Origin of the sequence: Amycolatopsis sp. MJM2582 (assembly GCF_000754115.1) — a bacterium.
GTDB lineage: Bacteria > Actinomycetota > Actinomycetes > Mycobacteriales > Pseudonocardiaceae > Amycolatopsis > Amycolatopsis japonica.
This window is the reverse complement of record NZ_JPLW01000002.1, coordinates 265523-322479: the sequence shown is the minus strand read 5'-3', so window position 1 is coordinate 322479 and position 56957 is coordinate 265523. Positions and strand designations below refer to the sequence as shown.

The following is a 56957-nucleotide window of genomic DNA, read 5'->3' as shown; positions in this document are numbered from 1 at the left end:
GTTGCCGACGTAGTCGATGGTGCCGATCTCCTTCAGCACCGCCACGTAGGTCAGCACCCCGCAGATCAGCAGCACGGTCGGCCAGGTGATCTCGGAGACCGCGGAACGGCTTGTCTTGGGCCATGCGACGCTGAGCAGGACGGCGACAGTGATCGCGGTCAGCCCGGGGTCGAGATCGAACACCAGGGTGCCGACCACGAGCGCGATCAACCCGGTCAGCGTCACGATCTTGGGGCCGTCCAAGGGAATGCGCTGTTCGTGCGGCAGCGGCTCCTCGTCGGTCCCGGCTCCGCCCGCGCCCGCCGTGACGAGCTGGCGGCGCCGCAGTTTGGTTCCACCGAGGACGACGAAGAGGACGCCGGCGATGGCGAGGTTCATGCCCAGGCTGGCGAAAAACAGCACGACAGGGCTGCCGGCGATGTGGTTGCGTTCGACGATCCCGTTGACGATCGAGCCGTAGACGCTGATCGGCGAGAATCCGCCGCCCTGCGCGCCGTGCACGACCATCGCGCCCATGAGCAGCGGGCTGATCTTGTAGCGGGCGGCGAAACCGAGCGCGATCGGCGCGACGATCGCGCAGGCCGCCGGGCTCACCGCGCCGATCGCGGTCAGCGCGCCGGTGACCACGAACATCACCCACGGGATGAGCGCGATCCGGCCGCCGACCAGCCGGACGGCCGCGGCCACCAGCCAGTCGGTGGTGCCGTTGGCCCTCGCGATGGCGAACAGGTAGGTGACTCCCACCAGCACCACGAAGATGTCGCCGGGGAAACCGGCGAAGATGCCGTCGGTGTCCAGTCCACCAGCGAGGGTGCCGACGAGGAACGCGCCGGCGAAGGCCAGCGCTCCCATGTTGATCGAGCGGGTCGTGGCGAGCGCGAAGATCACCACGAGGACGAGGATCGAGATCAGCTGGGCGGACATGACCGTCCTCCTTGACGGCGGGAGCCCCCTGGCGAGTGGCCGAGTGGACTAGTGGCTGAGCCGGTTGAACCGGGCGAAGCTCTACGAGCAGGTCGTCGAGCGGATCAAGGCGCACGTCGAAGAGTCCGGCCTGCACGCGGGAGACAAGCTCCCCAGCGAACGCGACCTCGCCGAGCGGCTCGGGGTCAGCCGCGCGTCGATCAAGCAGGCGATCGTCGTGCTGGAAGTGCAGGGGCTGCTGGAGTCACGCCACGGCGGGGGCACCTACCTGCGCAACGATCACCTCGACGTCGAACCGGTCGACGAACTCGTCGCCCGTCGCAGCCGGCTTCCGGAAGTGCTCGAAGCCCGGGAGGCGATGGAGACCAAGCTGGCGGAACTGGCCGCGCTGCGGCGATCCGACGAGGACCTCGCCGCCATCGACGCGGCACTGGAGTTCATGAAGTCCGAGATCGAGGACGGCGGACACGGCGCCGAAGGCGACCGCCGGTTCCACGAAGCGATCACCGCGGCCGCGAACAACGCCCTCCTCGCCGAGTTCATGCGCTCGATCGACACGCAGATCGCGGAAAGCCGGAACGAGTCGCTGCGGCAGCCCGGCAGGCCGTGGCGTTCACTGAGCCAGCATCAGAAGATCGCCGAGGCCATCCGGGCGGGCGCCCCGAAGGCGGCCGCGAACGCGATGCGGCAGCACGTCCAGACCGTCAGCAAGGTCCGCCTGCTGACCTGGGACCCGCAAGCCGACTAGGCGCGAGCATGCCTTTCGCGGCGCTCTCCCACCGTTCCACGCCGCCCGCAGCACGGTGACGGCCGAGCGGGTCGTGAGTGGCGTTTCGGGTTCTAACCCGAAACGCCACTCACGACCACCGGGACCCGGCGATCAAAGCGACAGGACCTTGCCCAACCGCCGCAACCCTTCGGCGATCGTCTCCGGTCCGTGCGAAGCGAACGACAGCCGCAACGCCGACCGGTCCGGCTCCCCCACCTGGAACGCCGAGCCCGGCACGTAAGCGACGTCGTGACGTAACGCCTCGGGCAGCAGCCGGTCCGTGTCCGCACCGCGGGGAAGGGTGACCCAGACGAACATCCCGCCGTCCGGGTCGGTCCAGGTCGTTCCGGGCGGGGTGATCGCGGGCAGTTCCGCCATCATCGCGTCCCGGCGCACGCGGTAGGTCGCGCACAGCCGCCGCACGTGCGCGTCGAGGTCCGCGGCGGCCAGATACTCGGCCGCGGCCGCCTGATCGATGGTCGAAGTGTGCAGATCGGTCGCCTGCTTGAGGATCGTGACGCGCCGCAGGAGATCACTCGGCGCCCGGAACCAGCCCAGCCGCATTCCCGGGGAGATCACCTTCGAGAAGGTGCCGAGGTAGATCGTGCGCCCGGCAAGTTCCGGGCGGGCCGACAGCGGTTCCTCGCGTTCGCCGCGATACCGGAGTTCGTGATACGGGTCGTCCTCGACGAGCCAGAACCCGTGGCGCGCGATCACTTCCGCGAGCGCACGCCGCCGCTCCGGGCTGACCGTGCGCCCGGACGGATTCGAGAACGTCGGGACGAGATACAGCAGCGAAGGCCGTTCCCTGGCGGCGATCTCGTCCAGCGCGACCGGGTCGATCCCTTCCTCGTCGCCGGGGACGGGCACGATCCGCGCCTCGGCGAGCTGGAAGCATTGCAGCGCCGAGAGGTACACCGGCTCTTCCACCAGCACGGTGGCGCCGGGGTCGAGCAACGCGGTGCTCAGCAGTTGCAGGCCCTGCTGCGAACCCGTGGTGATCAGGAGATCGTCCACAGTGGTCGGGACTCCGCGACCGGACAGCCGCTCCGCGAGCAGCTCACGCAGCCGCGGATTCCCTTCGGTGGGCGAATACTGCAGGGCGCGCTGGGCGGGCCCGTCCGCGAGCGCCCGGTCGAAGGCGGCACGCAGGCCGTCCACATCGAACAGTTCCGGCGCGGGCACGCCGCCGGCGAACGAGATCACGCCCGGACGGGCGGTGAGCGCGAGCAGGTCGCGCACGGGAGAACTGGTGACGCCGTCCATACGACGGGCGAGGGGAAGAGACATGGAAGCTCCTCGGGAGAAACGTGCGACCCCAGTGCAGCAGCCGGGGATCTTCCCGTGCGAGCAGGCAACTACCGCCACGATAGCAGTTTCGCCTGTCCTAGGCTGTTGTTCGTGCCACTCGTGGAAATCACCTACGCGCCCCACCTTCCCGAAGCCAAACTGCGCGAACTCGGCTCGGTACTGCCGCATCTCGTGTCCGTCGCGGTGGAATGTCCCGAGGAGCCCTACGACGGCGACCTTCAGCCCGGCGACGTGGAACTGCGCTTCCGCACCCCGGGACCGTTCGACCGCTTCGGACTCGACCTCCTCGTCGAGGTCCGGTCGAAGTGGTTCCCGAGCCGGGCGGACAACCGTCATGAGCGGGTGGACCTGCTGCGCACGAGCATCGAGTCCGCGACCGGCATCGACGACGTCGGCGTGTATCTCGCGCTGCCCGTCGCGGCCTGGTCGCAGTCGGACTAGCCCTCCCCGAACACGTGCCGCCGGACGAACGGGCTCCGGAACTTGCCCTCCGGGTCCAGTTCGGTGGCCAGCGCCCGGAAATCGCCCAGCTTCGGGTAATCGGCCGCCCGGTGGAACAGCTTCCCCCAATGCGGCCGGACGTCGAACGGCGCCAGCCGGTCCTCCATGACGGGCAACAGCGCCCGGACCGCGTCCTCGTCCGGCAGCCAGGTGAAATGCAGCGCCACCCGGTCGCCACCGTGGAATGGGCTGAGCCACAGCTCGTCTCCCGCGACCGTGCGGATCTCCGACGTGAGCAGCACGGGTGCCAGGCGGTCGCCGAGGGCGCGCATCGTCTCCATCGCCGCGACGGCGTGCCGGACGGGCACGAAGTACTCGGTCTGGAGTTCGTTCCCGATGCTGGGCGTGAAATCCAGGCGGAAATGCGGGATCCGTTCGTGCCACGGACCCGGTACCCCGAGCTGCCGCGTGCAGTTGTCCGCCGGGATGCCCGCCGCGTGCGCCGGATGCCGCGGCCCGTCCGCCGCCTTCGCGCCGAAGAAGTCCGCCCCCGGCCGCCCGGGTCCCTTGACCCAGACCTGGTCGACCTCCTCGCGGGCCCAGTTGGTGAACAGGCTGACGCTGTAACCCGCGTCCTGGATCTCGCCGAAGTGCTCGTACACCGACTCCCAGGGCAGGCCGTCGAAGACGTCCTGCCGGAGATCGAAGGACGGCACCAGGTCGAGGGTCAGCCGCGTCACCACACCCAGCGCGCCGAGCGCGACCACGACCCCGTCATGCCGGGAGTACGTCTTCACCTCGCCGTCGGCGGTGACGAGCTCCAACCCGGACACGGCGGACGCCAGGCTCTGGTTACGCCGCCCGGAACCGTGGGTCGCCGTCGCGACAGTGCCCGCCACGGTGCAATGCGGCAGCGAAGCGAGGTTGGCCAGCGCGAAACCGGCCGCGTGCACCTGGACGGCGACGTCGCCGTAGCGGGCCGCCGCGGGCACCGTGACCGTCGCCGATTCCGGGTCCAGGACGACGTCCGTGCCGAGCGCGGACAAGTCGAGCAGGACACCACCAGGACAATCCGCGATGTCGTTGAAACAGTGCCTGCTGCCGAGAGCCTTGACCGCGGCCGCCCCGGCGACCGTGTCCCGAACCTCGTCGAGATCGCGCGGGCGAACGATCCGCTCCGCGGTGAAGGTCCGATTACCCGCCCAGTTCGTCTCGCCCACCAGTCCCAGCCTAGATTGCCGAGGTCGGCTCGACACCGAGGAGGTTCACGCTGACCGGCATTCCCGGCGAGGTGTTGTCCATCGCGCTCCTGCTGATCGTCCTGGCCTTCGCGGTGATCCGGCCACGCGGCCTCCCGGAGGCGGTCGCCGCCGTCCCCGCAGCCGGGATAGTGCTGGTGGCGGGTGCGATCTCGTTCCCCGACGCGCTCGACGAGGTCACCAGGCTCGCGCCGGTCGTCGGCTTCCTCGCCGCGGTGCTCGTCCTGGCCAAACTGTGCGACGACGAAGGGCTGTTCCAAGCGGCGGGAACGCTCATGGCGCGGTTCAGCCGGGGGAAGCCGCGACGGCTGCTGCCCGCGGTGTTCGCGGTCGCGGCGGCGGTCACCGTGGTGCTGAGCCTGGACGCCACCGTCGTCCTGCTGACGCCCGTCGTGTTCGCCACCGCCGCGCGGATGGGCGCACGGGCCAAACCGCACGCCTACGCCTGCACGCATCTGGCGAACTCGGCCTCGTTGCTGCTGCCGGTGTCCAACCTGACCAACTTGCTCGCCGTCGCCGCGACCGGGATCTCGTTCCTGCGGTTCACCGCGCTGATGACCTTGCCCTGGCTCGCGGCGGTCCTCACCGAGTACCTGGTATTCCGTCGGTTCTTCGCCGCCGACCTGGCGGCCCGGCCCCGCGGCGGGAAGGTGGTCGCGGCCGGGAAGGTTCCCGCCTTCGTCCTGGTCGTGCTCGGGCTGACGCTGGCGGGTTTCGTGGTCACGTCCCTGATGGACGTCAGCCCCGCATGGGCCGCGTTCGCCGGAGCCGCCGTCCTGGCCTGCCGCGCGCTCGCGCAACGGCGGACCTCCCCCGCCGCGATCGTCCGCTCGGCGAGCATCCCCTTCGTCGCTTTCGTGCTGGCGCTGGCGATCGTGGTCCGTGCCGTGGTCGACAACGGACTGGACGAGGCACTCGGCCACCTGGTGCCGACGTCGACCTCGTTCCTCGCCCTGCTCGGCGCCGCCGCGGTGGCGGCCGTACTCGCCAACCTGATCAACAACCTTCCCGCGGTGCTCGTGCTGCTGCCACTGGCCACCGCGGGCGGGACACCGGTGGTGCTGGCCGTGCTGATCGGCGTCAACCTCGGCCCGAACCTCACCTACGTCGGCTCGCTGGCGACGTTGTTGTGGCGGAGGATCCTGCACCGGCACGACACCCGGCCCGATCTGGGCGAGTTCACGCGCCTCGGGCTGCTGACCGTTCCGGCGTCCATCGTGCTCGCCGTCGCCGGCCTGTGGCTCGGCCTCGCCTTGACTTCCACTCAGTGAGAACATGAGCGCATGCCCGGCAATCTGTCCACGCCCGGCGCCGGTGTCGTCTCGCGGGCGTTCGCGCTGCTCGGCGCCTTCGACGTCGACCATCGCGAGCTGTCGCTGACCGAGCTCGCGAACCGCGCCGGCCTGCCGCTTCCCACCGCGCACCGGCTCGCGCGCGATCTCGTGGGCCTGGGCGCACTGGAGCGGCGCGAAGATCGGTACGCCGTCGGCAGGCGGCTGTGGGACCTCGGGCTGCTCGCGCCGGTGCAGTTCGAACTGCGGCAGGTCGCCGCTCCGTTCCTCCAGGATCTCTACGGCGCGACCGGCGCCACCGTGCACCTCGGCGAGCGGGACGGTGACCAGGTGCTCTACCTCGACCGGCTGTCCGGGAACGCGTCCGTACCGGTCGTCAGCCGGATCGGCGGACGGCTCCCATTGCACGCCACCGGGGTCGGGAAGGTCCTGCTGGCCTGGGCGCCGGAGGACGTCCAGCGTCAGGTGCTCGCCTCGCTGACCCGCGTCACGCCGTACACCGTCACTCAACCCGGCCGCCTGCGCGAACAGCTGCGACGCGTCCGCCGGGAGGGTTACGCGCAGACCGTCGAGGAGATGAGCCGGGGCGCCTGCTCGGTCGCCGTCCCGATCCGGCCCTCCGGTGGCGACGTCGTCGCCGCGCTCGGCCTGGTCGTCCCGGATCTGGGCCGCGGCCGGGCAAGGTTGATCGCCGCGCTCCAGGTCGCGGCCGCCGGGATCGGCCGGAGCCTGCGGGTTTCACTGAGTGGAAGCGAACGCTAGGACTTCGGCCGCCACGCGACCAGACTCCGGTCATGCGTACCCCAGTCGCCATCGTCGGCGCCGGCCCGGCCGGACTCCTCCTGTCGCATCTGCTCGATCTGGCGGGGGTCGAATCGGTACTCGTGGAGACCCGCTCGCGTGAGTACGTCGAGGCGCGGATCCGGGCCGGCATCCTCGAACAGTCCACTGTGGACCTCCTCCGCGAGACCGGTCTCGGCGACCGGCTGGACCGGGAGGGCGACGAGCACCGCGGGATCTACCTGCAGTGGCCGGAGGAACGGCACCATCTCGATTTCGTGGACCTGGTCGGGCGAAGCGTCACCGTGTACGGCCAGACCGAGGTGACGAAGGACCTCGGCAAGGCGCGTGAGGCGGCCGGGCAACAGATCCACTACGAGGTCACCGGCACCGCCGTGCACGACATCGAAACCGACCGGCCATACGTCACCTTCACCGACGCGGACGGCGTGCAGCGGCGGCTCGACGCCGACGTCGTCGTCGGCTGCGACGGCTCGTTCGGGCCTTGCCGCACCGCGATCCCCGACGCCGCGAAGCAGACTTGGGAGCGCACCTATCCCTACTCGTGGCTCGGTGTCCTCGCCGACGTGGCCCCGTCGACCGACGAGCTCATCTACGCGTGGCATCCCGACGGTTTCGCGATGCACTCGATGCGCTCGGCCACCGTCAGCAGGCTGTATCTGCAGGTGCCCAACGGCACCGACATCGGCGACTGGTCCGACGAGCGGATCTGGGCGGCGCTCGCCACCCGGCTCGGCCACGGACAACACGGCTGGACGCTCACGCCGGGACCGATCACCGACAAAAGTGTGCTGCCCATGCGCAGTTTCGTGCAGCAGCCCATGCGGCACGGCCGTCTCTTCCTCGCCGGCGACGCCGCCCACATCGTGCCGCCCACCGGCGCCAAGGGGCTCAACCTCGCCGTCGCCGACGTCACCCTCCTCGCCCCCGCGCTCGCCGCTTTGGTGCGGGACAAGGACTTCACGCTCGCCGACGCTTACTCCGACACCGCGCTGCGCCGCGTCTGGCGGTGTACGCATTTCTCGTGGTGGATGACGACGATGCTGCACCGTTCGGACGACCCGTTCGACGGGCAGTTGCAGCTTTCGCAGTTGCAGTGGCTGGCACGGAGCGAAGCGGGCCGCGCCGGGCTCGCGGAGAACTACGCGGGACTGCCCATCGGATTCTGACCACACGAGCCGTTGCCACCGCATAGGATCTCCCCGGCGTGGCCGGACGTCCCGATCTCCGGCGGAGAGCTGTGGAAGGCAGGCATGTCACCCTTAACGTTCGCGAGTATCGAGACCATCCCCCTGGTACTGCAACTCGCGGTCGGCCTACTCGGCCTGATCGTCTCGGTCAAAGGACGCGCCCGGGGAGTCTCCGGTCTGATGGTGGCCGCTTTCGCGGTCATGCTCGTCACGACGGTGTTGGCCATCGTGTGGCAGTTCCTGTCGTTGAGCGTGTCGGACTGGGTCGAGTCCGGCGGCCTGTCCGTCGACGGCATCCGCACGATCTACCTGGCGGTCGCCATCGTGTTCGACACCGCCTCGCTGCTCTCCTGGCTGCTGGTCGCGATCGCGGTCGTCAAGAGCGGCCGCCCTTCCCGGCAGCAGCAGGGCTTCGCGCCGTCGGCCAACTACCCGATGGCGCCCCAGCCGGGCTACCCGGTGGCGCAGCCGGGCTATGCCCCGCAGCCGCAGCCCAACCCTCAGGCACAGCAGCCGCCGACAGAGCAGCAGCCGCCGAGCTGACGTTCACCCCGGTCACTCACCCGCGCCGTCGATGCCACTCACGAGATGACGTGAAGCCGCAGCAGGTCTTCGACTCCCTCGAGGAAGGTTTCACAGATCGGCGCGGGGTCGGTCAGGCAGCCGGTGGCCATCGCGCCGTCCCGCAGCAGGACGAAGCGCCGGGCCGCGACCTCGGCCCGCGCACTTCCCAAATGGGCCAGCACGCCGGTGATCACCCCCGCGAACCAGTGCCGGTGGGCGAGAACGGCCTTGTGCACGGGATGGGCCGGGTCCGGATACTCCGACGCGGCGTTGAGGAAGGCGCAGCCGCGGAAGCCGGGTGACCGGATGCCCTCCGTGATGTCGGCGGCGATCGCCCGCAGCGTGTCCGGCGCCGCAGCCCCCTGGGCGACGATGGCCTCGATCTGCCCACGGATCGCCTGGTCGGCTTCCCGCAGGTAGTAGACGATCAGATCGTCCTTGCCCGGGAAATGCCGGTACAGGGTCGCGCGGGTCACCTTCGCTTCGGCCACGATCCGGTCGATGCCCACGGAGTGGATGCCCTCCGTGTAGAAGAGCCTTGTCGCCGTGGTGAGCAGCCTTGTGCGCGCTTCGGACGCTTGACCTTTAACCATTACGGCCATCTTACGGGATAGAACGTTCGGTCTTGACCGCACCGCACACCACTGACACAGTCCAGGTAGACCGAACGTTCTCCTCACCTATTTCAAGGAGCTCTCGTGAGCAGCCAAACCGCCACCCTCCGGCGCTTGTACTTCGTTCGTTTCGGCTTCGCCGTCGTGTGGGCGGGCCTGCTGTTCACGAGCGCGTCGAAGCTCGGCCCGCTCAGTGTCGCGCTGCTCGTGCTGTACCCGCTCTTCGACGTCGCCGCCGCCGTCATCGACCTTCGCTCGTCGAAGGACGCGCCAGGGCTGTACGTGAACATCGCGATCAGCGCGCTCGCCGGGACCGGCCTCGCGTTCGCCGCCGCGTCCGGCATCCCGGCAGTGCTGCGCGTCTGGGGTGCCTGGGCGATCGTGTCGGGCCTCGTCCAGCTCGCCGTCGGCCTCGGCCGCCGCGAACTGGGCGGCCAGTGGGCGATGATCGCCAGCGGCGCCGTCTCCACCCTCGCCGGTACCGCCTTCGTCCTGCAAGCCGCGCAGCCGGACGCCTCATTGGTCAACCTGGCCGGGTACGCCGCGCTCGGCGGGATCTTCTTCCTCGTCTCGGCGATCCGCCTCGGCCGCTGACGCCAGAGAAACCTCCAGGACGTCGATGCCGACCGGGGTGCGACGGGTGTCCAGGTCCGTGATCGACCAGGGACGGTCCAGCAGGGCCGCGAGGGCGATACGGACCTGCATCCTGGCGAGATGGGCGCCCAGGCAGAAGTGGACACCGTGGCCGAAGGACAAGTGGGGGTTGGGCGTCCGGCCCGGGTCGAACGTGTGCGGGTCCGCGAAGACCGCGGGATCGCGGTTCGCCGCCGAGATCATCGCGACGACCCTCTGGCCCGGACGGAGTTCCCGGCCGCCGAGGACGGTCGGCCGGGTGACGAACCGGTCCGTCCCACCCGTGGGCGGTAGGTAGCGAAGGACCTCCTCGACGGCAGGCCGCAGGTCGGCGGGCTTCGGCCGGGACGCGAGGCAAAGAGCGGCGTTCACGAGCAGGGTCTTGGTCGTTTCGTGGCCGTTGATCAGCAGCAACGCACAGAAATCGATCAGCTCGTCCTCGGTGAGATCCGACGCCAGCAGGGTCGCGATGACGCCGGTAGGACGCGTGAACTCTTCGCGGAAGTAGTCGCCCAGTTCGGAGATCGCCCCGTGGAAGGCGGCCTGACGCGACTCGTCCGCGGTGAACGTGCCGAAGAACGACGTGATCGCCTCGGTCCAGCGGACGAAATCCGGCCACCGCGACGGTCGCACGCCGAGCAGGCCCGCGATCGTGTGCACCGACAACGGGTAGGCCAGCTCCCCGATCAGGTCGAAATCCGCCCCGGCGGAGGCGAGCAGCGCGTCGACCCGCGCCGTGATCCCCGGTTCCAGTGACGCCACGGCCCTGGGTGTGAAGACCTGGCTGACGATCCGGCGCAGCGCGTGATGGCGGGGCGGATCCATCGCCTGCAGGCCGCGCACCAACGGATTCGAGCCGTGCGGGACCGGCCCGCTGCTGTGGCGCAGCTCGTCGGACGAGAACACCGTGTGGTCGGTGAGCACCCTGTCCACTTCGGAATACCGGGTCACCACCCAGGCGCCGAACGACTCGGCGTACCGCACCGGGCCCACCTCTTGGGCGTGGAAGGCGAAGATCTCCTCGACGGACATACCCCGGAGAGTGCTATCCGTCCGCCGGCGCCGCTTGGAAGAAACGGACACACGACGCCCCGACCGCTCGCCGGAACTCCGCGAGCATGTGCGGCTGGTCGTAGAACCCGCTGCGGACGGCGATAGCCGCCCAGTCCGGCGCCGGTGACGACCGCGCCAGCGCCATCGCCCGGTGCAACCGCACCACCCGCGCGTACGTCTTGGGGCTCAGCCCGACCGCCACCGAAAACCGGCGCCGCAGCTGTCGCTCGGACAGCCCGGCCGCGGCCGCGTGGTCGGACACCGGCGCCCCGGGCGTCTCGTGTACGGCTCGCAGGACCTGAGCGACCGCCCGGTCGGCCGGGCGGGCCGGTGCCCGCAGGGCCCGGAACGCGGCCTCGAGACCGGAACCGGGGAGCGGCATCCCGGCCAAGGGCACCTCGTCCGCGGCGATCCCCAGCACCGAGGCACATGTGCCCGGCCGTAACCGCACGCCCGTCAACGGCTCGGCCAGGCTCCCGGTCCTGGCCTCCGTTTCCGGGCCGGTCAACCACAGGGAACCGTCCGCGAACACCAGCAGGTCCACGTACGGCTGCGGCAACGCGGGCGGCAATTCCCCGCTGCGCCGCCATATCCGGCCGACGCGGGGGCCCAGCTCGGCGGGCGGGGCGAAATCGCTGGTCACCACCTCATTCAACACCGGCCAGGGCCGCGATCAGCTCAGGGAAGGACGACCGGCTCGGCGCGGCCGGTCAGAACCCCGGCCAGCCCCGCCGCAAGAACACGAACGCGGCGTCCAGCGCGGCGGCGGGATCCGCCTCGACCCCGGCCAGATCCGGGACCTCCAGGACATAACGAGCCAGCAGCCGCACGGAGAAATCGTCCTGCCCCGACGCTTCGGCGATGACCTTCGCGAGCGCGTCCTCGCAGCCCGTCCACAGCGCCCTGGCGTAGGCGCGCAACGCCGGAGTCGCCACCACCAGATCCGCCACCCGCCGCGCCAGTGGATCGGGATCCGGGTCGAACGGGCCACGCGTCGCGAGGAAGTCCTGCAGCGCCTGAAGGATCGACGTGCCCTCGGCCCGGTCACGCACCGCGGCGGCCAAGGCCGCTTCGCGTTCGTGGCCGTGGCCGAGGACCAGCGCCTCCTTGCCGCCCGGGAAATGCGCGAACAGCGTGGACACCGCCGTGTCCGCGGCGTCGGCGATCTCCGCGACGGTGACGTTGTCGAAGCCCCGTTCCAGGAACAGGTCTCGCGCCGCCCGCGACAAGGCCTGACGTGTCGCCGCCTTCTTGCGTTCACGCCTGCCCGGCTCGGTCGCTCCCATGCCTTCACCATACATCGAAGTCACTCCGAATTCGGAACGAGTGTATGTTCGGAACGACTTCGACTTTGAGGAGAGCGCCGTGAGCCACTGGGACGTCCACCACCTGCCACGTGCCGACGGCAAGACCTTCCTGGTCACCGGCGGCAACGCGGGGATCGGCTATTTCGTCGCCGAACAGCTCGCCGGCACCGGCGCCACTGTGCTCCTCGGCAGCCGCGACACCGCCAAGGCGGAAGCGGCGATGACGTCGATCCGTTCCCTGGTGCCGGACGCGAGTCTGGGGCACCTGCGGCTGGATCTCTCCGACCTCTCGTCCCTCAAGTCCTCAGTGGACACTCTGGGGATCGACCGGCTCGACGCCGTCGTCTGCAACGCGGGCGTGCTCATGGAGAACCAGCCGAGGCGGGAGACGTCCGACGGGCTGGAACTGACCTTCGCCACCAACCATCTCGGGCATTTCGTGCTGGTACACCGGTTGATGCCCCTGCTCGAAGCGGCGGAGGCCGGCCGCGTCGTCACCACGGGCAGCTTCGTGGGCAAGTCCGCGGAACTCGACCTGGACGACCTCCAGAGCAAGCGGGATTACCAGCCGAAGCGCACGTATGCGCGCTCGAAGCTGGCGCAGATGCTGTTCGCCTTCGAGCTCGACCGGCGGCTGCGCGCGGCCGGGAGCACGGTCCTGAGCGTCGTCGACCATCCCGGCGGCGCGCTCGATTCCCTCACGCCGCCGAGACCGGTGCACCCCGAGGCCGACGGGCGGAAGTTCCCGGCCGGGCTTCTGTTGCAGGGCAAGGAAGCCGGTGCCTGGCCCGCGGTACGGGCGGTACTCGATCCTTCCGTGCGTGGCGGCGAGATGTTCGGCCCCCGCGTGTTCGGTCTCCGCGGTGAGCCGAGGCGGGAGCCGGTCCGCGGGAAGCTCGCCGACACCGCGCTCGCCGCCCGGTTGTGGGCGGCGAGCGCGGAACTCACACCGTGACGTCGGTCGAGTCCGGTGTGGACTTGCCGCGGGATCGCAAGCCCAGCAGCAGGTCTATCACGAGGAACGCGAGCAGGCTGATGCCGAGCAGCGGCACGAACCAGCCGATCGCGGCGGCCAGGACGAGGAGACCCACCGGCAACCAGGGCGGGGCCTTGCGCCATTGACCACGCGGGATGGGCCGTCCGAAGGTCAGTCCGGTGGCCCGGGTCGGCCTGCGCTGCCACCACATCCGGTAGCCGAGCACGACCAGCGTGACGAGGCCGGCGCCGAGCAGGAGCAGCACGATCTGGTTGGGCCAGCCGAACAGGACGCCCATATGCGCGTCGATCCCCCAGCGGGCGAGTTTCGCCATCAGCGGGTAGTCGGCGAAGCGCACCTCGCCCAGGATCTGCCCGGTGGTCCCGTCGACCGCGACGGCGTCGACCTGCGTCGGCCAGCCGCGCTCGATTTCCGCCACCTGCCAAGGAGCGCCGGGTTTCGCAGGCAGCCCGATCTCCACCGAGGCGGCGTCGATCCCGGCGGCGCGGGCGGAGGCCAGCATCGCGTCCACGCTCTCGGGCTTCGCGGGTGCCGGTGCGGCGGGGGCTTCGCCGTGCCCGGCGTGTCCGGCGTGTTCGTCACCTCCGGTCACCTTCAACGCCGGGGTCTCCCAGCCGAGGGATTCGCGCAACGCGGAGACGTTCTCCCCCGCGTATGCCGACCATGTCAGCCCTGTCGCGGAGAGGAACAACGCGCCGAGCAGCACCCACAGGCCGACGGATCCGTGACGGCGCACCGACTTCCCGCGCGCGGACTCGGCCTTCTCGGCCTTGCGGGCACGGCGGCGGCTCATCCACAGCACGAGGCCGCCGAGCGCGACCGCCCACAGCCAGGACGCGGCGAGTTCGCTGTAGAGCCGTCCCGGCTCGCCGAGCAGCAGGTTGCGGTGCAACTGGTCGAGCGTGGTCCGGAACGGCAAGGCACCGCTCGAGCCGTACGCGACGAGGTCCCCGCGCACCTGCGCGGTGGCCGGGTCGACGAACACCGCGCGCCGTTCGGATTCGCCGAGTCCTTCCTCGGCGAACAGGACCCGAGTCGTGTCGCCGGGCTCGGGAGCGGGCCGGACGGCGACCAGGTCACCGCCGGGGTGCGCCGCCTGCGCCGCCTTGACCTGGTCGGCGAGCGAAACCTGGTTCAGCCCGACGGGGGCGCGAAGCTGGTCGGAGTAGATCCAAGACTCCATCTGCGGCGTCGCCGCGTAGAGAACGCCGCTGAGCGCGGCGATGAGGATGAACGGTCCGACGAGAACGCCGGCGTAGAAGTGGAAGCGGAGGAACAGCCCGCGCCAGCCGGTCGCGCGCGGCGGGCTCGTGGTCGATTCGATTCGCGTTGCCATGGGGGAACTCCTGAGGCGTCGATGGGGAGGCGTGCGCCTGCGCCGCGCGCCGGGATGGTCACGGCGCGCGTGCTGAGCCCTGCCGCGACACGGGTCTCGGCAGGGTTTCGGGGATCAGGCGGACGTCACCGGCGGGCCGCGCCGCGAGAGCACGTCTCGCAGGAGTGCCTCGGTCGCGGGGAACTCCACCGCGAGCGGGACGTGGATCCGCAGCGGCGCCGTCGCCGGCCGCGGGGTCAACCGCCGGGGAAGAACCGAAGCGATGAGCGTCGTGAGCGCGTACACGACGTGCTCGGCGCCCGCGAGCACCATCGCGACCACGAGGGTCGCGGCGGCGTGCCCGGCCGCCATCGACAGGCCGTTGCCCGGGGCTTCGGCGTGGTGGGCGTGCGACTGCCAGGTCAGGAAGGTCAGGCAGGCGTGCATCGCCAGCTGCCCGCCCGCCACCAGGCCGAGGATCGCGAGCGGACCGCGGCGGCGTCCGGCGAACGCGTACGCTACCCAGCTCAGCAAGACGACGAGCAGCACGACGACGCCGAGATCCGGAACGCGGCCGCTGGTCCCGACGTGGGCACCGGTCGCCAGAGTGCCGGTCAGGACCCCCACGGCCCCGCCGCGGAGGCGCCTGGCCGGGCCTCGGGTCGGGGTCGGCGTGCGCACGGGAGGCAGAGTAGAGCGCGAACAGGCCCGTTGTCTCTCCTTGATATCGTCGGCCCGGTGCTCCGCAGCCTGTCGTTCCTCCGGCTCTGGACCGGGAACACCGCCTCCGGGCTGGCGACCTGGGCCCTGCCGTTCATCCTCGGACTGGCGGTGCTGGAACGGTCGCTTTCGGCTGTGGACCTCGGCATCGTGCTCGCCGCGCGGACGGCGGGATTCCTCGTGGCGGTCCCGGTGGCGGGCGTTTTGGCCGACCGGCACTCCCGTCGCGGGGTCGTGCTCTGGGCGGGGCTGATCGCCGGTCTCGCCACTCCGCTGATCGCCACCGGGATGGGCCGGTCGGTCCTGCTGATGGCCACCGCGGCGGCCGTCGTCGGCGTCGGGCAGGGCGCGTGCCGCCCGGCGTTCCAGGCGCTGACGGCCGAGGTGATCGCCGAAGACCGGCGGCAGCAGGCCAACGCCGCGATGACCCTCGCCGTCCGGGTCACGACCTTGGTCGCGCCGGGGCTCACCGCCCTGCTCTCCCAGTTCGCCTCGACGTCGGCCCTGGTGATCGGGACCGGAGTGCTGTGGCTGGGCGCGGCACTGATCCCGCCGCGAGGCACGTTCACGCCCGCTCCGGCCGCCGCCCGGACCCGCTTCTTCGGCGAGTTCGCCGACGGTCTCCGTGAAGCCCGCCGCCATCCGTGGTTCCTGGCCGGGCTCGGCGCGCTGACCGCCGTCGTCGCGACCGGCTATTCCGCCACGGGTGTGGTGCTGCCGCTGGTCAGCCGTGACCGCTACGACAGCGAAATGGTGCTGGCCGCCGGGCTCACCGCGTACACGCTCGGCGCGCTCGCGGGCGCCGTCGTCATCGCGCGCTGGCGTCCGAAGCGGCAAGGCTGGACGGCGCTGGCAGGGCTCGGCTGCTACGGCTTCGCGCCACTGAGCCTGCTGTTCCCGATGCACCCGGCCGTCGTCATCGCCGCCTACGCCGTCGCGGGTCTGGGCATCGAACTGTTCAACGTCCCCTGGTTCACCGCGACCCAGCGGGAGGTCGAACCGGCGAAGCTCGCCCGAGTGTCCTCTTTGGACTTCCTGTTCTCCTACGGCCTCGCGCCCGCCGGGCTCGCGTTCATCGCGCCCGCGATCGACCGGTTCGGGGCGGCGCCGGTACTGGCGGCGTGCGCGGTCGTCTGCTTCGCCGCTCCGGCGGCCGCCGCCCTCGTTCCTTCCTCGCGTGACTTCCGGACAACCGCACCGATCAAGAGTGTCTAGTTCTTGCGCTCGCTTGCGGTAATGTTTCAGCCATGACGCGTCGTCTTGCCGAAGTCGCCCGCAAGGTCGGGGTCAGTGAAGCCACGGTCAGCCGGGTGCTCAACGGCCGGTCCGGGGTCTCCGCGAGCACCCGGGCCGCCGTCCTCACCGCACTGGACGTGATGGGCTACGAGCGGCCGACCCAGCTGCGCGGGGATCGCGCCCGCCTGGTCGGACTGGTCCTTCCCGAACTGCAGAACCCCATCTTCCCCGCGCTCGCCGAGATCATGGGCAACGCGCTGGCCCAGCAGGGTTTCACCCCGGTGCTGTGCACCCGCACCGCGGGCGGCGTCTCCGAAGCGGAGTACGTCGAATTGCTGTTGCAGCAGCAGGTCTCCGGGGTCGTGTTCGCCGGCGGGCTCTACGCCCAGGCCGACGCGGTGCATTCCCACTACCACCATCTCGCCGAGCGCCGCCTGCCGACGGTGCTGATCAACGCCGCCGTCGACCACCTCGGGCTGCCGCAGATCTCGTGCGACGACGCGGTCGCCGTCGAACAGGTCGTCGGGCATCTGAGCTCGCTCGGGCACGAGAAGATCGGCCTCGTCCTCGGTCCGAACGACCACGTCCCGTCCCAGCGCAAACTCGAGGCCTTCCGCGCCTACGCGGCGAAACTCGGGCTCCCAGTCCTGGACGAACTCGTCGAACACGGCATGTTCTCCATCGAAGGCGGGCACGCGGCCGCGGCCCGGCTGTACCCGCGCGGCGCGACCGCCGTCCTGTGCGCGAGCGACCTCCTGGCACTGGGCGCGATCCGCGCGGCCCGGCGGCAGGGGCTGTCCGTGCCCGAGGACATCTCGGTGGTCGGTTACGACGATTCCGCCCTGATGAACTGCACCGATCCGCCGCTCACCACCACCCGGCAGCCGATCGAGGCGATGGGCCGCGCCGTGGTGGAACTGCTGGTCAAACGCATAAACGGCGGCGAGGTGGCGGCCGAAGAACTGCTGTTCGCGCCTGAGCTCGTCGTCCGGGGCTCGACCGCGCGCCGCGTTTAGCCGACTAACTGCGAGGCCGATGAGCCTCAACTACGTGAAGGCCCCCTTCCCTCGGCTCAGTCGAGGGAAGGGGGCCTTCACGTACTTGGGCACCCCCCGACCGCGACTGTCGCAAAGTTGCAAGTTCTCATCCAGTTATTGCGTTGATCCGGGGCTTCACTTTAGAGTGACCGCAATCACGTGACAGCCGTCGCGATCCCGAGATGAGGCTTGAAGATGAGCAGCACTTGGTCCCCTGCCGTGCGCCGCCGGATGTTCTGCCTGCTCCTTGCGGGCGGACTCACCCTCGGGGCGGCCGCCTGCGGTTCCGGCTCCGGGGAAAGCACCGGGGGCAAGGTCAAGATCACCGTGACCGGGCAGCCCCCGACCAGCCAGCCGTTCGAACGCGGCGTGTTCGACGCCGACGTCAAGGAGTTCGAGGAGAGCCACCCGGACATCGACATCGAGCCGCACGAAGGGTTCATGGACCCGAAGACGTTCTCCGCCAAACTCGCCGGCGGGCAGCTCGAAGACGTCTACTACGTCTACTTCACCGACCCGGCGCAGATCATCGCGCGCCGCCAGGCCGCCGACATCACCGAAGCGGCCAAAGGCCTGAAGAACTTCGGCGACATCAAACCGGAATTACTGGACAACTTCCGGGATGCCGACGGCAAGCTCTACGGCCTCCCGACGATGAACTACAGCATGGGCCTGCTCTACAGCCGCCCGCTGTTCCAGAAGGCCGGGCTCGACCCGAACAAACCACCGCAGACCTGGGACGAGGTCCGCGCGGCCGCGAAGAAGATCGCCGCACTGGGCAACGGCACCGTCGGATACGCCGACTACAGCAAGAACAACCAGGGCGGCTGGCATCTGACCGGCTGGCTCTACTCCATGGGCAGCGAGGTCGCCCGCAAGGACGGCGACAAATGGGTCGCCGCCTTCAACAACGACAAGGCCAAGGCCGCCCTGAACCAGTTGCGCGCCATGCGCTGGGAAGACGACACCATGGGCAGCAAGCAGTTGCTCGAAGCCCAGGACGTCCAGCGCATGATGGGCGCCGGCCAGCTCGGCATGTACATGGCCGCCCCGGACAACGTCCCGGTGCTGGTCAAGCAGTTCAACGGCAAGTACGAGGACTACGGCGTCGCGGGGATGCCGGGTGGGCAGGGCACGCTGCTCGGCGGCGAGGGCTACATGATCAACCCCAAGGCCTCGCCGGAGAAGATCAAGGCGGGCTTGGAATGGGTCCGCTGGAAGTACCTCAACCCGGAACGTTTCGAGAAGCACGTCCAACAGTACGTCGACGGCAAGCAGCCGGTCGGGCTGCCCGCCGAGCCGACCCCGGACGTCTGGCAGGGCGCCGTGCGTGATCAGCAGCTCGCGGTGAAGGCCAAGCACGCCAACGTTCCCGCCGAGAACTACCAGTCCTATGTGGACGCGAGTTCGCGGATCGAGGGCAGTATCGAACCACCGAACGCGCAGCAGGTCTACGCCATCCTCGACAGCGTGATGCAGGCGGTGCTCACCGATCGGAACGCGGATGTCGCTCAGCAGCTGTCGTCGGCGGAGTCGAAGGTCAACAGTGTCCTCGCCCAGGTCAAGTAGCGTCCTCGACTGGCCCGCGACAACGTCGTCGCGGGCCGGTCGGCCGGTCGCCTCGGCGGCCGGACGCCGCCGGAACCGGATGCGCCGCAAGCTCAAGGAGAACGTCACCGCATACGGCCTGCTGTGCGCCGCGCTCGTGGTGTTCGCCCTGTTCTCGTGGTATCCGATCGTGCGCGGGGTGCTGCTGAGCTTCCAGCAGGTCGACTTCGTCAACCCGCCGACGTGGGTCGGCTTCGATAATTTCACCCGCCTGTTCGAAGACCCGCTGTTCGGCATCGCCTGGCGCAACACCCTGTTGTTCACCGCGCTCGCGCTGGTCTTCGGGTTCGTGGTCCCGTTCCTGACTGCCGTGCTGCTCAACGAACTGCGGCACGCCAAGGCGTTCTTCCGGCTCGCGGTCTACCTGCCGGTGATGCTGCCGCCGGTGGTCACCGCCCTGATGTGGAAGTGGTTCTACGACCCGGGCGCCGGCCTGTTCAACTCCGCGCTCGGCGCCGTCGGCCTGCCCGGCGGCCAATGGCTGGACTCGAGCGACACGTCGATGCTGTCGCTGGTGTTCGTGTCGACGTGGGCGAACATGGGCAGCACCACGCTGATCTATCTCGCCGCGCTCGGCACCATCCCCGGCGAACTCTACGAAGCCGCGGAACTGGACGGCGCGGGCCTGTGGAAACGCCTGATCCACGTCACCCTGCCGCAGACGAGGTTCGTCCTGTTGGTGCTCCTGCTGCTGCAGGTGGTCGCGACCATGCAGGTGTTCACCGAGCCGTACGTGATGACCGGCGGCGGACCGGACGACTCCACCGTCACCGTGCTCCTGCTGTTGTACCGCTATGCCTTCGTCTACAACGACTTCGGCTCGGCCAGCGCGTTGAGCCTGCTGCTGTTCGTCGCGCTCGGGGTGTTCTCCGCGTTGTACGTGCGCCTGACCCGGAAGGCGGATGAGTCATGAGGACGCTCGTCTCCCCCAGCACGCTTCGCAGCCCCGGCGGCAAGATCGGGTACGCCGTGATCTTCGCCTGCACGCTGCTCCTGTTCGTCATCGCGTTCCTGTTCCCGCTGTACTGGGCGGTGACCGGCGCGATGAAATCACCCCAGGAGCTGGCGCAGACCCCGGCGACGTTCATCCCGAACGAGTGGCATCCGGAGACCTTCGCCGACGCGTGGGACCAGCTGAGCCTCGGCAAGTACTTCCTCAACACCGTGATCGTCGCCGGAGGCGCCTGGCTGGCTCAGCTGGCCATCGACGTCCCCGCGGCGTTCGCGTTGTCGAAGCTGCGGCCGAAATTCGGCAACGTCGTGCTCGGGCTGATGCTCGCGACGTTGATGCTCCCCGCCGCGGCCCTGCTCGTACCGACCTACGTGACGATCACCGACCTGCCGCTGCTGGACCTCAACCTGATCAACTCGCCGGCGGCGGTCTGGCTGCCCGCGGCCGCGAACGCGTTCAACATCTATCTGCTGAAACGGTTCTTCGACCAGATCCCCGACGAGCTGATCGAGGCCGCCCGGCTCGACGGCGCCGGACCGGTGCGCACGCTGTGGCGCATCATCCTGCCGATCTCCCGGCCGATCCTGGCCGTGGTCTCGATCCTCGCGGTGGTGGCCGCGTGGAAGGATTTCATCTGGCCGCTGCTGGTGTTCCCGGACACCGAAAAGCAGACGCTGTCGGTGATGCTGCAGCGCGTGGCCATCGACATGCCGCTGAACGTGCTCGTCGCGGGCATGGTCCTGGCCAGCCTGCCGATGGTGGCGCTGTTCCTGGCGTTCCAGCGGCATATCCTCGCCGGGCTCACCGCCGGCAGTCTCAAAGGCTGACTCTCGCCGCATTCGGGGTTTCCACCAACGATTGGGAGGGCATTTCGTGACCGCATCAGGGCAGTCCGCCGGATGGTGGCGGAGCGCGGCGATCTACCAGGTCTACCTCCGCAGTTTCGCGGACGGGAACAGTGACGGCGTCGGCGATCTCGCCGGTGTCCGCGCGCGGCTGGACTACCTGGCCGAACTGGGGATTGACGCGATCTGGTTCACCCCGTGGTATCCGTCGCCGATGGACGACGGCGGCTACGACGTCGCCGACTTCCGGGAGATCGACCCGCTTTTCGGCACCCTCGCCGAAGCGGAGGAACTCATCGCCGCGGCCCATGCCAAGGGGATCCGCGTGATCATCGACATTGTGCCGAACCACTGCTCCGACGAGCACCGCTGGTTCGCCGAAGCACTCGCCGCCAAGCCCGGATCGCCGGAGCGGCAACGGTTCTGGTTCCGGCCGGGCCGCGGACCGGACGGCTCGGAGCCGCCGAACAACTGGAAGTCGCGCTTCGGCGGCTCCGCCTGGACACGGGTCCCGGACGGCGAGTGGTATCTGCATCTGTACAGCTCGCGCCAGCCCGATTTCAACTGGGACAACCAGGAGATCCGCGCCGATTTCGAGGACGTGCTGCGGTTCTGGTTCGATCGCGGGGTCGACGGGTTCCGCATCGACGTCGCCGACGGGCTGGTGAAGGACCCCCGGCTGCCCGACGTCGACCCGGGCGACGAGACGCCGTTCTCCGATCAGGAGGGGCTGCACGAGATCTACCGGTCGTGGCGCAAGATCGCCGACAGCTACCCGGGCGACCGGGTCCTGGTCGGCGAGATGTGGCTGCCGGACATGTCCCGCGCCGCGCGATATCTGCGCCGCGACGAACTGCACGCGGCGTTCAACTTCGATTTCCTGGTGTGCCCCTGGGATTTCGCCCGGTTCAGGGATGTCATCGGGCGGACGCTGGCGGCGCACGAGGAGGTCGGCGCGCCCGCGGCGTGGGTGCTGTCGAACCACGACGTCACCCGGCACGTGACCCGGTACGGTCGCGCGGGCGACACCGGTTTCGCGTTCGCGGACCGGCTGCACGGCACCCCGGTGGACCGCGAGCTCGGGACCCGCCGGGCACGGGCGGCGGCGTTGCTGACCATGGCGCTACCCGGTGGTCTCTATGTCTACCAAGGGGAAGAGCTCGGCCTGTGGGAGATCGAGGACATCCCGGACGGACTCCGGCAGGATCCGGTGTTCGCCCGGACCAATGGCGCCGATCCCGGCCGTGACGGTTGCCGCGTCCCGCTCCCCTGGTCCGGTGACGCGCCGCCGTTCGGTTTCGGCAGCGGCGGGACGTGGCTGCCCCAGCCTGAGGAATGGCGTTCCCGCACGGCGGAGGCGCAGGCGGCCGAACCGGCGTCGATGCTCCGGCTCTACCGCTCCGGTCTGCGTCTTCGGGACGAACTTCCCGCGCTCGGCCCCGGTGAACTGGAATGGCTGGAGCTGGGCGACGGTGTGCTCGCGTTCACCCGGGAGCCTGGCTTCACCTTCGTGCTGAACTTCTCGGACAAGCCCGTGCCGCTGCCGCCGCATCGTGACGTACTCCTGGTCAGTGGCCCGGTCGACGGAGAACTCCCGACGGACACGGCGGTGTGGCTGCTCACCTGATCACCGGCCGGTCGTGACCCGGCTGATCCGGCCGCGTATCCGTGCGCGGCCGGCCGGGTCACGCCACCGGAGGTGCCTGTCGAGCACCTCGCGGAGCACACCGCCGAGGACGAGGCCGTGGGTGGCGGTCTCGACGCAGGGGTGGTCGCGGAGCCAATCGAACAGCTCCGACGAGCGTCCTCCCGGTAGCACCGACCGGAGGAGGTCTTCGGTGGTGTGCTCCGCGTGCGCGCACACGTACAGGGCCCAGCGGTGGGCCTCCGTCGGCAGATCACCGGCCAAATGGGCGTAGACGGTGTCCACCACGTAGCGTGCCGCGTCCGCTCGCGGTGATCTGCTGACTTCGGCGGCCAGAGAGAGCGCGAACGGGTTGCCCGCGGCGAAGTCCACAATGGACTTCCGGAGTTCCAGCTCGACGCCGCGCGCTTCGAGCAGCGCCGCGGACTCGTTGTCACTCAAGGGTTCGAGCCGCCGGATCGTGATCCGGCCCGACCACGCCGGATCGACCAGCAGGGTGGCGTCCGGACCGGTCCGGTCCGCGATCACGACCGTGACGTCTCCGGGCAGGCGTCGCAGGACCGCCGCCGGATCGTCGAGCCCGTCGAAGAGCCGCACGGGTCTGCCCATGGCCGCCGCGTCTTCGGCGAACTTCCGGAGCAGGGTCGATTTCCCGATTCCGGGGGCACCGGTGAGGAACAGCACCCCACCTCTCGCGAGCAGCCGCCGGAATTCCGCGCGTTCGCGTTCACGTCCGACGAACAGCGGGTCCGGTTCGCGGAGTGCGGGCGTCTGCTCGTCCTCGGCACGAAGCACTTTCTCGTGCAGTGCCCGCAGTTTCGGCCCCGGACGGACCCCGAGTTCCGCGTCGAACAGGTCGTGGATCGCCCGATAGAGCTCCAGCGCCTCGGCGCGACGTCCGCCCCGATGGAGGGCCAGGAGATAGATCTCGTACAGCGGTTCTTCGAGCCGATTGCGCTCGATCAGCGCGGGCACTTCGGCCATCACCTCGTCGTGTTCCCCGAGTTCGAGGCGCAGCCGAAGCAGCTCCTGAGTGGCCGTCAGCTTCAGCCGTTCCAGGCGCGAACGCTCGTGTTCCGCCGCTTCGCCGGGGACGCCGGCCAGCGCCGTTCCGGTCCACAGCCCGAGCGCCCGCTCCAGCAGTTTCGCCGCAGTCTCCGCGGTGTGCGCCTGACGCGCGCTCTCGATCAGCCCGGCGAACTCGACCGCGTCCACCTCGAAGCGATCCGGATCCAGCCGGTAGCCACCGGATCGCGAAACGATCGCCGAACCCAGCCCCTGCAAGGAGAGCAGCCGCCGGAGCCGGGAGATGTAGGTCCGGATGACGGCCTCGCCGGTCGCGGGCGCCCGCTCGCCCCAGAGCCCGTCGATCAGCTCACCGGTCCGGACGAAACTGCCCGCGTTGGCCAGCAGCAGCGTCAGCACCGCCTGCTGCTGGGGCGAGCCGAGGTCCAGCTGGGTGCCGCCACTGGTGAATCCCGGCGGGCCGAGCACGGTGAAGCGGTACCGGACTTCCTGCGGCAGAGGGGACATGAGCGGAAAGGTAGGCGGGTCCCGACCGCGGCGGCGACCGTCGGGCGACGTCACCGGCGTACGTCGTCCACCGATGACGTACAGGAATGACGTCATCCGACGGTCGCCGAGGTCAGGGCCGGATTCCTACGGTTGCGGCATGTCTGAAACCACGTACACCGCCGTCGCCACTTCGACCGCGGAAGGCCGCAACGGCGGCCGCGCGACCTCCGACGACGGCGTGCTCGACGTCGGCCTCGCCGTCCCGAAGGCCTTCGGCGGCTCCGGCGACGGCACGAACCCCGAGCAGCTGTTCGCCGCGGGCTGGGCGTCCTGCTTCGTCGGCGCCGTCCGCCGTGTCGCGGGCGTCAAGAAGGTGAAGCTGGAAGACCTCGCGGTCGTCGCCGAGGTGACGCTGCACCACGACACCGACGCGGGCGAGTTCCACCTGAGTGCCGCGCTGCACCTGGAGGCCACCGGTATCGACCAGGCCACCGCCGACGAACTGGTCCAGGGCGCGCACCAGGTGTGCCCGTACTCCAAGGCGACGCGCGGGAACGTCGAGGTCACGCTGGACGCCACCGTCGCGTGAGCCGCGGCCCCCGGATGTCATGAAAGGGCCGTTCAGGACACTTTTCGTCCTGAACGGCCCTTTCATGACACGAGGCCCTTGAGCTCCGCCCGCGAACTCACCCCGAGCTTCGGGAAGATCCGGTGCAGATGCGTGCCGACCGTCCGGTGCGACAGGTAGAGCCGCTGCCCGATCTCCCGGTTCGTCAGGCCTTCGGCGGCCAATTGCACGATGCTCAGCTCGTGCGGGGTCAGCTTCTCCCGCGCGTCGGGGCCGCGGTTGGGACTCGACTCCCCCGCGCTCCGCAGTTCACGGCGCGCCCGCTCGGCCCACGCGGTCATGCCGAGCGCGTCGAACGTCTCCCGCGCGGTGCGCAGATGCGCCCGCGAGTCCACCGCGCGCCGTTGCCGCCGCAGCCATTCGCCGTACGCCAGATGCAGCCGCCCGCGTTCGGCCGGCCAGCCGTCGAGCTCCGCCCCCAGCGCGGTTTCGAACAGTTCGTCACTCGGTTCGAGCACGGCGCGGGCGTACCGCAGGCCGATGTGCAAAGCGGGCGCGGGAGTCGTCACGGCGAGCCCCTCCATTTCCGCGACGATCTCCCGTAGGGCCTCGACCTGTCCCGCCCGGACCGCGACCTCGGCGAGTTCCGCGACGAAATAGACGCGCAGCGCCAGCTGGAACGCGGGATCGGCGGGGTCGAACAGACGCCGCAGATCGGCGAACGCGTCGTCGAAGCGGCCTTCGCTCGACGCGGCGATCCCCCTGGCGAGTCGCACGGTCGCCAGTACCGGACGGGCACCGGCGGCGAGCGCGGTCCGTTCGGCCTCGTCGGCCAGCGTCTTGGCCTGTTTGTGCTCACCCCGCAGTGCGGCGATCTCGGCCTGGACCGCGGTGGCGAACCCGTACATGAACGGCTGCCCGGTCTCCTTGGCGAATTTGGCCGCCTCCGCCGCGGCGGGCACCGCCCCGGCGAGGTCGCCGAGCCGGACCCGGCTCCACGCCTGGACGGCCAAGGCGCGAGGCAGCAACCCGAGCCTGCCTTGCGCTCGCAGCCCCGGAGCCGCGGCCGCGGAGAACCGCGCGGCCAGATCGACCGCGCCGACCTGCAGTGACGCGCTGCCGAGAAAGCGGTCGACCTCGGGATCGGCACCGGTGGCGGCGGCGAGTCCGCGCAGCTCGCCGAGCACGGCTTCGGCCCGGTCGAACGGAGCCACGTACGCGGCGACGGCGACCAGCCTCGGATCCGAGTTCTCCACCGGGAGACGGTCCGCGACGGAAAGCAGCGTCCGCCGCGTTTCCGCACCGGGTTCGGCCCAGAAACACCGCATGGCGGCACCCCACAGCACGCGCATCGCCGGATCCGGATGGCCGTCCTCCGCGACCGACTCGGCCAGCCGCGCCAGCTCCGCGATCCGTGAGAGGTCCTCGCGGGCGCCGTCCTCGAATCCGCTGAGCAGCCAGCCCGCCGTCGCCCGTTGCCGTGCCGTGAGCTCTCCCGCGCGTGCGTCCCGGACGAGCCGTTCCGCCGTCTCGCGACCGCCGGATTCGACGGCCAGTTCGGCCGCGCGCAGCAACCGGTCGGCCCGGCGCTCCGGATCGAGGCTCAGCGACGCCGCCTGCTCCAACGCGGCGACGGCGCCCGTCACACCACCGCGATGCCGCGCGCGCTCGGCGGCGTTGTCCAGTTCCCGTGCCACGTTCTCGTCGGCGCCGGTCGCGGCCGCCGCCCGGTGCCATGCGGCGCGATCCGGCTGTCCGCGAAGGATGTCGGCGAGCCTCAAGTGCGCACGTCGTCGTTCCTCGCTCGGCACCGAAGCGGGAATGGCCGAACGCATCAGCGGATGCCGGAACGACACCGTCCTGGCTTCGAGGTCGATCAGCCGGGCTTCCGCGGCGGCTTCCAGCGCCGAGGGCTCGACGTCCTCACCCAGCAGCGTCGACGCCGCCGCGAGGGTGTCGGTGAGCGAGCCGGTTTCGTTGAGCGCGGCGACCAGCAAGGTCGTGCGGGCCGGTTCCGCCAGAGCGGTGAACCGGCCCGCGAACGTGCGCTCGAGCCGCTCGGTCAGGGGCAGCACGGGATCCGAGGTGTCGGTCACGGCCGACGGCAGCTCGGTCAGGGCCAGCGGATTTCCGTCGGCTTCGGCGAGGATCCGGGAGCGGACCGGCGAGGGGATCCCGGGGGCGACGGAGTCGAGCAGTTCGGCCGCCACCTCTTCGGGGAGGCGAGCCAAGTCCATTGAGGACAGTCCCGCGTCGCGCAGCGGCGACGGCTCCCCGTCCCGCAGGGTCGCGATCAGGACGATCGGTTCCGTCTCGATCCGCCGAGCCACGAACGCGAGCACGTCGGCGCTCTCGCGGTCCATCCAGTGGACGTCTTCGGCGACGATCAGCAACGGTTTGGCCGCCGCCTCCTCCGAAAGCAGCGTCAGCGCGGCGAGCCCGACCAGGTACGCGTTCGGCTCCGCCCCTTCGGCCAGCCCGAGTGCCGCCCACAGCGCGGAACGTTGCGGAGCGGGCAGCAGGTCGGCGCCCGCCCGGACCGGGTGGAGCAGCTGATGCAGCGCGGCGTACGCGAAGTTCCGTTCGGCCTCGACGCCGGTCGCGCGCAGAACCCGCAGGCCCCCGAGCGTCGCCGCGGCCACGACCTCCGCGACGAGAGCGGACTTCCCGACGCCCGGTTCGCCCTGGATGAGCACGCCGCCGCAGCCCGCGGCGGGACCGTCGACGAGTTCGGTCAGGTCCTTCAGCTCGGCTTCCCGTCCGAAAAGCGGCATGGTGCGGCATTCCTCCCGTCGGCCTTGGGCGGCCGCCCGTCCGACGATACCCAAACGGTCCGGTTAGGACCGGCGGCGTCCACAGGATGTAGACGGCGTGTCAACACCATCGGCCTAGCTTCGGGAAAGTGATGAGACGCAAGAAGTTGTTCCTGGCGGCGGCACCGCTGGCCGCCCTGCTGCCGCTGGTGCTGACCTCGGTCACCCAGACGGCGCCCGCCCAGGCGGCGGCGACGTCGTGCGCGGCGGTCCCCGTCGCGGCGCCGGACGGGGCGCGGATCGAGTCCGTCCAGGCGACGCAGAAGCCCGGCGGGACCGTCACCTTCCCGCCGACCCCGTTCACGGCGCCCGCCACGATCACCGATGTGCCCGCGTACTGCGAAATCACCGTCACCCTGACCCACGGCACGGCGGGTGACCACGTCAAGGTCGCCATCACGCTGCCTCAGACGGGGTGGACCGGCAGGCTTCAGGCGGTCGGCGGCAGCGCGTACACCGCCGGTGACTTCGGCGCCCCGCTGGTCCAAGCGGTCAAGGACGGCTTCAGTGGCGTGACGACGGACGCCGGCGTCCCCCTGACCTTCCTCGACACGTCCTGGGCGCTCACCTCCCGCGGCGAGATCAACAGGCCTCTCGTGACGAACTTCGCGACCCGGTCCGTGCACGAGGCCGCCCTCATCGGGAAGGACGTGACGCAGAAGTTCTACCAGCGGGAGGTCGCCTACTCGTACTGGAACGGCTGCTCGACCGGCGGTCGTCAGGGCTACTCCGAAGCGCAGCGGTATCCGGGCGACTTCGACGGTGTCCTGGCCAACGCGCCCGCCGTGCACTGGGCCGAGTTCGCGGTCGCGACGCTCTGGCCGCGAGTCGTGCAGAACCAGGAGAAGACCTACCCCGCGACCTGCGTCTTCACCGCCTTCCAGCAGGCCGCGATCAAGGCCTGCGACGGCCGGGACGGGGTCACGAACGGCATCGTCGACCGGCCGGACGAATGCGGTTACGATCCTCGGTCCCTCATCGGCACGAAGGTGCTCTGCGGCGACAAGGAGGTCACCGTCACCGCGGCGGACGCCGAGGTCGTGCGCAAGATCTGGGCCGGGCCGACCGACGAGCACGGACGACGGCTCTGGGCAGGTCTGCCCAAGGGAGCGGATTTCGGCCCGGTGACGACGGCTCCGGGCTTCCCGGTCGCGGTGGGCTGGGTGCAGACGTTCCTGAAGAAGCAGCCCGGGTTCGACACCGAGAAGCTCACCTACCGCCAGTTCGCCGACCTGTTCCGCCAGTCGGTGCGGGAATACGACGACGTCATCGGGACCTCCGACCCGGATCTGTCGGACTTCCGCCGGGCGGGCGGCAAGCTGATCACCTTCGTCGGGACCGACGACCAGTTGATCCCGCCGGGTGGCACGCTGCGGTACCGCCACGAGGTGGAGCGCGAACTGGGCGGCTCGAAGCGGGTGAACGACTTCTACCGGCTGTTCCTCGCGCCGGGTGTCGCGCATTGCGGCGGCGGCGCGGGCGCCACGCCGACGAACGCGCTGGGCGCGCTCGTCGACTGGGTCGAACACGGCAAGGCACCGGCGACCCTGCCCGCGGCGAACGCCGGCAAGACCCGCGATCTCTGCCCGTATCCGCAGGTTTCGCGGTACCGCGGCCACGGTGATCCCGCGGTGGCGTCGAGCTACCGCTGCACCGTCCGCTGAGGTCCGCCAGACCCGTGCCCGTCGTGCCGGCGCCCCCTCCGGCACGACGGGCACTTCCTCACTCTGTGAGAACTCTTTGCCTTACCCCTCAAAAGTACGGTATTGACGACAGTGGACACCGCGACAGCGCATCTCGCGCGGTGGCGCACCACTTCTTCCGAAGACGGCGAAACCGTTGCACCGCAACGAAATCGTCAGCCGGATCGGCACGGAATCTCGCCATATCGCCCCACGTCACAGCCGGGCGATATGACCCAAATGGTATGTACCAGTCGAGTGATACGCCTCGTACGGTCGGGAACGAATCCCCCTCCCCCGCCCGTTTCGAGGAAAGCGTTGAAATGAACAGAAAGATCTTAGCCGCGACCGCAGCGGCCATAACCGGGGCAGGCTTGGTCACCGCCATCGCCCTGACCCCCAGCGCGAGCGCCGGTCAACAAGCCACCGCCGGCGACCAGGCCCAGTCCGAAATGCTGGCCGCGATGTCCCGCGACCTGAAGATCAGCCCCGAGCAGGCCAAGCTCCGGCTCGCGAGCGAGCAGCGTGCCGCGGTCGCCGACAACACGCTGAAGAAGCAGCTCGGCACGTCGTACGCCGGATCGTGGCTGGACTCCACCGGGTCCACGCTCACCGTGGCCGTCACCGACGCCGCCCAGGCCGACCTGGTGCGCGCCGCGGGCGCGACGCCGAAGACGGTCGCTCGCAGCGCCGCCGCCCTCGACGCCGCGAAACTGCGGCTGGACGCGAAGTCCACCAAGGCACCGAAGACCGTGCCCGGCTGGTACACCGACGTCACCACCAACTCGATCGTCGTGCTCGCCAACGCCGGTGGCGAGGCCGCCGCGAAGTCGTGGGCCGCCGAGTCCGGTGTTCCGTCCGATGTGGTCCGGATCGAGGCCAGCGCCGAGAAGCCGCGCGCACTGATCGACATCATCGGCGGCAACGCCTACACCTTCGGCTCGGGCCGCTGCTCCATCGGCTTCCCGGTCGAGGGCGGCTTCGTCACCGCCGGGCACTGTGGCACCACCGGCACCCGCACCTCGAACCCGAGCGGGACCGTCGCCGGCTCCAGCTTCCCCGGCAACGACTACGCCTGGGTCCGCGCCGACGCCGGCAACACCCCGCGCGCGCTGGTGAACCGCTACCCGGGCACCGTGCCGGTGGCGGGTTCTACCGAGGCCGCGGTCAACTCCTCGGTCTGCCGTTCCGGCTCCACCACGGGCTGGCACTGCGGCACCATCCTGCAGAAGAACACCTCGGTCACCTACCCCGAGGGCACCATCACCGGCCTGACCCGGACCAACGTCTGCGCCGAGCCCGGCGACTCCGGCGGTTCGTGGATCACCGGCGACCAGGCGCAGGGCGTCACCTCCGGTGGCTCCGGCAACTGCACCTCCGGCGGCACCATCTACTTCCAGCCGATCTCGGAGATCCTGAGCGTCTACAACCTGCGGCTGACGGTCACCGGCAACCCGCCGTCCAGCACCACCACCACGCCCACCACCCCGACCAGCCCGACGACGTCGAACCCGCCGGGCGGCACCTGGGCGCCGTACACGTACTACGGCTCCGGCGCGACCGCCAGCTACGGCGGCAGCAACTACCGGGTCATCCAGCCGCACACCTCCATGCCCGGCTGGGAACCGCCGAACGTGCCCGCGCTTTGGGAACTCGCCTGACCTGGACCGCCCCCGGCGACCCGACCTCGCCGGGGGCGGCTCCTCCCCTTGACGACGACGCGCGGGCGGCGGATCTCGAATCCCTCGTCCCTCGCGCCCGCCGCGGTGACCCCGCGGCGACGAACGAGCTCATGAGCATCGTCCAGCCGGTGGTCGCGGACTACTGCCGGAGCAGGATGGACGGAACGGACGCGCGGGAGATCGCCGCGGAGGACGTCGCGCAGGAGACCTGCCTCGCCGTGCTCACCGCGCTGCCCACCGCGAAGACGACCGGCGGCTCCTTCCTCGCCGCCGTGCTCGGGATCGCCGCCCGGAAGGTCGCCGCTGCCTTCCGGCGGCGCGCCCGGGACCGATCGGAACCCACACCCGATCCGCCCGAACGCGCGACACCCGAGACCGACGAACCCGAGCGGCTGGCCATCGCCGCCGACGGCCACGACCGGTTGAGGCGGCTGATGAGCACCCTGCCCGGTATCCAGCAGGAGATCCTCCGGTTGCGGATCACGGTCGGGATGACGTCGCCCGAAACAGGGGCGGTGCTTCGGGTGAGCCCCGGTCTGGTCCGGGTCAACCAGCATCGCGCCCTGCACAAACTCCGCACGATCATCAGCGAGGACGACCTGTGATCAGCCCCCTCATCGGTCCCGGGGACGGCCATACCTGGCCGGTGGAAGTCGACGTCCGGCATCTGCGTCTCCTCGACGCGATCGCGTCGGCGGGCAGCATCGCGAAGGCCGCGACCGCGCTCGGGCTCTCCCAGCCCGCGCTGAGCGCGCAGTTGCACCGGGTCGAGAGGGCGCTGGAACGGACGGTGTTCGAACGCGACCGGCACGGCGTGCGGCCCACCGCGCTGGGCGAGGTGCTGCTGAACCACGCGCGGCGCGTGCTGGCCGCGGCGGACGACCTCGAACTGGCGATCCGCCGGTTCCACACCGCGCCGTCGGAAGAGCTGCTCCGGATCGGCGCGCTCCCGACGGTCTTCGCCGAGACGTTGAGCGGTGTGGTCGCCGCGGCCGCACCCGGCCGTCCGGTCGAGTTGCTCGCGATGACCGGCCGGACCGCGTTGTTCTCCGCCCTTCTCGACGGCACCGTGGAACTGGCGCTGTACGTGGATCACCCCGGGCAGGAGATCGTCCCGCCCGAAGGCGTCCACATGCTTCCCGTCGGGACGGAGCCGGTGTTCCTGATCGTGTCGCCGGACCATCCCGTCGCCGGCCGCGGCGAGGTGTCGTTGGCGGAACTCGACGGCTCGGCCTGGCTCACCGCGGCGGGCGGGGACGACGAGTTCCACGATCACCTGACCGATCAGTGCGCCCGGGCCGGGCTCGGCGCGATCACCGTGCGGAAGCTGGAACCGACGGTGCTGCGGCAGGCCCTTCGGCGTGATCCCCGCGCGGTGGCGCCCGCCCAGTCCCTCGATTCCGGCGCCACGATGCCCGGCCCGGTGGTGGCGCTGCGGGGTGTGCCGCTGAGGACGCGGCATATCCTGCTGTGGCGCGATGGTTCACCGGTCGACGTCCCGGCTGTCCGAAGTGGACTGGTGCACGCGATCACCGAGCTGGCCGCGATCCGGCACCGCCTTCCCGAGTGGGCCGCGGCCAATCCCGGCTGGCTCGGAACCTAGCGCTGGATGCAGTCGAGGCCGAGCCCGAACGTCGTGAGCACGTACTGGCAGATGTGCGTCGCATGCGCTTCGTCCGTTTCCAGGCAACCCACGGGGACGCCCAGCAGGTCGACCGCGCACGACGCGTAGAACTGGTTCGGGCTGCCGGGCACCGGGTCCGCGGCGGCGGGCGAGGCGATGACGGCGGCCGAGAACGTGACCGCGGCCGCCACAGCGGCGATTCGAGACTTCATCGTTCTCTCCTTTTCTTCCCCTGGCGGGTCGATGTCCCGCGTATTCCCCGGATCCGGCCGGTTCACCTGCCGATCACCGGAAAGTGTCACGGGTGACGTACACCAATGACGTCGTCCGACGGGCGCCGCCGCACCCAGGCCGGTCCTAACTTGAGTTCATGCCCGCCTTGGGGAAACTCGCCCTCGCCGCCGTTCTGCTCACCGCCGCATGCGGCGCTCCCCCGCCGGCACCCGCACCTCCTGGCGCGGCCGCCGGGTGGTCGCCAGCTCCCGTCGTGCCACTGCCGTCGCAACCGCCGCCTTCGCTGGTCGTGGACGCGCCCTTGCCCGAACAACTGGCGATGGGGCTGGTCGTGCTGCGGTACCGGGCCGAGAACCTCCGGATCGTCCCGGTCTACGGCCCGGCCGCGCTGGACGTTTCGCCGCGGATCGGCCATGTCCACGTGACCGTCGACGACGCCGCGTGGCACTGGGCGGACGGCAGCGGGGAACCGCTGATCATCCAGTCACTGCCGGCGGGGCCGCACAAGGTGTGGATCGGTCTCGCCGATCCGACGCACAAGATCCTCGACGAGAAGACGGTGAACTTCGTCGTTCCCGTCCACAGTGGACACCATTGATGTCCGCCTTCACCCGCCTCTGAAATCCTGGAGTTCCCCATGACACTCGATCAGTACTATCTGCTCGGCCGCTCCGGACTGCGCGTCAGCCGGATCGCGCTCGGCACGATGAACTTCGGCACCGGCGGTTTCCATGCCGCATACGGAAAAACCGAGGACGAGGTCCGCCCGATCTTCCGCAAGTATCTCGACGCGGGCGGGAACTTCGTCGACACCGCGGATTTCTACACGGCGGGCGAAAGCGAGACCATCCTCGGCCGCCTCATCGCCGAGGCGAAGGTGCGCGACCGGGTCGTGCTCACCACCAAGTACACCAACAGTGTCGACCCCGGCGACCCGAACGCCGGGGGCAACGGGCGCAAACATCTGATCCGGGCGCTCGAAGCGTCGTTGCGACGGCTGGGCACCGACCACGTCGACCTGTTCCTGCTGCACACCTGGGACCGCGTCACTCCGGTCGAAGAGGTGATGCGCACTTTCGACGACCTGGTGCGCGCCGGAAAGATCCGCTACGCCGGGCTTTCCGACGTGCCCGCTTGGTATGCCGCCCGAGCGCAGAGCGTCGCCGAGGCGAACGCGCTGACCCCGGTCGTCAACCTCCAGCTGCCCTACTCACTCGTGGAACGGACCATCGAGACGGAACACGTGCCGATGGGGCGGCATCTCGGGCTCGGCGTCACCGCGTGGAGTCCGCTGGCGGGCGGATTCCTCACCGGCAAGTACCGGCCGACCGGCGAGACACCTTCCGGCGAAGGCAGGCTGAGCGATCCGGGAAACGCCGGGAAGTCGTGGACGGACCGGGACTGGGCGTTGCTGAAGCCGCTGGAGAAGGTCGCGGACGAACTCGGTGTCACGATGGCGCAGGTCGCGATCAACTGGGTCGCGACCCAGCCGGGCGTCGCGGCCGCGATCGTCGGGGCGAGCAGTGCGGAGCAACTGGGCAAGAGCATGGCGGCGCTGAACTTCGAACTGCCGCCGGATCTGCGGGCGCTCCTCGACGAGGCGAGTGCCGTTCCGCCGGAGTCGGTGTACCGGATGTTCACGGCCGAGTACCAGAATTGGGTGGTGTCGCCCGGGGTGAAGGTCGGGGACAAGCCGGTGGGGTACGCGCCTGAGGTGCGGAACTGGTGAGGTGTTGCCGGTTTGCGGCTACGGGCTTGGCGTCATGCGATGAGTCCGTAGCCGTTTTTCCGGCGACGGGCTGGAGGGGCCGTGTCACGGACCGCCCTTGGAGAACCATCGCCAGGTTCCGTCGCCGTTTACCGGCAACCGTCCAAAGCGGTGACGTCGCGAAGCCTTGGTCACGCGAGTCCGTCGCCGTCTACCGGCGACAGACTGGGAGGGCGAGCCTCACAGACAACCCCACACCATCACCACAGTGAGAACGACTACCGTTTCACGGCAGCGCGTCGCGGGCCGCCAAACAGGATTGCCACCTCCCTGAACCTGTCGCCGTTCCCCGGCAACACACCGGCCGGCCGTGTCACGGACCGCTCAGCGACAACGCCGCCGGCCAGAACCCATCGCCGTTTTCCGGCAACCGTCCAAAACATCCAGCCACAAGCCAGCCCCAAGTGAGCCCGTCGCCATTTCCCGGCGACCGGCCAGACCAGTCAACTCACGAAACCAACCCACACGAACCCGTTCCCGGCGACCAGCCCCCCAAGCCCGCTCAAGAACCCCCAGAGTTCTTCCGCTGATTCGCCTGAAACCGCGCCTTCTTCTGCCGATTCCCGCACGTGTTCATGTCGCACCACCGACGCGTACGGCTCTGACTGGTGTCGAAGAACGCGGCCAGACAAGTCGGCGACGCGCACAAGGCCATCTTCCCGTCCCGTTCGCCCGAGATGATGCTGATCGCGTCGGCGGCGATCACACTCAGGGCGTCCTCCACCTCGGCAACCCGCCATCGCCGTTCCCCGTCGGGCGTCAGGACGGCCGCGGCCCGCCCCTGGACACTGCGGTCGTTGATGACCTGGACGGCGGCGGCGGGCAGGGCTTCCCGAGTCGCGGTCGCGGTCGCGGCGGCGTGAATCGCTTCCCTCAGCTCCCGGGCGAGGTCGAGCTGGGCCGCGGAGCAGGACTCCACGGCCAGGCCGCTCACGGCCAGCCAGTCCATTAACCGCTGCGGAGTGGGAATGCGCTCCACGGCCTCACCACGACGCTCCGTCAGAGTCGCCGTGAAGCTGGTCGCCAGCACGCTGCCGAGGCGGAAGTCGGGAAAGCCGGAACGCATGGAACCACCTTAGCCGGTTGCGACCAACCAGGGCGAACTGTTAGAACCGTCTTAGCTGGTTCCAACGAGGAGGTCTCATGACCAGCGAAGTGCAAGCCTTCGAAGCCCACGCGACCGACGCCGACCTCGACGATCTGCGTGCGCGACTGGCCGCGGCGCGGCTACCGGAAGCCGAGACGGTCCCCCGCTGGGGGCAGGGCGTTCCGCTCGCCGACCTGATCGAGGTCGTGGACTACTGGCGCACCGAGTACGACTGGCGGTGGTTCGAAAAGCGCCTCGACCGGATCGGCCAGTTCCGCACGACCATCGACGGCCTGGGGATCCACTTCCTGCACCGCCGGTCCACCCGCGCGGACGCCACTCCCCTGGTCCTGACGCACGGCTGGCCGGGCAGCATCGCCGAGTTCGTCGATGTGGTGGACGAACTGGCGGACCCGGCGGATCCCGGCACACCGGCGTTCCACGTCGTGGTCCCGTCACTGCCGGGCTTCGGCTACAGCGACAAACCGGCCACCACCGGCTGGGGAACCGAGAAGATCGCGGCCGCCTGGGTCGAACTGATGGGCAGGCTCGGCTACGACAGGTTCGCGGCCCACGGCGGCGACTGGGGCGGCAACATCACCACGGTCCTCGGCGGCAGGTTCCCGGACCACGTTCTCGGCATCCACACGACGTTCGCGGAGGGACCGCCCGGGCTGACGACGGAGGGGCTGACCCCGGCCGAGCGCAAGTGGACCGAAGAAACCCACCACTTCTGGCATCACCGCGCCGCCTACGCCAAACAGCAGGCGACCCGCCCGCAGACCATCGGCTACTCGCTCGTCGACTCACCGGTGGGCCTGCTCGCCTGGATCCTCGACAAGTTCGCCGAATGGTCGGACACCGAGGACAGCCCGTTCGAGACGATCTCCCGGGACCGCGTCCTCGACGACGTCACCCTGTACTGGCTGACCCGGACCGGCGCGTCATCGGCCCGCATCTACTACGAAAGCCACAACTCGCTCGATCCCGGACTCCGCGTCGACGTCCCGGCGGCGATCACCGTCTACCCCCGCGACATCGAGAAGTACCCGCGCCCCTGGGCGCAGGAACGGTACCGGCGGATCGTCCGCTGGAGGTCGCCGGAAGCCGGCGGGCATTTCCCGTCGCTGGAGGTTCCCGGGTACTTCGTCAAGGATCTGCAGGAGGGCCTCGCGGCCGTGCGGCAAGCGGTATAGGTCGTTATACAAAACGGGACCGCTAGCCCGGGCCGAGGAACTCCCCCGCCACCGCCGCGAACTCCTCCGGCCTGCTGCCGTGCACCCGATGCCCCGCGTCCTCGATGATCGCCAGGCGGCAGTCCGGGATCAGCCCGCACATCCGTTCCAGCGGCTCACGGCCGACATGGCTGGACGGCCCGCCGCTGATCAGCAGAGTCGGCGCCGTGATCGCGCCGAGCCGCTCCCACCACACGGGGTCGGGCGTGCGGAGTTCGGCCATGATCGGATCGATCAGCCGCCAGTCGAACGGCAACGGCTCGGACGGCTCCTGCGCGGGAGCCAACGGCTCCAGAGCCTCGAGCGGAGGCGGCGGGCTGTCCTCGACGACCAGCCGCCGCACGCGCCCGGGCAGCCTCTGGGCGAGCAGCACGGCGACCCGGCCGCCCATCGAATGGCCGACCAGGTCAGCTTCGTCCCCGAGGAGCTCGGCGACGCCGTCGGCCATCGCGTCGAGCGAGTAGTTCTCGACGTGGGCGCTGTCGCCGTGCCCCGGCAGGTCGACGGCCAGGACACGACGAGCCAGGCGACCGGCGAAATCGTCCCAAGTGCCCGCTTTGCTCCCCAAGGCGTGCAGCAGGACGACGGGCACCCCACCGGACGGGCCGGTCTCCCGGAAGGCGAGCATCAGGCCCGCAGATGGGCCCGGTCCGGCGCGACAGCGTGCCGCAGCGGCTCCCCGAGCACGAATCGCCGCAGCTCACCGGCCACGAGTTCGCCCATCCGGGCACGCTCGGCGCCCAGCGCGCCGGCCAGATGCGGGGTGAGCACCACGTTCGGCAACGTGTACAGCGGCGAGTCCGGCTCCGGCGGTTCGGGCCAGGTGACGTCGAGGATCGCGGTGAGATCGGGACGTTCGGCCAGCACCGGGACGACCGACGGCTCGTCGACGACGGCGCCGCGGGCGGTGTTGATCAAGGTCGCGCCGATGCCCATCCTGGCCACCAGCTCACCATTGACCAGCCCTTCGGTCTCCGGGAGCAGCGGCGCGTGCAGGCTCACCACGGGACACGTGGCGAACAGTTCCTCCAGGCCCACCAGCCGCACGCCGAGGCCTTCGGCGGTCGCCGGGTCGACGACGGGGTCGCTCGCGAGCACTTCCACGTCGAAACCGCGCAAATGCGACGCGACGAGAGCACCGATCTCGCCGAGGCCGAGCAGGCCGACGCGGGACCGGTAGGCGCCCGCGACCCGCGGATCCGGCGGATAGGCGCGCCGCTCCCGGATCTCGCGGGAGATGCGGTGCACCTGCTTGAGTCCTAAGAGGACCTGGGCCAGGGTGAACTCGGCGACCGGGACGGCGTTCGCGGCCGCGGCGGACACGATCGGCAGCTCGCGCGCCCAGAACTCGGGCGTGGTCAGCGGCCGGACCGAGCCGGCCGCGACGAGCACGGCCCGCAGGTCCCGCGCGTGTCCCAAAAGGACGGAGTCCAGGACCGGGGCACCCCAGCCGGACAGCAGGATTTCGACGCCTTCCAGTGCCGACGGGTCCTCCGCCAGCCGCTCTCGGGTGAGCGGCTCACGCAGGTCCACCAGCGTTTCGATCTCCTTCAACACGGCCTCGGGGTATACGTCGCCGCGGCGGCGTTCCTCCATCACGAGAAGTGCCGTCGGCCGGTGTTGCTGCTCGGTCATCCCTACCTCCGGCGGCGACCATACATCGGATGCCTGAGCCGGTCCACGCACGGCGAGTCCCGCGCAGAGGCAAACACGGGCGATTGAAATTCGTAATGATCGGACCATTGACCGGAGACCGGGAAAGCGCTTACCGTCCCCTCCGAGGTAGACAGCGTGGTCCACAGTGAACAGGAGAAGCGATGCGGAAATCGCGGTGGATCGGCGTGGGACTCACTGTCTCAGCGCTGGTCCTTTCGGGCTGCTCGGCAGGCCCCGCCGGAACGAACGTCGCGCAGGACACCAAGGCGCCGTTGGAACTGTGGACCCGGACGACCCCCGGCGGCCCCGGTGAACAGGCCACCAAGCGGCTCGCGGAGGCCTTCGAGAAGGCCACGGGATTCAAGGTGCAGGTCACCGCGATCTTCGACGACTTCGAGACGAAGCTCGCCCAGCGCGCCGCCCAGCGCGACCTGCCGGACATCGTGATGAACGACGTCACCCAGGTCGGCACGCTGAAGAGCCAGGGTCTCGTGCGTGAGATCGAACAGGGCAAGATCAAGCACGCGTCGGAGCTCACCGAGCAGGCGCTGAAGTCCAACCAGACCCCGGACGGCAAGCTGTACGGCCTCCCCTACAGCGCGCAGGCTTCGGCGCTGCTGATCCGCAAGGACTGGCGCGAGAAGCTCGGCAAGGGCGTCCCGCAGAGCTGGGCCGAACTGGCGGACCTCGCCAAGGCCTTCACCACCGGCGACCCCGACGGCAACGGGAAGAACGACACCGCGGGACTGAACGCGACGCTGTCGACCAAGCGGGGCTACGCCTCCTGGTACTTCTCGAACTTCCTGTGGGCCGCGGGCGGCGACTTCATCACCGAAACCGGTGGCGGCAAGTACAAGCCGGCGATGAGCACGCCCGAATCCGTGGCCGCGGTGCAGTGGTTCCGCGACCTCGGCTGCAAGGAGAACGTGATCCAGCCCGGTTCGGTCACCATGCCGACCCCGGCGACCAACGAGACCTTCGAAGCGGGCAAGGCCGGGATGTACGTCGTCGGTCCGTACCTGCTGCCGCGCTTCGACAAGTCGCTCGGCAAGGACAAGTACGAGGTCGTCCCGATGCCGAAGGGCGCCAAGAACGCCGACGTCCTCGCCGAGGGCCTGTCGATCTTCATGATGGCCGGTTCGCCGAACCAGGCCGGCCAGGACGCGTTCGGTGACTTCGCCATCTCGGCCGACGGCCAGAAGATCGGCATGGAAGGCGAGTCGGCCTTCATCGTGCAGCTCCCGGTGAACAAGAACGTCGACATCACCCAGGTCCGCTCCGACCCGCGGTGGAAGACCTACGCCGAGATCTACGCGAAGTCCGGCCACTACGCGCCGTCCATCCCGAACTGGACGCCGGTCCGCCAGGACACCGCCGACACGGTCAGCGCGCTCGTCGCCGACTGCAAGCTCGACCTCAAGGCGGAACTGTCCAAACTCGACACCAAGCTCACCGCGACCTTGCAGCAACAGGGGATCAGCGCCTCATGACCGTAGATCACGCCAAGCCGGCGGCCGTCGGCGCGGACCGTCCCGCCGTGAAGCGGACGCCCGCGCCGAAGGCCCGCAGGCGCAGCGACCGCGACGGGAAGTGGTGGACGCCGTGGCTGTTCCTGGCCCCCGCCCTCATCCTGTTCGTGTACTTCAAGTTCATCCCGATGATCACCGCGGTGACGATGTCCTTCCAGGACGTCCAGCCGTACCTGGGCAACCAGTGGGTCGGCGGGCAGAACTACAGCACCGTCCTCGGTGACGAGGCGTTCCATTCCGCGATCTGGCACACCGTCGTGATCGCGGTCGGGCAGACCGCGGGGTCGATGATCATCGGCCTCGCGCTCGCCCTGCTGATGGAGGGCCAGAGCAAGCGGCTGAAGTTCCTGCGGTCGGCGGCCTTCCTCCCGGTGGTCGTGCCGATCGCGGTGGTCGCCGAGCTCTGGCGGATCATGTACCACCCGACCGAGGACGGGATGCTGAACTCCATCCTCGGCCTGGTCGGCCTCGGCCCGTCGGGATTCATCAACGATCCCGACTCGTCGATGATCTCGGTGATCATCACCGGGATCTGGCGCGGCGCCCCGTACGACATGATGATCTTTCTCGCCGGTTTGGCCGGTATCGACCGCGGCCTCTACGAAGCGGCCACTGTGGACGGTGCCTCGCGCTGGCGCAAGATCGTCCACGTGACGCTGCCGGGCCTGCGGTCGGTGTTCTCGATCCTGTTCGTCCTCGCGGCGATCCGCGGCCTGCGCGTGTTCACCGAGGTGTTCCTGCTGACCAACGGCGGGCCGAACGGCTCGACCGAGGTGGCGATGACCCTGATCTACAAACTCGGCCTGGAACAGAACCGGCTGGGCGTCGGTGCGGCGGGCGCGGTCCTGCTGTTCCTCGCGACGCTCGTGCTCACCCTGTTCGTCCAGGTGCTCCGACGGAGGCGAGACGCATGACCGCGGCCAACGATTCGGCGCTCGGCCTCGACGCCGTCAAATCACCGGGCGGACGGATCCTGAAGTTCGTCCTGTACGCCCTGCTGCTCCTGGTGTTCGCCGGGCCGCTGCTGGCGCTGCTGGTCAGCGCGTTCAACGACGTCTCCGACCCGACGGCGCTGAGTGTCATCCCGTCGAGCCCCACCCTGGAGAACTTCGGCATCGCGTTCGACCAGGGCGTCGGGATGTACCTGCTCAACTCGTTCCTGGTGGTCGGCTTCGGTCTCCTGCTGCAGGTCGTCATCTCGGTGCTGGCCGGCTACGCGCTGGCGCGCAAGAAGTTCCGGTTCATGACCTTCGTGCTGGTCGCGATCCTGGCGACGCTGATGCTGCCGGAGGAGATCCTCGCGATCCCGCTCTCGCTGATCCTCTCGGATCTGCCCGTGGTGCACCTCAATCTGATCGGCAGCCTCGCCGGGATGATCGTGCCCCTGGGCGCGTGGGCGTTCTCGATCCTGGTGATGACCGAGTTCATGAAGGACGTCCCCCGCGAACTCGAAGAAGCCGCGAGGATCGACGGCGCCGGAGATCTGCGGATCTTCGCGCAGATCATCCTTCCGATGTGCAAGCCCGCGCTCGGCGTGATCGGCGTCTTCGGCTTCACCATGATCTGGGACCAGTACCTGCTGCCGTTGCTGGTGTCGACCGACGCTTCGACCTACACCCTGCCGCTGGCCCTGCGGACACTGCGGATCGACCCGACCGTCACCCCCGGCGTGATCATGGCGGCGTCGCTGCTGGCGCTGCTCCCTTCGGTCGCCGCGTTCCTGTTCTTCCAGCGTTCGTTCGTCCGCGGCCTCGCCTCGGGCGCGCTCAAGGGCTGACCCACCATCTGCAAGGAGCGATCCTGAAGTGAGTTCCACCGCCTGGTTCACCCACGACCGGTTCGGGATGTTCGTCCACTGGGGACTGTATTCGCTGGCCGCCCGGCACGAATGGGTGCAGAACCACGAGAAGCTGACCGACGAGCAGTACCGGGTCTACTTCGACCACTTCGAGCCGGACAAGTACGACCCGCGGTCCTGGGCGCGGGCCGCGAAGGCCGCGGGCATGACCTACGTCGTGCTGACCACCAAGCACCACGACGGTTTCTGCCTGTGGGACAGCGACCTCACCGACTTCAAGGTGACGAACACGCCGTACGGCAAGGATCTGCTCGGCCCGTTCGTCGACGCGTGCCGTGAGGAAGGCCTGAAGGTCGGCTTCTACCACTCGCTGATCGACTGGCACCACCCGGCTTTCCCCGTCGACGGCACCCATCCCCGCCGTGACGACGCGGAGTACATCGCGGCGCACCAGTACGCCGACATCGCCGAGTACCAGCTCTATCTCCACGGTCAGGTGCGCGAACTGCTCACCCGCTTCGGCACGATCGACTACCTGTTCTTCGACTTCTCCTACAAGGGCCGCAAGGAATGGTGGGGCGGCAAGGGACCGGACGACTGGGACTCCCCCGGCCTGCTCGCGCTGGTCCGCGAACTGCAGCCCGGCATCCTGGTCAACGACCGCACCGGGATCCCCGGCGACTTCATCACCCCGGAGCAGTACCAGCCGTCCGGCCCGATGACCCGCGACGGTGTCCCCGTGGTGTGGGAGGCGTGCCAGACGCTGAACGGCAGCTGGGGTTACGACCGCGACAACCTCGACTACAAGAGCCCCGAACTGCTCATCCGGATGCTGGTCGACGGCGTGTCCAAGGACGGCAACCTGCTGCTCAACGTCGGCCCGAACGGCCGGGGCGAGATCGACCCCCGTGCACACGAGGTGCTCGCCGAGATCGGCCGCTGGATGGACCGGCACGAACGCTCCATCCGCGGCTGCGGTCCCTCGGAGTTCACCGCGCCCGCCGACGGCCGCTACACCCAGCGCGGCGACCGGCTGTACCTGCACCTGTTCAGCTGGCCGATGAACCACGTTCACCTGCCCGGGCTCGCCGGGCGGGTCCGTTACGCCCAATTGCTCGACGACGCCTCGGAAATCCGGCAGGTGCACACGGATCCCGGGCAGACCGCGCAGAACACCCAGATGGGCGGGCAGCCGGAAGGCACGCTCACCCTGAAGCTCCCCATCCGGAAACCGGACACCCCGGTCCCGGTGATCGAACTGTTCCTGAACACGGAAAGCCCCGCCGCCGAAACCCTCCCCACCGATTGAGCACGGAGGCATCATGGATCGCAGAAGGTTCCTCAGCGGCGCCACCCTCGGCGCCGCGCTGATCACCGTCCCCTGGGTCACCGCGGGCACGGCGTCGGCCAAGCCGAAGGGGCTGTGCGCCCTGAACGTCAGTTCGCTGACCGAACTGCAGAAGGCGATCAACCAGGCGGGCCCCGGTGCCGTCATCACCGTGAACAACGGCACCTACACCGTGCCCACCGGCTCGCCGATCAGCATCAAGGGCAGGCGCGGCACGAAGGACCAGCCGATCACCATCGTCGCCCAGACCGGCGGCGGGGTGACGCTGAACGGCGAGCAGAGCTTCGTCTTCGACGACTCCACCGGCGTCACGATCAGCGGGTTCAACTTCCGGCAGAGCACCACGCTGGAGGTCCCGGCGAACTGTTCGCGGATCCGCCTGACCCGCAACGACTTCCAGCTGGCCGACATCACGGGCCTGGACTGGGTGATGATCCGCGCCGACTACAGCAAGGTCGACCGCAACCACTTCCACCACAAGACGACGCTCGGCGTCATGCTCTGCATCGAGGGCGCGGACGACGACAAGATGGCGACCGGCGTCCACGTCCTGCGGAACTACTTCTCCGACCACACCTTCGCCGGCGACAACGGCGGCGAGCCGATCCGGCTCGGCCTCAGCCCGCGCGCGCTGAGCACCGCCGGCGCCACGGTGGAGTACAACCTGTTCGAACGCGCGAACGGCGACCCGGAGGCCATCTCGGTCAAGTCGTCGGGCAACTTCATCCGCAACAACACCATCCGGAACAGCCTGGGCGGCATCGTGCTGCGCCACGGGAACAAGACCGTCGTCGAATCCAACTTCATCCTCGGCGGCAAGGAAGGCATCCGGATCTACGGCAACGACCACAAGATCGTCAACAACTACATCGCCGGACTGTCCAGCAACGCGCTGGTCGTCGGCAGTGGCTCCGTCCGTGACCACTTCCCGGGCGAGTCCAAGGAATCGCGGCGCGGCAACGACGCGGCGGACCGCGTGCTCATCGCCCACAACACGCTGCTGAACAACAGCAGCACGCTTTCCGGCGAGACCAAGCGGACGATCGAACCGCGCGACTGCACGATCTCCGACAACCTCTTCGTCGGCAGCAACGGCGATCTGGTCGCGATGAGCACCACGGGCAACTTCACCTGGTCCGGCAACATCCTGTGGGGTTCGGGCGGGGACGGCAACATCCCGGCGGGCACCTTCCGCCGGGTCGACCCGAAGCTCGTGCAGGGCACCGACGGCGTCTCGCGGCTCGCCGCGGGCAGCCCGGCGATCGACGCGGCGACCCTCTCGACCGCGCCGGTCACGCTGGACATCGACGGTCAGGCCCGCGGCAGCCTGCGTGACGTCGGCGCCGACGAGTACTCGACGGCCGCCATCGCCAACCGGCCGCTCACCACCGCGGACGTCGGCCCCGGCGCCCCGTAGCGAGGCGGTCGCCACCAGAGCCGGGCTCACGCCGGCGTCAGCCCACGCCGGCGTGAGCCCCACCGCACCACCGCACGACCGAGGAGGAACCATGGCGCAGCGTGCCGCGGGTTCGGCCACCCTGGCCGACGTCGCCCGCGAGGCCGGAGTGTCGCTCGCGACGGCGTCGAGGGCGCTCAACGGCGGGACCAGACAGGTCAGCGGCACCCTGCGCGAATCGGTGCTGCGGGCCGCGGAACGCCTGCAGTACACGGCGAACGTGCCCGCGCAGGCGATGGCCCGCGGCCGGGGCAACGTCGTCGGACTGCTGGTGCACGACATCGTCGACCCGTACTTCTCCTCGATCGCGTCCGGCGTGATGCGCGTGGCCGCCCGGCACGGGCTGACGGTCACCATCGCGAGCACGGAGAACCATCCGGAGAAGGAACTCGAGTACGTCACGACGCTGCGCGGGCAGCGGGCGCGGGCGGTCATCCTCGCCGGGTCGCGCAACGAAGACAGTGCCCTGCAACGGAATCTGACCAAGGAGCTCAAGGCCTTCGAGGCCGCCGACGGCCAGGTCGTGGTGATCGGGCAGCGGAAACTGCCGTTCGACACCGTCATGCTGGAGAACCGCGCGGGAGCGGCGGATCTGGCCGAACGACTCGCCCTGCTCGGGCACCGCGACTTCCTCGTCCTCGCCGGTCCGTCCGGCCTGCTGACCTCGCGGGACCGGGTGCTCGGTTTCCGTGACGGCCTCGCCCGGCAAGGCGTCCCCTTGCCCGAGAACCACGTGCTGCGCGCGGAATTCACCCGTGACGGCGGCTACGCGGCGATGGTGCGGGCGATCGAGAACGGCTTCCGCGGCTGCGTGTTCGCGGTCAACGACGTGATGGCCGTCGGCGCGATGGCCGCCTGCCGCGACCGCGGGCTGCAGGTGCCCGCGCAGATCGCGATCGCCGGATTCGACGACATTATTACGTTGCGGGACATAAGGCCGTCGCTGTCCACTGTGCGCGTGCCGATCGAGCGCATGGGCGAACAGGCCCTCGACTTCATCCTCGACCACCGCGCGGACGGTCCCCGCGTCAAGCCGATCACCGGCGAGGTCGTGCTGCGGGAAAGCACTCAACCGTTGGAGGGAAAATGATCCGCCCGGGACTGTGTTCGGTGACGCTGCGACGGCTGGACGCCGACGAGGTCGCCCGTCGCGCCGAGAAGGCGGGGCTCCAGGTGATCGAATGGGGTGCCGACGTCCATGTGCGCCCCGGTGACGACTGGGCGGCCGAGCGCGCGTTCGAGGCCATGGCGCGGCACGGGCTGACCTGCGACTCCTACGGTTCCTACTTCCGCGCGACCCCGATGGAGGCCGGGAAATTCGGCGAGATCGCCGCCACCGCGGTCCGGCTCGGTGCCTCGCGGATCCGAGTGTGGGCGGGGAAGGCGGGCTCCGAGGACGTCGACTCCTACGAGCGCGAGCAGATCGTCGCCGGGCTCCGCGAGGCCGCCGACGTCGCGAACGAGCACGGTCTCGAGGTCGCGCTGGAATTCCACGGCGGGACCCTGACCGACACCGCCGAATCGACCGTGCGGTTGCTCGAAGAAGTGGGCCGCGACAATCTCGGCACCTATTGGCAACCGCCGCAGGATCTGCCGGACGAGCAGGCGCTGGCGGGGCTGGAACTGGTGCTCGACCAGGTCCGCGCGGTGCACGTGTTCTCGTGGTGGCCCAGCAACGAGCGGCATCCGCTGACCTTCCGGACGGAGCTCTGGACACGGGCGTTCGGCCTGCTCGCCAAGGCGGGGCGGCCGCTCGACGCGCTGCTGGAATTCGTCCCGGACAACGATCCGGACCTGATCCCCGGCGAGGCCGACTCGCTGCGGAAGCTGATCGAGGCGGGCGCGTGAGGTTCACCGAGGCCGACCGCCTGCTGTTCGCCGGCGACTCCATCACCGATTCCAGCCGCGACCGCACCGACCCGGCGTCGCTCGGCAAGGGCTACGTGCGGCAGATCGCGGACCTCCTCGGCGACGGGCCGGAAGTGCTCAACCGCGGGATCAACGGCAACCGGATCTACGATCTCGAAGCCCGGTGGACCACCGACGTGCTCGCCGCGCGTCCCACGGTGCTGACGGTGAAGATCGGCATCAACGACACCTGGCGGACGTTCGACCGCGGCCTGCCGAGCCCGATCGAAAAGTTCCGCGCCGCCTACTCCCGGCTGCTGGCCGGCGCGCGACAGCACCTCCCGGCCGAGTTGTACGTGATCACACCGTTCCTGCTGCCGGTGGAGCCGGAACAGCAGGAGTGGGTCGCCGATCTCGCTCCCCGTATCGAAACCGCGATCGACGTGGCGACCGAATTCGGCGCGCGGCTGATCCGCGCGGATCTGTTCATGCCCCGGGCGGCCGCCGAACACGGGGCGGCGACGCTGGCCCCGGACGGCGTCCACCCCAGCCCGCTGGGACACCGCCTGCTCGCCGAAGCCTGGCTCGCGGCCGCCGGGGCGCCGGTCCAGGAGGCACAGCTCCCCTAGCGGATACAGTTGCGTCCGTGAACCGGGATGCCGTCATTGCCGGACGTTACCGGCTGGAACGCGAGGTCGGCCGGGGCTCGATGGGCGTGGTGTGGCGGGCGCGGGACGAACGGCTCGACCGCACGGTGGCGCTCAAGCAGATGCGGCCGGACACCTCGCCGGACGGCGCGCCGTTCCGGTCGATCGTGCGCGCGATGCGGGAGGCCAGGGTCGCCGCGCGGCTCAAGCATCCGCACGCCGTCACCGTGTACGACGTCGTGGAACAGGACGGAACGCCGTTCCTGGTCATGGAATACCTGCCGTCGCGGCCGCTGACGGACCTCCTCGCGGACGACGGCCCGCTCCCCGCCGGCCGGGTGGCGGAACTCGGCGCGCGGATCGCCTCGGCGCTGGCCGCCGCGCACGAGGACGGGATCCTGCACCGCGACGTCACGCCCAACAACATCCTGATCACCGGCGACGGGCAGGCGAAGATCGCCGATTTCGGCCTGTCCCACGCCACCGGCGAAGGGACCATGACCGGCGGCGGGCTCGTCGTCGGCACTCCCGCGTACCTCTCCCCCGAGGTCGCCGACGGTGAAGAGCCCGGCTATCCGTCGGATGTGTTTTCACTCGGCTCGACGCTCTACACCGTGTTGGAGGGCGCGCCGCCGTTCGGCACCGATGCCAACCAGATCGCGCTCCTCAAACGGGTCGCCCGCGGCGAGATCGTCGCCCCGCGCACCACCGGCCCGCTCACGGACGTCCTGCTGCGCATGCTCCGGCGCGATCCCGCGGAGCGGCCGGACATGGCCGAGGCCGAACGGATGCTCACCGCCGTCGCCGACGGCCGTCCGGCGATCCTGGCAGGCACCAAACGGCTTCCCGCGCCCACCCGCCGGTCGCGTTTGCCGCTCGCCATCGCGGGCGGTGTCGTGGTGGCGGGTGGTGTCCTGGCGGGGATCCTGCTGTTCGACGACGGCGCACCCGACGCCGTCGCCCCGGTGGCGGCGCCGTCCCCGCCGGCCGCGAAACCGGTGTGCGAAGCGCGTTACGAGATCGCCAATCGCTGGCCCGGCGGTTCGGAGATCCGCGTGTCGGTGCGCAACGCCCAGGACACCCGGCTCACCGGCTGGGAGGTCAGCTGGACCCTGCCGCCCGGCACGCGCATCGCCAATCTGTGGAACGGTTCCCTGGCACAGGACGGCGACCGCGCGCGAGTGTCCGAAGTGGACTGGAACGCGGTGCTGCCCGCCGGTGGGACGACCACGTTCGGCTTCATCGCGACCACCGAGGACGACGGCGGGGACACGCCGGTCGCGGTGTGCCGGAGCTCCTGAGCACGCGTTTAGTCCTCTGAATGCGGTAGTTGCCCGTGCAAGGACCGCATTCAGAGGACTAAATGCATGCTAGCGGGTGGTGGATTCCCGCGCGTTCAGGCGCACGGGAACTTCGATCCGGCGCGGCTCGCCGCCGGACGCCGTTTCCTCGACGAGGTCCATCAACGCCGTGGCCGCGCGGCCGCCCACTTCGCGCGGATGCACGAACATCCCGGTCACCCGTGGCGAAACGAGCCGGAGCGAACCGCTGTCGACCGCGCTGCAGATCCCGAGCTCGCCGGGGACCGCGAGCCGTCGGCGGCGGGCCTCGTGCAGCACCCCGAGGGCGAGGTTCTCCGACGTCGTGAAGACGGCGTCCGGACACATCCGCCGGTCGAGCAACCTGCCCAGCGCCTCCGCCGTGCCTTCCGTGGTCGGCGGCTCGTCGATCTCGACCACCACCGGCTCGCGCTCCCGATCCCGCATCCAGCCGGTGTAGCCCGCCACCAGATCCGCCGCGTAAGACCGGCGGGTGTCGGTGGTGATCATCGCCGGCCGCTCGTAACCGTTGTCCGCCAAGTGATCCAGCATCAGCCCGGCGGCCGCGACCAGGTCGTTGTCGACGACGACAGGCACCGGGCACGGCGCCGCCATCGGCCGTCCGACGGTCACCAAGGGCCGGTCACGGCACCAGCCTGTCGCGAAGAAGGGCTCGTCGCCACGCGGATCCACCAGGATCGCGCCGTCGACGGCGAAGGCGTTCAGCCGGTCGAGGTCGGCGTCCGTCGGGGCCAAAAGCAAGCCGTACGACCGTTTCGACGCGGCTTCGGCCGCCCCGTTCAGCACTTCGAGGAAGTAATCCGAATTGGGCACGAGCGCGCAGGCACTGCTCGCGTCGACCGAGTTCGCGAGCTGGATCGCCAGGGTGCGGCTGCGCCGGGTGACCAGCTGCTGCGCGTGCACACTCGCCTGGTACCCGAGCTCGGCCGCCGCCCGCGCGACGCGCTGCCGGGTCTGCTCGGAGATCCGCCCCTGTCCGCTGAGCACGTGGGACACGGTGGTGATCGAGACCCCCGCGGCGGCGGCGACGTCACGGATGGTCGGCGACACTCAGGCCTCCACGGGCGGTCCCCAGACGCGGTTCGGCCGGTCGGTGTCCAGCCGATAGTCGGTGACGTGGGCGTCGCCCAGCCTACGGCCGAGGTCCTCCGCCGCCGCCAACGGCCGGGCGGGATCGCGCTCCACCTCGCCCCGGCTGTTGCCGACGCCGACCACGATCCCGGCGAGATCCTGGCGCAGGTACCGGGTGAGTTCCTGGAACTGGGCCTCCAGCCCGAGGGTCGCGCCGCGATAGCTCTCCTCGCAGGAGATCAGCACCGCGGCGCGTTTGCCCATCAACCCCGGCACGACTTCGGCGGTATGCGGCGAACTGCCGGAGGTGTAACAGAAAAGCCGGTCGAAGAAGGATTTGAGCCGCCCGGTCATGCCGTACCAGTGCAGCGGCGTCGCGTAGACGATCGCGTCCGCCGGGAGCACGCGATCGAACAGCAGGCGCTCGTAGCCGTCCCCGATGCCGCAGGACCGGTCGCTCAGCCGGCAGTCGCGGCAGTCCCCCAGCGGCGACTCGACGAAATCGGAGAGCCGGGCGAAGTCGACCGTGTGCCCGGCTTCCTCCGCTCCCTTGCGCAAAGCCTGTGCGAGAGCCCAGGAGTTGCCTTCACGACGCGGGCTCGAATCGAGCACCAAGACCTTCACGTGGTTCTCCCCGGAGAGATTGCAAAAACGCTTTTGCAGTCTCTCCGGGGAGGTTTCACCTGTCAAGCGACCGAGGTCAGGCGACCTTGGCGGCGGCCGCGAGGACGACCTCCGCCACGACGTCCGGCCGCGAGACCGAGACGGCGTGCGAAGCGTCGACCCTGGTGACCTCCGAACCGGCACGGTCGGACATGAACTCCTGCGCGGCGGCGGGGATCGCGTGGTCCTGCTCCGCGATCAGGGCCCACGACGGCAGGTTCTTCCACGCCGGCTCGCCGTCGAACGGGGTACCGAGCGCGCGCTCGGTGACCGGACGCTGAGTGACCGCCATGACGTCGGCGGTCTCTGCGGGGACGTCGGCCGCGAACACGTCCGAGAAGTTCTCGGGCTTGATCGACAGCTCGCCCTGGGCGGCCAGGACGTTCGTGGTGTCCGGGCCGAGCTTGCCGCCCTCGAACCGGCCGGACAGCTCGAACACGCTCTCCCCCGCTTCCGGCTGGAAGGCGGCGATGTAGACGAGCGCCTTGACGTTCGGCGCCGTGGTGGCCGCGCGGCTGATCACGACGCCGCCGTAGGAGTGCCCGGCCAGCACCACGGGGCCGTCCACTCCGTTGACGACGTCGGCGACATAGGCCGCGTCGGACTCGATCCCGCGCAGTGGGTTCGCCGCCGCCAGCACCCGATAGCCCTGCTCACGCAGCTTCGGGACGACGCCGTTCCAGCTGGACGAGTCGGCGAAAGCACCGTGGACCAGGACGATGGTGGGCTTCTGGTTGCTCATTGCTGCTCCTTCAGAGCCAGGGAGAATGATCGGTCTTTCTGCCTTAACCATGCTGCCCCCGGATGCCTTCCGCAACGTGACGAAGGCGACCTGGTGGAATGACCGTTCTTTCTCTAGAGTTGAAAGATGCCGACTGTCGACCGGGACGTACACCCGAAGATCCGGCTGCTCGAGACAGCGTCGCGGCTCTTCTACGCCGAGGGCATCCATGCCGTCGGCGTGGAGCGCCTGGTCTCCGAAGCGGCCGTGACCAGGGCGACGTTCTACCGCCACTACCCCACCAAGGACGACCTCGTCGCCGCCTACCTGAGCACCACGAGCGAACGGATCCGCGCGGGTGTCGGCGCGGCGACGCGAGGGAAGCCCGCCCGCGAAGCACTGCTCGCCGCACTGGGCATCGTCGGCGACCGGACGCTCGACGACGACTTCCGCGGTTGCCAGTTCCTCAACGCCGCCGCCGAATACCCCGATCCGGCACACCAGGTGCGGCAGGTCATCGACGACCACCGGAACTGGTTCTTCGGCGTGCTTCGCGACCTGGCGCGCGACGCGGGTCATGCCGACCCCGACCACGCCGCCCGCACCCTCGTCCTCCTCCGCGACGGCGCGCTTCACGGCGGGAATCTCGACGACCCCGAGACCGTGCGGGCCACCCTGGCGCGGGCCGTGGCCGACGTCGTGGACTGAGCTTCATCGCGTCTTCTCGACGGTCGTAACAAGTGCTACCTTCGCGGGAGGGGGCACGGCCGGACCGAGGAGCGGCGACGATGAGGCTTTCTCCCAGCGCGCATGTCGACCCGTTCTGCCGCGACCGGCTGCCTCCCGCCGATCAGTGGCCGGAGTTCGTCTTCGCCCTGCCGGAACTCCGTTATCCCGACAGGCTGAACGCCGCGACCACACTGCTCGACGACACCGTCGCGCGGTTCGGCCCGGGCCGGCCCTGTCTGCTCTCCCCCGCTGAAACGTGGACATACGGCGAAGTCCTGGCCCGCGCCAACCGTGTCGCCCACGTCCTGGTCACCGAATTCGGTGTGGTCCCCGGCGATCGCGTACTGCTGCGGGGCACCAACACGCCGTGGCTCGCGACGGTGTGGCTCGCCGTGCTCAAGGCGGGCGCGGTGGCCGTCACGACCATGCCGATGCTGCGGCGGACCGAACTCGACAAGATCGTCGCCCGCGCGAAGCCCGCCCTCGCCGTCTGCGACGAGCGCCTCTTGGACGAACTCCCGCCCGACCTGCCCGTCGTGGCGTACGGAACGGAACTCGCCGCCCGCGCGGAAGCGCATCCGGCGACGTTCGCCGACGTCCCGACCGCGGCCGACGACGTCGCCCTGCTGGCCTTCACCTCCGGCACGACGGGCTCCCCGAAGGCGACGATGCATTTCCATCGCGATCTGCTCGCGATCGCCGACACGTTCTCGCGGCACGTCGTACGCCCGACGTCCGACGATCTCTTCTGTGGCACACCACCGTTAGCGTTCACCTTCGGCCTCGGCGGCCTGCTGGTCTTTCCCTTGCGCGCAGGGGCGGCGACGTTGCTCGTCGAACGCGCCACTCCGGCGGAACTCGCCGCCATCGTCGCCGAGAAGAGGGTCACGGTCCTCTTCACCGCTCCGACCGCGTACCGCGCGATCCTGAACACTGGCGACGGCCGGCTGCTGACCGGAGTGCGGCGAGCCGTCTCCGCGGGCGAATCCCTTCCCGCTCCCGTGGCCGAGCAGTACCGGGAGATCGTCGGGCGGCCGCTCATCGACGGGCTCGGCAGCACGGAAATGCTGCACGTGTTCATCTCCGCCGCCGACGACGACGCCCGTCCCGGCGCGACCGGCAAGGTCGTACCCGGCTACCAGGCGGCCGTTCTCGACATCGACGGCTCGCCCGTACCCGACGGCACGCCCGGATTCCTGGCGGTGCGCGGCCCCACCGGCTGCCGCTACCTCGAAGACCCGCGCCAGCGGGACTACGTCCGTGGCGGCTGGAACTTCACCGGCGACACCTACGTGCGCGACGCCGACGGCTACTTCCGGTTCGTCGCGCGCAGCGACGACATGATCATCTCGTCGGGCTACAACATCGCCGCCCCGGAGGTCGAAGAGGTCCTGCTGACCCATCCGGACGTGGACGAATGCGCCGTGATCGGCACACCGGATCCGGATCGCGGTTCGGTCGTCACGGCGTTCGTCGTCCCTCGGCCCGGTATCGAGCCGGGGGACGATCTGGTCCGGGCCCTGCAAGACCATGCGAAGGCGACGGCGGCGCCGTACAAGTATCCGCGGCGTGTGCGGTTCATCGAGGAGTTGCCGCGTAATGCGAGCGGGAAGCTTCAGCGGTATCTGTTGCGGGAATTGTGATCCACTCTCAAGCCATGAACACGAGCAGAGCAGTGACCTGGGAAGGCTTCTACAACACCAGGGATCTCGGCGGCTTGCCGACCAGGTCGGGCCATGCGACTCGCTACGGCGCCTTCTTCAGGGCGGCCGATCTTCGTTTCGTCACCGACAAAGGCTGGTCGCAGGCACGACAATCCGGTGTCCGGACCATTGTCGATCTGCGCAACGCCGACGAGATCCGGCCGGCGACGGCAAAGTCCCCGACAGCGCTGGCGGGCTCCGCGCAATTCGCCGCCGCAGGTGTGACGACACCGAACGGCTTCGACCGCATCGAAGTACCCCTCGACGACATCGAGGACACCGAATTCTGGCAGCACATCAACAAGGAACGACTCAACGGCAGCCCGCTCTACTACCGCCTCTTCCTCGAACGGAAAGCCAGCCGGTGCGCGGGCGTCATCACCGCGCTCGCCCGGTGCGGACCCGGCGGTGTCCTGTTCCACTGTGGCGCGGGCCGAGACCGCACCGGCCTGATCGCCCTCCTGCTGCTGGCGCTGGCCGACGTGCGACCGGAGGCCATCGCAACGGACTACGACCTGTCCACCGAGGCCGTGAAGCCCCTCTTCGCCGTGATGGGCACCGAAGACCAAGGACCGATCATCCAGTCCGTCCTCACCGACCGCGGCACCACGACCCGAGCCGCCATCCTGAGCACTCTCGAGGGCTTTGACGTCGAGCGATATCTCCTCGCCGGCGGTGTCAGCGACGCCGACCTCGACGATATCCGCGAGAGACTTCTGAAATCACGTTACGACTAATTGTGACAACAGGTGACAGTTGGCATGAAACGCCGATGTGCCGCGCTCCGTTGAACGCTGACCGATGACTGTGACCGTGAGCGCCAGGTGGCCAGGTGAACGTCATCTGGCCACTGGGGCCAGAGGTGTTCGGATCTGGCCTGGATTGGTCGATCACGACAGGCTTCTCGGACGAGCAGACGATCAAGATCCTGCGGCGGTTGCAACGAACGATCGGCCGCGCGGTCTACGACGCACGCCATTGCCTCGATGGTTGAGCGTCCTTGTGGTAGCGACTGGACCGATTATCTCCATAAATGCCAACTATCACCTGTCGTCAGGCTAATCCACAAACTCGAACGATTTTCGAGAATCTATTTCATATTCGCACACTTGTTCGATATGCGGTATTCTTGTGGGGTGTCCGGACAACGCATCCTCGAACCGCCGCAGGAGTTGTGGCGTGCCGGTGCGCGGGAGCTCGCGCATGGCGTGGTGGAGCGGTTGTCGGTGGCACGGCAGGCGTTGGCGGAGGTCGGGCAGTTCCTGGTCGAGATCGAATCCCGCGGCCCGATGGAGTTGTTCGGGCACGGCTCGACCGCGGGCTGGTTCGCTGAGACCGCGCGGATCAGCCCGAAAGAAGCCGGTGACACGGTGGCCCGCGCGTTGGCGGTGAACGAGAGCCGGAATCTGGACGGCACCCCGGCCCCGGCGTTCGCGCCGATCGCCGGTGCCGCCGCGGCGGAAGGCGACCTGGGGCATCAGCAGCTGGATCCGATCCTCGCCGTGCTGAAGAAAATCCCGGCCGAGGTGCCGGCCGATGACCGGACCGGCGCGGAGCAGATCCTGGTCACCCTTGCCCGCCACGCCGGACCCCAAGAGATCACCAACGTCGGCGCCGACCTCTTGGCCCATCTCGACCCCGACGGGAACGAACCCAAAGACGAGGACCTGAAACCCCCGTCGCGCGAGGTGCATCTACGGAAGCGTGACGACGGGTGGTGGCGACTCAACGGCCTCCTCGACCCCGAGTTCGGGGCCCGCGCCAACGCCCTGTTCGAAACCTGGGGACAACGAAGACCCGTCGACGAAGACGGCAACCGCGACCCCCGCACCCCCGGCGAACGCAATGGCGACGCGTTGTTCGACGCGATCCACTACGCGATGACCAACGACAAAGCCCCCACCCTCTCCGGAGACCGGACGACGGTCGTGGTCACGATCCCGCTCGAAACCCTGACCTCCGGGCTTGGCGCGGCCTGCGTCGACGGGGTCGCGCAGATCACGGCCCGGCACGCCCGGATGCTGGCCTGCGACGCCAAAATCATCCCCGCCCTCCTCGGCAGCGAAAGCGAACCCCTCGACATCGGCCGCGCCGCCCGCAGCGTCACCCCCGCCCAACGACGCGCCTTGAACCTGCGCGACCACGGATGCGCGTTTCCCGGCTGCCGGCGAAGACCGAAACACTGCGAAGCCCACCACATACTCCCGTGGGGACAGCTCGGCGACACCGACCTCAACAACCTCTGCCTACTCTGCCGCTACTACCACATGGTCATCCACGGCCAATCCGGCTGGAAAGTCCACATCACCAACGGCCGACCCGAATTCATCCCACCGCAGTACTTGGACCCACTCCAAACACCCCGCCGCAACCACCGCTGAACCCGAGGGAGCCCGCCGACCACATGGCGACGGGCCCCTCGGCATGCCTGGGCACGGCACCCGGTTACGCCCTGAAGAATGCGAACCCCGAACAGGACCGACCACCATTCATCGGATCCCGCGCCGTCGATTCGCCGCGACCAGCGCGACGATACTGAGCGAAGCGGTCGCCAAAAGGTAATAGCCGGGCGAAACCGGCGATCCAGTAGCAGCGATCATCGCGGTCGCGATGGTCGGCGTGAATCCGCCGAAGATCCCGACGGTGGCGTTGTAGGCGAACGAAAGCCCCGTCGCCCTGGTGTGGGCCGGGAAGACGTCGGCCATCACCGAAGGAAGCGCGCCGAAGTAGGTCGCCTTCAACAGTCCCAGGATCGTCATCGTCACCGTGAGAGTCAGGAACGACGGCGAGGTGGTGACCCACAGGTAAAGCGGCACCACGCCGGCCCCGATCACCGCCGCGGCCCCGATCATGATCCTGATGCGGCCGTGCCGGTCGGTGAGCAGTCCGACGATCGGCGTCACGAAGGTCAGGATGGCCGCGGTGATCATCAGGGCGACGAACGACAGCGAGTCGTCGAGGCCGAGGTTCTTGATCGCGAACGTCGGCAGCGACTGCAGGATGAAGTTCAGCGAGGTCGAGACGACCAGCGCTCCCCCGGCGATCAGCAGGCCGCCCCAGTGGAACCGGAACAGTGTCCGAACCGGCGTTGACGTCGGCTGTTTCTCTTGGGCGGCTTCGGGTTCGTCGACGTGACGCCGGATGTAGTAGCCGACCGGGCCGACGAGCAGCCCGAAGACGAACGGGATCCGCCAACCCCACGACGTCATCGCGTCGGCACTGAGCGAGGCGGTCAGCCCGGCGGCGAACCCGGCGGACATCAGCGTCGCGAAACCCTGGCTGGCGAACTGGAAGCTGCCGAGGAAGCCCTTGCGGCGATCGTCCTGTTCGATCAGGAACGACGTGGCCGCCCCGAATTCCCCACCCGCGGCGAATCCCTGGATCAGCCGCGCGACGATGACACCGACCGGCGCGAGGAAACCGATCGTCGCGTAACCCGGCATCACCGCGAGCAAGAACGTCCCGATGACCATCAGCCAGATGGTCAATACCAGCGCCTTCTTACGGCCGAACCGGTCGGCGTAGGCGCCGAGCACCAGACCGCCGAGCGGACGCACGAGGAACGTGATGCCGAAGACGGCGTAGGCCTGGACGAGCTGGACGGCGGCGTTCCCTCCAGGGAAGAAGGTCTTGCCGATGTAAGCCGCCATTAGCGCGTACACGCCGAGGTCGAACCATTCGAGCGCGTTGCCGATAGTCGCCGCGGCGATCGCACGCCGCGTCGACG

At 69.4% G+C, this 56957-nt stretch carries 55 protein-coding genes (2 of these 55 running past the window's edge); 36 read left to right on the top strand and 19 right to left on the bottom strand.

All coding sequences use genetic code 11. The annotated features are described in order from the left end of the window. Positions 1 to 924, bottom strand: the 5' portion of a protein-coding gene (locus ED92_RS11785; RefSeq protein ID WP_037336870.1) for an SLC13 family permease. 354 nt of this gene lie to the left of the window's left edge; the window shows 924 of its 1278 coding nt (coding positions 1-924); it begins with the start codon at positions 922 to 924; the stop codon falls past the left edge of the window. Positions 925 to 988: 64 nt separating this feature from the next. On the opposite strand from ED92_RS11785, the gene ED92_RS11780 reads away from it, so the two are divergent. Beyond that, a complete protein-coding gene (locus ED92_RS11780; RefSeq protein WP_152610916.1) occupies positions 989 to 1672 on the top strand; it encodes a FadR/GntR family transcriptional regulator in 684 nt (227 codons plus the stop codon). 132 nt (positions 1673 to 1804) lie between these two features. On the opposite strand, the gene ED92_RS11775 is transcribed toward ED92_RS11780, so the two are convergent. Next, on the bottom strand, positions 1805 to 2983 hold the full coding sequence (locus tag ED92_RS11775) for a PLP-dependent aminotransferase family protein (protein WP_037336866.1): 1179 nt from the start codon (positions 2981 to 2983) through the stop codon (positions 1805 to 1807). Positions 2984 to 3094: 111 nt separating this feature from the next. Between ED92_RS11775 and ED92_RS11770 the strand changes: the two genes are divergently transcribed. Further along, complete coding sequence (locus tag ED92_RS11770) at positions 3095 to 3445, top strand: hypothetical protein (protein ID WP_037339816.1); 351 nt, start codon at positions 3095 to 3097, stop codon at positions 3443 to 3445. On the opposite strand, the gene ED92_RS11765 is transcribed toward ED92_RS11770, so the two are convergent. After that, positions 3442 to 4665, bottom strand: coding sequence for an FAD-binding protein (locus ED92_RS11765; RefSeq protein ID WP_037336865.1), 1224 nt, complete (start codon positions 4663 to 4665; stop codon positions 3442 to 3444). The two genes, ED92_RS11770 and ED92_RS11765, sit on opposite strands and share 4 nt — an antisense overlap. Positions 4666 to 4736: 71 nt before the next feature. On the opposite strand from ED92_RS11765, the gene ED92_RS11760 reads away from it, so the two are divergent. The 4 genes from ED92_RS11760 to ED92_RS11745 all read left to right on the top strand — a co-directional run bounded on the left by ED92_RS11760 (position 4737) and on the right by ED92_RS11745 (position 8530). Next, a complete protein-coding gene (locus ED92_RS11760) occupies positions 4737 to 5975 on the top strand; it encodes an ArsB/NhaD family transporter (RefSeq protein ID WP_081975769.1) in 1239 nt (412 codons plus the stop codon). A gap of 12 nt (positions 5976 to 5987) precedes the next feature. Further along, on the top strand, positions 5988 to 6758 hold the full coding sequence (locus ED92_RS11755) for an IclR family transcriptional regulator (RefSeq protein WP_037336861.1): 771 nt from the start codon (positions 5988 to 5990) through the stop codon (positions 6756 to 6758). A 32-nt stretch (positions 6759 to 6790) separates the two neighbouring features. Beyond that, positions 6791 to 7966 (top strand): 4-hydroxybenzoate 3-monooxygenase, encoded by a 1176-nt coding sequence (locus ED92_RS11750; protein ID WP_037336859.1) that lies wholly within the window; start codon positions 6791 to 6793, stop codon positions 7964 to 7966. 84 nt (positions 7967 to 8050) lie between these two features. After that, complete coding sequence (locus ED92_RS11745) at positions 8051 to 8530, top strand: hypothetical protein (protein ID WP_037336858.1); 480 nt, start codon at positions 8051 to 8053, stop codon at positions 8528 to 8530. A gap of 38 nt (positions 8531 to 8568) precedes the next feature. Here ED92_RS11745 and ED92_RS11740 read toward each other — a convergent pair whose 3' ends face one another. Continuing rightward, on the bottom strand, positions 8569 to 9144 hold the full coding sequence (locus tag ED92_RS11740; protein ID WP_037336856.1) for a TetR/AcrR family transcriptional regulator: 576 nt from the start codon (positions 9142 to 9144) through the stop codon (positions 8569 to 8571). A gap of 105 nt (positions 9145 to 9249) precedes the next feature. Here ED92_RS11740 and ED92_RS11735 point away from each other — a divergent pair, with 105 nt between their 5' ends. Further along, on the top strand, positions 9250 to 9759 hold the full coding sequence (locus ED92_RS11735) for a hypothetical protein (RefSeq protein WP_037336854.1): 510 nt from the start codon (positions 9250 to 9252) through the stop codon (positions 9757 to 9759). Here the strand turns inward: ED92_RS11735 and ED92_RS11730 are convergent. The 3 genes from ED92_RS11730 to ED92_RS11720 form a co-directional block, all read right to left on the bottom strand. Beyond that, positions 9682 to 10830: a cytochrome P450 gene (locus ED92_RS11730; protein ID WP_052120483.1), complete on the bottom strand. Its 1149-nt coding sequence runs from the start codon at positions 10828 to 10830 to the stop codon at positions 9682 to 9684. The genes ED92_RS11735 and ED92_RS11730 overlap by 78 nt on opposite strands. 13 nt (positions 10831 to 10843) lie before the next feature. After that, positions 10844 to 11494, bottom strand: coding sequence for an AraC family transcriptional regulator (locus ED92_RS41345; RefSeq protein WP_052120482.1), 651 nt, complete (start codon positions 11492 to 11494; stop codon positions 10844 to 10846). Between the two features lie 67 nt (positions 11495 to 11561). After that, the gene (locus tag ED92_RS11720; RefSeq protein ID WP_037336852.1) at positions 11562 to 12137 is read right to left on the bottom strand and encodes a TetR/AcrR family transcriptional regulator; all 576 of its coding nucleotides are present in this window, start codon (positions 12135 to 12137) and stop codon (positions 11562 to 11564) included. Between the two features lie 79 nt (positions 12138 to 12216). Between ED92_RS11720 and ED92_RS11715 the strand changes: the two genes are divergently transcribed. Continuing rightward, positions 12217 to 13113 carry an SDR family NAD(P)-dependent oxidoreductase gene (locus ED92_RS11715; RefSeq protein WP_037336850.1) on the top strand — a complete coding sequence of 299 codons (897 nt, stop codon included), beginning with the start codon at positions 12217 to 12219 and terminating at the stop codon, positions 13111 to 13113. On the opposite strand, the gene ED92_RS11710 is transcribed toward ED92_RS11715, so the two are convergent. Continuing rightward, positions 13103 to 14491: a PepSY domain-containing protein gene (locus ED92_RS11710; RefSeq protein ID WP_037336848.1), complete on the bottom strand. Its 1389-nt coding sequence runs from the start codon at positions 14489 to 14491 to the stop codon at positions 13103 to 13105. The genes ED92_RS11715 and ED92_RS11710 overlap by 11 nt on opposite strands. A gap of 114 nt (positions 14492 to 14605) precedes the next feature. Next, complete coding sequence (locus ED92_RS11705) at positions 14606 to 15151, bottom strand: hypothetical protein (RefSeq protein ID WP_235213256.1); 546 nt, start codon at positions 15149 to 15151, stop codon at positions 14606 to 14608. A 57-nt stretch (positions 15152 to 15208) separates the two neighbouring features. On the opposite strand from ED92_RS11705, the gene ED92_RS11700 reads away from it, so the two are divergent. The 6 genes from ED92_RS11700 to ED92_RS11675 all read left to right on the top strand — a co-directional run bounded on the left by ED92_RS11700 (position 15209) and on the right by ED92_RS11675 (position 22495). Continuing rightward, positions 15209 to 16405 carry an MFS transporter gene (locus ED92_RS11700; protein WP_081975768.1) on the top strand — a complete coding sequence of 399 codons (1197 nt, stop codon included), beginning with the start codon at positions 15209 to 15211 and terminating at the stop codon, positions 16403 to 16405. Between the two features lie 32 nt (positions 16406 to 16437). Then, entirely contained in the window at positions 16438 to 17442 is a 1005-nt protein-coding gene (locus ED92_RS11695) for a LacI family DNA-binding transcriptional regulator (RefSeq protein WP_037336843.1), read from the top strand. 216 nt (positions 17443 to 17658) lie between these two features. Further along, on the top strand, positions 17659 to 19032 hold the full coding sequence (locus ED92_RS11690; protein ID WP_037336841.1) for an ABC transporter substrate-binding protein: 1374 nt from the start codon (positions 17659 to 17661) through the stop codon (positions 19030 to 19032). Next, on the top strand, positions 19010 to 19984 hold the full coding sequence (locus tag ED92_RS11685; protein WP_037336839.1) for a carbohydrate ABC transporter permease: 975 nt from the start codon (positions 19010 to 19012) through the stop codon (positions 19982 to 19984). Before ED92_RS11690 ends, ED92_RS11685 begins: the two co-directional genes overlap by 23 nt. Further along, complete coding sequence (locus ED92_RS11680; protein ID WP_037336837.1) at positions 19981 to 20850, top strand: carbohydrate ABC transporter permease; 870 nt, start codon at positions 19981 to 19983, stop codon at positions 20848 to 20850. Before ED92_RS11685 ends, ED92_RS11680 begins: the two co-directional genes overlap by 4 nt. A 46-nt stretch (positions 20851 to 20896) precedes the next feature. Further along, positions 20897 to 22495, top strand: a complete 1599-nt coding sequence (locus tag ED92_RS11675; RefSeq protein ID WP_037336834.1) for an alpha-amylase family glycosyl hydrolase — start codon at positions 20897 to 20899, stop codon at positions 22493 to 22495. On the opposite strand, the gene ED92_RS11670 is transcribed toward ED92_RS11675, so the two are convergent. After that, a complete protein-coding gene (locus tag ED92_RS11670; RefSeq protein ID WP_037336832.1) occupies positions 22496 to 24046 on the bottom strand; it encodes a BTAD domain-containing putative transcriptional regulator in 1551 nt (516 codons plus the stop codon). It lies immediately after the preceding gene. Positions 24047 to 24185: 139 nt separating this feature from the next. Between ED92_RS11670 and ED92_RS11665 the strand changes: the two genes are divergently transcribed. Continuing rightward, positions 24186 to 24617, top strand: coding sequence for an organic hydroperoxide resistance protein (locus tag ED92_RS11665; protein ID WP_037336829.1), 432 nt, complete (start codon positions 24186 to 24188; stop codon positions 24615 to 24617). Between the two features lie 62 nt (positions 24618 to 24679). Here the strand turns inward: ED92_RS11665 and ED92_RS11660 are convergent, their stop codons facing one another. After that, positions 24680 to 27370, bottom strand: coding sequence for a LuxR family transcriptional regulator (locus ED92_RS11660; RefSeq protein WP_037336827.1), 2691 nt, complete (start codon positions 27368 to 27370; stop codon positions 24680 to 24682). A 131-nt stretch (positions 27371 to 27501) separates the two neighbouring features. Between ED92_RS11660 and ED92_RS11655 the strand changes: the two genes are divergently transcribed. The 4 genes from ED92_RS11655 (at position 27502) to ED92_RS11640 (ending at position 32376) form a co-directional block, all read left to right on the top strand. Beyond that, positions 27502 to 29073 (top strand): tannase/feruloyl esterase family alpha/beta hydrolase, encoded by a 1572-nt coding sequence (locus ED92_RS11655; RefSeq protein ID WP_037336826.1) that lies wholly within the window; start codon positions 27502 to 27504, stop codon positions 29071 to 29073. Between the two features lie 341 nt (positions 29074 to 29414). Then, positions 29415 to 30752 (top strand): alpha-lytic protease prodomain-containing protein, encoded by a 1338-nt coding sequence (locus tag ED92_RS11650; protein ID WP_037336824.1) that lies wholly within the window; start codon positions 29415 to 29417, stop codon positions 30750 to 30752. Continuing rightward, positions 30737 to 31378, top strand: coding sequence for a sigma-70 family RNA polymerase sigma factor (locus tag ED92_RS11645; protein WP_233629920.1), 642 nt, complete (start codon positions 30737 to 30739; stop codon positions 31376 to 31378). Before ED92_RS11650 ends, ED92_RS11645 begins: the two co-directional genes overlap by 16 nt. Next, a complete protein-coding gene (locus ED92_RS11640) occupies positions 31375 to 32376 on the top strand; it encodes a LysR family transcriptional regulator (RefSeq protein ID WP_037336820.1) in 1002 nt (333 codons plus the stop codon). The genes ED92_RS11645 and ED92_RS11640 overlap by 4 nt, the downstream gene beginning before the upstream one ends. Here ED92_RS11640 and ED92_RS11635 read toward each other — a convergent pair. After that, positions 32373 to 32609: a hypothetical protein gene (locus tag ED92_RS11635; RefSeq protein WP_037336818.1), complete on the bottom strand. Its 237-nt coding sequence runs from the start codon at positions 32607 to 32609 to the stop codon at positions 32373 to 32375. The two genes, ED92_RS11640 and ED92_RS11635, sit on opposite strands and share 4 nt — an antisense overlap. A 158-nt stretch (positions 32610 to 32767) precedes the next feature. Between ED92_RS11635 and ED92_RS11630 the strand changes: the two genes are divergently transcribed. Then, positions 32768 to 33229 carry a DUF6130 family protein gene (locus tag ED92_RS11630; protein WP_235213255.1) on the top strand — a complete coding sequence of 154 codons (462 nt, stop codon included), beginning with the start codon at positions 32768 to 32770 and terminating at the stop codon, positions 33227 to 33229. Between the two features lie 39 nt (positions 33230 to 33268). Continuing rightward, a complete protein-coding gene (locus tag ED92_RS11625) occupies positions 33269 to 34360 on the top strand; it encodes an aldo/keto reductase (protein ID WP_037336814.1) in 1092 nt (363 codons plus the stop codon). 541 nt (positions 34361 to 34901) lie between these two features. Here ED92_RS11625 and ED92_RS11620 read toward each other — a convergent pair. Then, positions 34902 to 35465: an ABATE domain-containing protein gene (locus ED92_RS11620; protein WP_037336812.1), complete on the bottom strand. Its 564-nt coding sequence runs from the start codon at positions 35463 to 35465 to the stop codon at positions 34902 to 34904. A gap of 77 nt (positions 35466 to 35542) precedes the next feature. Between ED92_RS11620 and ED92_RS11615 the strand changes: the two genes are divergently transcribed. Continuing rightward, positions 35543 to 36682 (top strand): epoxide hydrolase family protein, encoded by a 1140-nt coding sequence (locus tag ED92_RS11615; protein WP_037336810.1) that lies wholly within the window; start codon positions 35543 to 35545, stop codon positions 36680 to 36682. Between the two features lie 22 nt (positions 36683 to 36704). On the opposite strand, the gene ED92_RS11610 is transcribed toward ED92_RS11615, so the two are convergent. Further along, positions 36705 to 37349 (bottom strand): alpha/beta fold hydrolase, encoded by a 645-nt coding sequence (locus ED92_RS11610; protein WP_052120478.1) that lies wholly within the window; start codon positions 37347 to 37349, stop codon positions 36705 to 36707. Next, a complete protein-coding gene (locus ED92_RS11605; protein WP_037336808.1) occupies positions 37349 to 38356 on the bottom strand; it encodes a hydroxyacid dehydrogenase in 1008 nt (335 codons plus the stop codon). Before ED92_RS11605 ends, ED92_RS11610 begins: the two co-directional genes overlap by 1 nt. Before the next feature lie 182 nt (positions 38357 to 38538). Between ED92_RS11605 and ED92_RS11600 the strand changes: the two genes are divergently transcribed. The 9 genes from ED92_RS11600 to ED92_RS11560 all read left to right on the top strand — a co-directional run bounded on the left by ED92_RS11600 (position 38539) and on the right by ED92_RS11560 (position 48304). Further along, a complete protein-coding gene (locus tag ED92_RS11600) occupies positions 38539 to 39867 on the top strand; it encodes a sugar ABC transporter substrate-binding protein (RefSeq protein WP_037336806.1) in 1329 nt (442 codons plus the stop codon). Continuing rightward, entirely contained in the window at positions 39864 to 40820 is a 957-nt protein-coding gene (locus tag ED92_RS11595; protein ID WP_037336805.1) for a carbohydrate ABC transporter permease, read from the top strand. Before ED92_RS11600 ends, ED92_RS11595 begins: the two co-directional genes overlap by 4 nt. Further along, entirely contained in the window at positions 40817 to 41683 is an 867-nt protein-coding gene (locus ED92_RS11590) for a carbohydrate ABC transporter permease (protein WP_037336802.1), read from the top strand. Before ED92_RS11595 ends, ED92_RS11590 begins: the two co-directional genes overlap by 4 nt. A gap of 28 nt (positions 41684 to 41711) precedes the next feature. Then, positions 41712 to 43013, top strand: coding sequence for an alpha-L-fucosidase (locus ED92_RS11585; RefSeq protein ID WP_037336800.1), 1302 nt, complete (start codon positions 41712 to 41714; stop codon positions 43011 to 43013). A 13-nt stretch (positions 43014 to 43026) separates the two neighbouring features. Beyond that, positions 43027 to 44469 (top strand): polysaccharide lyase 6 family protein, encoded by a 1443-nt coding sequence (locus ED92_RS11580; protein WP_037336798.1) that lies wholly within the window; start codon positions 43027 to 43029, stop codon positions 44467 to 44469. Positions 44470 to 44560: 91 nt separating this feature from the next. Further along, positions 44561 to 45598: a LacI family DNA-binding transcriptional regulator gene (locus tag ED92_RS11575; RefSeq protein WP_037336796.1), complete on the top strand. Its 1038-nt coding sequence runs from the start codon at positions 44561 to 44563 to the stop codon at positions 45596 to 45598. Then, entirely contained in the window at positions 45595 to 46356 is a 762-nt protein-coding gene (locus ED92_RS11570; RefSeq protein ID WP_199755196.1) for a sugar phosphate isomerase/epimerase, read from the top strand. Before ED92_RS11575 ends, ED92_RS11570 begins: the two co-directional genes overlap by 4 nt. Then, positions 46353 to 46985 (top strand): GDSL-type esterase/lipase family protein, encoded by a 633-nt coding sequence (locus ED92_RS11565; RefSeq protein ID WP_037336794.1) that lies wholly within the window; start codon positions 46353 to 46355, stop codon positions 46983 to 46985. The genes ED92_RS11570 and ED92_RS11565 overlap by 4 nt, the downstream gene beginning before the upstream one ends. Positions 46986 to 47002: 17 nt before the next feature. Beyond that, a complete protein-coding gene (locus ED92_RS11560) occupies positions 47003 to 48304 on the top strand; it encodes a serine/threonine-protein kinase (protein ID WP_037336792.1) in 1302 nt (433 codons plus the stop codon). Positions 48305 to 48373: 69 nt separating this feature from the next. On the opposite strand, the gene ED92_RS11555 is transcribed toward ED92_RS11560, so the two are convergent. From ED92_RS11555 to ED92_RS11545, 3 genes are all read right to left on the bottom strand, one after another. Then, positions 48374 to 49393, bottom strand: coding sequence for a LacI family DNA-binding transcriptional regulator (locus tag ED92_RS11555; protein ID WP_037336790.1), 1020 nt, complete (start codon positions 49391 to 49393; stop codon positions 48374 to 48376). Next, a complete protein-coding gene (locus tag ED92_RS11550) occupies positions 49394 to 50038 on the bottom strand; it encodes a flavodoxin family protein (RefSeq protein ID WP_037336788.1) in 645 nt (214 codons plus the stop codon). Positions 50039 to 50114: 76 nt separating this feature from the next. Further along, positions 50115 to 50819 (bottom strand): alpha/beta fold hydrolase, encoded by a 705-nt coding sequence (locus ED92_RS11545; protein WP_037336786.1) that lies wholly within the window; start codon positions 50817 to 50819, stop codon positions 50115 to 50117. A 126-nt stretch (positions 50820 to 50945) separates the two neighbouring features. On the opposite strand from ED92_RS11545, the gene ED92_RS11540 reads away from it, so the two are divergent. The 5 genes from ED92_RS11540 (at position 50946) to ED92_RS11525 (ending at position 55611) form a co-directional block, all read left to right on the top strand. Beyond that, complete coding sequence (locus ED92_RS11540; RefSeq protein ID WP_037336784.1) at positions 50946 to 51506, top strand: TetR/AcrR family transcriptional regulator; 561 nt, start codon at positions 50946 to 50948, stop codon at positions 51504 to 51506. Positions 51507 to 51586: 80 nt separating this feature from the next. Further along, on the top strand, positions 51587 to 53170 hold the full coding sequence (locus tag ED92_RS11535) for an AMP-binding protein (RefSeq protein WP_037336782.1): 1584 nt from the start codon (positions 51587 to 51589) through the stop codon (positions 53168 to 53170). 14 nt (positions 53171 to 53184) lie between these two features. Then, positions 53185 to 53967 carry a tyrosine-protein phosphatase gene (locus tag ED92_RS11530; protein WP_037336780.1) on the top strand — a complete coding sequence of 261 codons (783 nt, stop codon included), beginning with the start codon at positions 53185 to 53187 and terminating at the stop codon, positions 53965 to 53967. A gap of 95 nt (positions 53968 to 54062) precedes the next feature. Next, complete coding sequence (locus tag ED92_RS42890) at positions 54063 to 54224, top strand: hypothetical protein (protein ID WP_162483735.1); 162 nt, start codon at positions 54063 to 54065, stop codon at positions 54222 to 54224. A gap of 142 nt (positions 54225 to 54366) precedes the next feature. Further along, positions 54367 to 55611, top strand: coding sequence for an HNH endonuclease signature motif containing protein (locus ED92_RS11525; RefSeq protein WP_037336778.1), 1245 nt, complete (start codon positions 54367 to 54369; stop codon positions 55609 to 55611). 108 nt (positions 55612 to 55719) lie between these two features. Here ED92_RS11525 and ED92_RS11520 read toward each other — a convergent pair whose 3' ends face one another. Further along, a protein-coding gene (locus tag ED92_RS11520; protein WP_037336776.1) for an MFS transporter crosses the window boundary here: on the bottom strand, positions 55720 to 56957 show its 3' portion. Its footprint extends 40 nt past the window's final position; only the last 1238 of its 1278 coding nucleotides appear in the window; the start codon falls outside the window, past its right edge; its stop codon occupies positions 55720 to 55722.

Bases quoted from the DNA above. Each gene is read 5' to 3' on its own strand.
- ED92_RS11775 (WP_037336866.1), bottom strand. From the start codon at position 2,983: ATGTCTCTTCCCCTCGCCCGTCGTATGGACGGCGTCACCAGTTCTCCC.
- ED92_RS11755 (WP_037336861.1), top strand. From the start codon at position 5,988: ATGCCCGGCAATCTGTCCACGCCCGGCGCCGGTGTCGTCTCGCGGGCG.
- ED92_RS11750 (WP_037336859.1), top strand. From the start codon at position 6,791: ATGCGTACCCCAGTCGCCATCGTCGGCGCCGGCCCGGCCGGACTCCTC.
- ED92_RS11745 (WP_037336858.1), top strand. From the start codon at position 8,051: ATGTCACCCTTAACGTTCGCGAGTATCGAGACCATCCCCCTGGTACTG.
- ED92_RS11740 (WP_037336856.1), bottom strand. From the start codon at position 9,144: ATGGTTAAAGGTCAAGCGTCCGAAGCGCGCACAAGGCTGCTCACCACG.
- ED92_RS11730 (WP_052120483.1), bottom strand. From the start codon at position 10,830: ATGTCCGTCGAGGAGATCTTCGCCTTCCACGCCCAAGAGGTGGGCCCG.
- ED92_RS11720 (WP_037336852.1), bottom strand. From the start codon at position 12,137: ATGGGAGCGACCGAGCCGGGCAGGCGTGAACGCAAGAAGGCGGCGACA.
- ED92_RS11710 (WP_037336848.1), bottom strand. From the start codon at position 14,491: ATGGCAACGCGAATCGAATCGACCACGAGCCCGCCGCGCGCGACCGGC.
- ED92_RS11695 (WP_037336843.1), top strand. From the start codon at position 16,438: ATGACGCGTCGTCTTGCCGAAGTCGCCCGCAAGGTCGGGGTCAGTGAA.
- ED92_RS11690 (WP_037336841.1), top strand. From the start codon at position 17,659: ATGAGCAGCACTTGGTCCCCTGCCGTGCGCCGCCGGATGTTCTGCCTG.
- ED92_RS11680 (WP_037336837.1), top strand. From the start codon at position 19,981: ATGAGGACGCTCGTCTCCCCCAGCACGCTTCGCAGCCCCGGCGGCAAG.
- ED92_RS11670 (WP_037336832.1), bottom strand. From the start codon at position 24,046: ATGTCCCCTCTGCCGCAGGAAGTCCGGTACCGCTTCACCGTGCTCGGC.
- ED92_RS11665 (WP_037336829.1), top strand. From the start codon at position 24,186: ATGTCTGAAACCACGTACACCGCCGTCGCCACTTCGACCGCGGAAGGC.
- ED92_RS11660 (WP_037336827.1), bottom strand. From the start codon at position 27,370: ATGCCGCTTTTCGGACGGGAAGCCGAGCTGAAGGACCTGACCGAACTC.
- ED92_RS11655 (WP_037336826.1), top strand. From the start codon at position 27,502: ATGAGACGCAAGAAGTTGTTCCTGGCGGCGGCACCGCTGGCCGCCCTG.
- ED92_RS11650 (WP_037336824.1), top strand. From the start codon at position 29,415: ATGAACAGAAAGATCTTAGCCGCGACCGCAGCGGCCATAACCGGGGCA.
- ED92_RS11635 (WP_037336818.1), bottom strand. From the start codon at position 32,609: ATGAAGTCTCGAATCGCCGCTGTGGCGGCCGCGGTCACGTTCTCGGCC.
- ED92_RS11630 (WP_235213255.1), top strand. From the start codon at position 32,768: ATGCCCGCCTTGGGGAAACTCGCCCTCGCCGCCGTTCTGCTCACCGCC.
- ED92_RS11625 (WP_037336814.1), top strand. From the start codon at position 33,269: ATGACACTCGATCAGTACTATCTGCTCGGCCGCTCCGGACTGCGCGTC.
- ED92_RS11620 (WP_037336812.1), bottom strand. From the start codon at position 35,465: ATGCGTTCCGGCTTTCCCGACTTCCGCCTCGGCAGCGTGCTGGCGACC.
- ED92_RS11615 (WP_037336810.1), top strand. From the start codon at position 35,543: ATGACCAGCGAAGTGCAAGCCTTCGAAGCCCACGCGACCGACGCCGAC.
- ED92_RS11610 (WP_052120478.1), bottom strand. From the start codon at position 37,349: ATGCTCGCCTTCCGGGAGACCGGCCCGTCCGGTGGGGTGCCCGTCGTC.
- ED92_RS11605 (WP_037336808.1), bottom strand. From the start codon at position 38,356: ATGACCGAGCAGCAACACCGGCCGACGGCACTTCTCGTGATGGAGGAA.
- ED92_RS11600 (WP_037336806.1), top strand. From the start codon at position 38,539: ATGCGGAAATCGCGGTGGATCGGCGTGGGACTCACTGTCTCAGCGCTG.
- ED92_RS11595 (WP_037336805.1), top strand. From the start codon at position 39,864: ATGACCGTAGATCACGCCAAGCCGGCGGCCGTCGGCGCGGACCGTCCC.
- ED92_RS11590 (WP_037336802.1), top strand. From the start codon at position 40,817: ATGACCGCGGCCAACGATTCGGCGCTCGGCCTCGACGCCGTCAAATCA.
- ED92_RS11580 (WP_037336798.1), top strand. From the start codon at position 43,027: ATGGATCGCAGAAGGTTCCTCAGCGGCGCCACCCTCGGCGCCGCGCTG.
- ED92_RS11575 (WP_037336796.1), top strand. From the start codon at position 44,561: ATGGCGCAGCGTGCCGCGGGTTCGGCCACCCTGGCCGACGTCGCCCGC.
- ED92_RS11570 (WP_199755196.1), top strand. From the start codon at position 45,595: ATGATCCGCCCGGGACTGTGTTCGGTGACGCTGCGACGGCTGGACGCC.
- ED92_RS11545 (WP_037336786.1), bottom strand. From the start codon at position 50,819: ATGAGCAACCAGAAGCCCACCATCGTCCTGGTCCACGGTGCTTTCGCC.
- ED92_RS11540 (WP_037336784.1), top strand. From the start codon at position 50,946: ATGCCGACTGTCGACCGGGACGTACACCCGAAGATCCGGCTGCTCGAG.
- ED92_RS11535 (WP_037336782.1), top strand. From the start codon at position 51,587: ATGAGGCTTTCTCCCAGCGCGCATGTCGACCCGTTCTGCCGCGACCGG.
- ED92_RS11530 (WP_037336780.1), top strand. From the start codon at position 53,185: ATGAACACGAGCAGAGCAGTGACCTGGGAAGGCTTCTACAACACCAGG.